Below are 55,214 nucleotides of genomic sequence, written 5' to 3'. Positions count from 1 at the left end.
GTCGTCGTCGCGGACGGGGCGCAGGCGCAGGTTGGTGGTCACGGGCCCGAGGATAGGCCCGATGGTGACATCGCGGACGACGCGTCACGCCCGATCCGCCGCGCCTGCCGGTCCGGCGCACCACCGGCCGCCCCGCGCGGTGATCGGGAGCATTCGGGCCCGCGGGGGCAGGCGTCGCCCGGACAATGAGCGGATGACACGAGCGGTACGGGGCGCGCGGGCGGTCGGGACACCCGTCGGCGTGGCGGCGGGCGCGCGGGCGGCGGGCGCGGCGTCGCTCGGAGCGCTGGCCGTGGGCGCGCTGGCCGTCGGGGCTTTCGCCGTCGGAGCGCTGGCGATCGGGCGGCTGGCGGTCCGCCGGGCGGCCGTGCGGGAGTTGCGCATCGGCCGGCTGGAGATCGACGAGCTGGTGGTGCGCGAGCGCCCTGCCGGCGACGGCTAGCGGGCCGCGTCCAGCGGGGCGCGGGCTCGGGCCGGCCCGCGACGACGCCTACGCCGCCGTCCCTGGCGAGCTCGCCGACGGCAGGCCGCGAGAGGGCGGCGCGGTGACGCTCACGTGGTCTCGTGGGCGAGGTGGCCGAAGCCGTACGCGACCGTGACGGTATCGCCGAGGGTGACGCCGAGCGCGGCCAGGTCCAGTTCCGCGGTGTACGTGGCGGCATACCTCCCCCGGTGCGCTCACTGCCTACCTCTCCGCCTCCTGGACGTCCACCAGCTCCGCGAGGTGGGCCCGGTAGTTCGGGCAGGTCGTGATGTCCTCGTGCGAGCAGTTTAGCCCGGCCTCGAGGAGGTCGAGCGCCGACTGCAGCGCCGCCATCCTGGTCTGCAGCACGCGGCGGTTGCGGCGCAGCACGTCCTTGTGTGCGGCGGTGTGGATCGAGGCGAGGAACTCCCCGATGTCCGGCAGCGGCAGGCCGGCCTGCTTCAGGCGCACGACAGATGCCACCCGGACCAGGTCGTCGCGGGTGTAGCGGCGGCGGCCGCCCTCGACGCGGGCGGGGAAGAGCAGGCCCATCGACTCCCAGTGCCGTAGCACGTGCGTCGGCAGCCCGAAGTGGTCGGCCACCTGCCCGATCGTCATCGGGCTTGACTTCATGTCGACATTAAGTCAGACCATGGCGGGCATGTACAACCTGCTTGCTGTCCTCGATGCCGTCGACTCGCAACCCCAGGCTCTCGAGCTGCGCGCACGTTCCTACGAGCTGCTCGGCGACCTCACCGGCCGAGCCGTGGTCGACGCCGGCTGCGGCTCTGGCCGCGCAGTCGCCGAGCTGGCCGAACGCGGGGCCCACGCGATCGGCGTCGACCTCGACCCCGACATGATCGCCGTGGCCCGGAAGCGCTGGCCGACCGGCGAGTTCCACGTCGGCGACGCCTACGAGCTGCCGCTGGAGACCGGATCGGTCTCCGGCTACCGCGCTGACAAGGTGTTGCACACGCTCGACGACCCGGCGCGAGCCGTGGCCGAGGCCCGCCGGGTGCTCGCGCCGGACGGCCGGGTCGTGCTGCTCGGCCAGGACTGGGACACGTTCGTCGTCGACTCGGACGAGCCGGAGACCACCCGCCGGCTGATCCACGCGAAGGCGGACCTGCTCCCGTCGCCGCGCGTCGCCCGCAGGTACCGCAACCTGCTGCTCGACGCCGGGTTCACCGACCCGGTCGTCGAGGTGCACACGAGCGTGTTCACCGACGACGCCGCCCTCGGCCTGCTGCACCGGATCACGGACGAGGAAGGCTGGCTCGCCGAGCAAGCCGAGCGCGCCCGCACGAACCGGATCTTCGTCGCGGTGCCGATGTTCCTCGTCGCCGCGCAGGGATAGGCGTCAAGCTCGGGTCGAAGGCGCTGTCGGTCGGGGCGGCTTCCCTTCCGCACCGTGGAGATGCCCCCCCCGACGGTGATCAGGCGGCGGGCGGGGCGAGCGTGGGGTAGCCGTACAGGTCGAGCAGCCGACCCCGGGCCGCGTGCAGCCGGTCCACCACCACGCTCATGAAGCGGGTGGTGAGCTGCCGGCCGAGCGCGTCGTCCGACTCCATCAGCCGGCGCACCCCCTGGGCGGTGAACTCCACCGCCGTGCTGCGCTGCGCCGCCACCGCCCCGAACTGCCAGCGGTACGGCGGGAACAGCCACGACCAGCCCAGCACCCCGCCCGGGCCGATCTCCTCGATCTCGACGTCGCCGCGGCCGGGCACCGGGAAGTCGAGCGCCACCCGGCCGGCGCGGACCAGCCAGAAGCGCTCCGCCGGCTGGTCGGCCCGGAACAGCCGGTGCCCGGGGTGCCAGACCACCGGGCGGGCGTAGCCGGCCAGCCTGGGCAGCCACGGCTCGGGCAGCCCGGCGAGGAACGGGTGCGCGCGGAGCACGTCGAGGGTGGTCATGCGGGGTGCCTCCTTCGTCCGGAGGGTCGGCGGTGGCCGGGCCTGCGACGCAGTCGTCCGTCCTGCCACCCAGTGCACCGCGCGCCGGCCCCGCGGAACAGGGCCGTTGGTCCCGGGCCGCGCGGGCGAACTCCCCTGGTCGCTCGGGCCGGGCGCGGCGAGGGTGGAAGCGGAAGGGGCGCCGCGACGGCGCCACGGCAGGGCGGAGGCGATGTGGGGATGTCCGGGATACGGCGTGGACGGGGGCGTAGCGGTGCCCGTTGACACCTCGATCAGGCCGGCGGCCGGACTCAGCTCCGCGGCGGCCGCCGCCCGGCTGCGCGCGGACGGCCCGAACGCGGCGGCCGCGCCGCCCCGCCGGCACCTGGCGACCCGGGTCCTGCGCCAGCTCACCGATCCGCTGGTGGCGCTGCTGCTGGCCGCCGCCGTGGTCACCACCGCGCTGCGGGACTACCCGGACACGGCGGTGATCGTGCTGGTCGTGCTGGTGAACACCGCCATCGGGGTGGTGCAGGAGGTCCGGGCCGACCGGGCGATCGCCGCGCTGGACCAGCTCGCCGCGCCCACCGCTCGGGTGGTGCGGGACGGTCGGGACGTCGTCCTGCCCGCCGCCGAGCTGGTCCGGGGCGACCTGGTGCGAATCGAGGCCGGCGACGTGGTCCCCGCCGTCCTGCTCCTCGCCGAGGCCGCCCGGTTGACCCTCGACGAGTCGGCGCTGACCGGCGAGTCGGTGCCGGTCGCCCGGGCCGCCGGCGAGGAGACCAGCGCGGGCACCGTGGTCACCACCGGGCGGGCCGGCGGCACGGTGGTGCGTACCGGCGCCGCGAGCGCGCTCGGCCGGATCACCGCGCTGGTGGCGTCCACCCGGCCCGCCGCCACCCCGTTGCAGCGCCGGCTGGCCGGGCTCGGCCGGCTCCTCGGCTTCGCCGCGGTGGCGCTCTCCGGGCTGGTCTTCGTCGTGGGCGTGGTCGGTGGGCGGCCGGTGGTCGACATGGCGGTCACCGCGGTGAGCCTGGTGGTGGCGGCGGTGCCCGAGTCGCTGCCGGCGGTGGTCACCCTCGCCCTCGCCCTCGGCGCCCGCCGGATGGCCGGGGCGCGGGCGATCCCCCGCCGGCTGCACGCGGTGGAGACGCTCGGCTCGGTCACCGTGATCGCCTCCGACAAGACCGGCACACTGACGCAGGGCCGGATGGCGGTGCAGCACGCGATCACCGCCGACGGCTCCCGCTACGGCGTGACCGGCACCGGCTACACGCCGCACGGCGTCGTGCGTCACGGGGGCGAGCCGGTGGCCGTACCGGACGAGCTGCGCCGCCTGGCGCGGGCCGGGCTGCTCTGCAACGACGCCACCCTGGCGCCGCCCACGGACGAGCGACCGGAGTGGGCCGCGGTCGGCGACCCGCTGGAGGCGGCGCTGGTCGCGTTCGCCGGCCGCTGCGGCCTCGATCCGGAGACCACCCGCGCCGCCTGGCCCCGGGTCGCCGAGCACCCCTTCGACCAGGAGCTGCGCCGGATGACCACGGTGCACCGCTCCTGCGACCGCCGGTTCCTGGTAGTGTGCAAGGGCGCGCCGGAGAACGTGCTGGCCGCGCCGCTGGTCGACGCCACCGCCGAGGAGATCGCCGAGCTGACGGCCACCGCGCACCGGCTGGCCGCCGAGGGGCTGCGGGTGCTCGCGGTCGCGTCCGCCGTGGCCGACGCGCCGCCGGCGGACCCCGCCCGGCCGACCGGACTGCGGCCGGCGGGGCTGGTCGCCGTCGGCGATCCGCTGCGCGCCGGCGCGGCCGACATCGCGGGCAGCTTCGACGAGGCCGGGGTCCGGCTGGTGCTGATCACCGGCGACCACCCCGCGACCGCCGCGGCGATCGGCGGCCAGCTCGGGCTGTGGCGCGAGGGCGACCCGCTGGTACGCGGCGACGACGGCGACCCGGCGCGGGCGCACCCGCGGGCCCGGGTGTTCGCGCGTACCCAGCCGGACCAGAAGCTCGACATCATCGCCGGGTTGCAGTCCCGGGGCCACGTGGTGGCGATGACCGGCGACGGGGTGAACGACGCCCCGGCCCTGCGCCGCGCCGACATCGGGGTGGCGATGGGCGGCGGCACGGAGGTCGCCCGGCAGGCCGCCGACCTGGTGCTGGTCGACGACGACCTGTCCACCGTCGCCGCCGCGATCGGCGAGGGCCGCCGCATCTACGACAACATCCGCCGGTTCCTGCGGTACGCCCTCTCCGGCGGGGTCGCCGAGATCGCGGTGATGCTGCTCGGGCCGCTGTTCGGGCTGGCCGTACCGCTGCTGCCGGCGCAGATCCTCTGGGTCAACCTGCTCACCCACGGCGTGCCCGGGGTGGCCCTGGGCGCGGAACCGGCGGAGCCCGGCACACTGCGGCGGGCCCCCCGCTCCCCGTCGGAGTCGGTGCTCGGGGCCGGCCTGGGCCGGGACGTGCTGGTCACCGGTGCCCTGATCGCCGCCGTGGTGCTCGGCGCCGGCGCGGCCGCGGCGCACTGGGAGCGGCCCTGGCAGTCGGTGGTCTTCGTGGTGCTCGGCCTGGCCCAGCTCGGGGTCGCGCTCGCGGTCCGGGCGCCGCGGGCGGGTGGCGCCCAACGTGGCAACCGTGCGCTGCCGGTCGCGGTGGCGGTCTCGGCGCTGCTCCAGGTGGCCGGTGTGCTGCTGCCCCCGCTGCGTGACCTGCTCGGCACGGAGCCCCTGGGCGCGGCCGAGCTGGCGGCCTGCGCCGCCGTCAGCGTGCTGCCCGGACTCGTGCTGCGGCTGGCCCGCCGCCCGGCCCGGACCGCCGTCCCGGCCGGTGCGACGGCGGACGACGCCGTGGCGCCGGCCGGTGGGCCCGCCCCGGGCGCGGCGGAGGCGGACGGCCGGGCACCGGCGCGGGCCGGCGGGCCGGCGGTTCGGGACCAAAGGCCCGACGACCGGGACGACCGCCTCTGACCGGTAGCGTTCGGGCGGGGCAGGATGAAGGCGGACGAAGGAGGAGTGATGACCATCAACACCGGTGCCCCGGTCGTCGTGGGTGTGGACGGTTCGGCGGCCGGACTGGACGCGGTCCGGGTGGCGGCGCGGGAGGCGGCGCGGCGGCAGCGTCCGCTGCGGGTGGTGCACGCCTTCATCTGGCCGCTGACCAACGCCCCGCTGGACCCGGTGCCGGGCGCGCCGGCCGACGCCGGCCTGCGTCACCAGGCCGAGCGGTACGTCGCCGAGGCGGTCGCCGAGGCCGGCAAGGCCGCCCCCGAGGTCGCGGTCACCGGCGCGGTGGTCGACGGCGCGGCGACGTCCGTCGTGCTCGACGAGTCCCGGGAGGCCGCGTTGGTGGTGCTCGGGCACCGGGGTCTGGGCGGCTTCGCCGGGCTGCTGATCGGCTCGGTCACGGTACAGGTCTCCGCCCACGCGCTGTGCCCGGTCATGGTGGTGCGCGGCGAGCCGCGCGCCGACGGGCCGGTCGTGGTGGGCGTGGACGGTTCCGAGTGCTCGACCGAGGCCGTCGGGTTCGCCTTCGAGGAGGCGTCCCGCCGCGGCGCCCCGCTGCTCGCGGTGCAGGCCTGGCTCCACCCCACGCCGGTGGGCCCGGGCGAGATCCTGCCCCTGGTGTACGACCTGGACGCCTACGCCGCCGAGCAGGAGCGGACGCTCGCCGAGTCCCTCGCCGGCTTCGCCGAGCGCTACCCGGACGTGCCGGTGCGGCACCGGCTGGTCCGCGGCACCCCGGCCCGGGTGCTGGTCGAGGAGTCGAAGGCGGCCCAGCTCGTGGTCGTGGGGGCGCGCGGCCGGGGCCCGCTGAGCGGCCTGCTGCTCGGCTCCGTCAGCCACGCCGTGCTGCACCACGCGCACTCCCCACTGGTGATCGTGCGGCACGCCGAGGTGTCCCGACCCTCCTGATCGTCGCTCCCGTCGCGCCGGCCGCTCCCCCGGACGGCGCGACGGGGCGTCGGCCGGCGGGCGGTGACGGATTCGGCGGGCGGCACGTCGGGAAATCCCCGGTGGGCGGGCCGGGCCGCGTCGACAATGACCTGATCGACCTCTGGGAGGGCTGATGAACCGACCCGTCGTGGTGGGTGTGGACGGATCGCCGCCGAGCCTGGTGGCGGCGGAGCACGCCGCCCGGGCCGCCGTGCAGCGGTCCCGCCCCCTGCACCTGGTGCACGGCTACCTGCACCCGCTCGGCTACGGCGTGCCGCCCAACCCGTACGACCTGGGGTTGCCGGCGCCGACCGAGGAGGCGCAGAAGATGCTGGAGCAGGCGGCCGCCGACCTGGTGGGGCGCTGGCCGGGGCTGGCCGTCCAGGTGCGCCAGGTGGCCGGCGGGCCGGGCGCGACGCTGGTCGAGGAGTCGCGGCGGGCCGAGCTGGTGGTGGTGGGCAGCCGCGGCCTGGGCGGTTTCGCGGGGCTGCTGCTCGGCTCGGTCGGCACGCAGGTGGCTTCGCACGCGCACTGCCCCGTGCTGGTGGTCCGCCCCGCCGAGGGGCCGGTCCCGGCCGCCGGGCCGGTGCTGGTCGGGGTGGACGGCTCGGAGCCCGCCGAGCTGGCCGTCGGGCACGCCGCCGACGAGGCGACCCGCCGCGGCACCGGGCTGGTGCTGGCGCACGTCCGCCCGCCGGACGAGGTGGCGCAGGCCGCCGCGGAGCCCGCCGGGCCGCTGGCCACGGCTGCGGCGGCGGTACGCGGCAGCCATCCGGGGCTGCCCGTCGAGGAGCGGGTGCTGCGGGCCGCCAAGCCGGAACAGGCGCTGATCGAGGCGAGCGGCGACGCGGCGCTGGTGGTGGTCGGCTCGCGGGGCCGGGGCGGGTTCGCCGGGATGCTGCTCGGCTCGGTCAGCCAGGCGCTGGTGCAGCACGCGCACTGCCCGGTGCTGGTCGCCCGCCCGTACGGCCACGCCCGCTGAGCCGGCCCGGACCCGCCGGCCCCGACGGGCCGGCGGGTCGGCGGCGGTCAGTGGTCCCGGCCCCCGAGCAGTTCCTCGAAGCTGGTGGTGAGGGCGAACGGGTCCGCCGGGCCGGCGGAGGGCGGGCGCCGGTGGACCTGGTCGGCCAACTCGCCGCCGGCGCGGGCGATCCGTGCGCGCAGCGCGCCGTCGGCGGTGCCGGCGGACCAGTCCTCGGGCGCCGCGAAGACCGCCGTGGGCACCACGACCGACCGCAGGTACGCGAACATCGGGCGGAGGGCGTGCTCCAGGGCGAGCGAGTGCCGGGCGGTGCCGCCGGTGGCGCCGACCAGCACCGGCCGGTCGGTCAGGGCGCCGGTGTCGACCAGGTCGAAGAAGGACTTGAACAGTCCGTTGTACGACGCGTTGAAGATCGGTGTGACGGCGATCAGGCCGTCCGCGCCGGTGACCGTGTCGAGCACCTCCCGCAGCGCGGGCGACGGGAAGCCGGTGAGCAGGTGGTTGACGATGTCGTGGGCGTGCTCGCGCAGCTCGACGGGGCGGACGTCGACGTCGTCGCCCCGCCGGGCCAGCTCGTCGCGGGTGGCGGCGGCGAGCTGGTCGGCGAGCAGCCGGGTCGACGAGGGCTGGCCGAGCCCGGCCGACACCACGGCGAGGGTGCGGCGGGTCATCGGTCCGCCTCCGCGCCGGCTTCGGTCCGCTCGGCGGCGGCCCGCAGCGACGCGTGCGTCGGCGCCTCGGGCACGTGGGCCGGGCGCAGCGACTCGAACTCCTTGCGCAGCACCGGGACGACCTCCTCACCGAGCAGGTCGAGCTGCTCCAGCACGGTCTTCAGCGGCAGGCCGGCGTGGTCGACGAGGAAGAGCTGGCGCTGGTAGTCGCCGACGTAGTCGCGGAAGCCCAGCGTCCGGTCGATGACCTGCTGCGGGCTGCCCACGGTCAGCGGGGTCTGCGCGGTGAACTCCTCCAGTGACGGGCCGTGGCCGTAGACGGGGGCGTTGTCGAAGTACGGGCGGAACTCCCGCACGGCGTCCTGCGAGTTGCGGCGCATGAACACCTGCCCGCCCAGCCCGACGATCGCCTGGTCGGCGGAGCCGTGGCCGTAGTGCGCGAACCGCTGCCGGTAGAGGCCGACCATCCGCTGGGTGTGCTCCTTCGGCCAGAAGATGTGGTTGGCGAAGAAACCGTCGCCGTAGTAGGCCGCCTGCTCAGCGATCTCGGGGCTGCGGATGGAGCCGTGCCAGACGAACGGCGGCACGCCGTCGAGCGGACGCGGCGTCGAGGTGAACGCCTGCAGCGGGGTGCGGAAGCGGCCCTTCCAGTCGACCACGTCCTCGCGCCAGAGCCGGCGCAGCAGGTCGTAGTTCTCGATGGCGAGCGGGATGCCGTTGCGGATGTCCTGGCCGAACCACGGGTAGACCGGGCCGGTGTTGCCGCGTCCCATCATCAGGTCGACCCGGCCGTCGGCGAGGTGCTGGAGCATCGCGTAGTCCTCGGCGATCTTCACCGGGTCGTTCGTGGTGATCAGCGTCGTCGAGGTGGACAGCAGCAGGCGCTCGGTGCGGGCGGCGATGAACCCCAGCATGGTGGTGGGCGACGACGGCACGAACGGCGGGTTGTGGTGCTCGCCGGTGGCGAAGACGTCCAGGCCGACCTCCTCGGCCTTCAGCGCGATGGTGACCATCGCCTTGATCCGCTCATGCTCGGTCGGCTCCCGACCGGTGGTCGGGTCGACCGTGACGTCGCCGACGGTGAAGACTCCGAACTGCATGACCAGCTCCTCGCGTTGTCCCGGCCCGGGGCCGGAGCGGCTCCCGGACGCACCGCACAACATATTTGACGAGTCAACTATTCCGCGTCGAGGGGTCGCGCCGGTGGGCGCCGTCACCCCGCCCGCCCGGCCATTCGGCCGGCCGGGCGGGACGCGCGGACGGGCACGGCAGGGCGGTCAGGAGCGGCTGCGCGGGACGTGCCGGCGGTAGGCGCTCACCGTCGGGTCGCCGGCGATCCAGAACCGCCACGGGACGTCGTGCGCCCCCGTCACGCCCACCCTCGGGCCGGCGGCCACCGCGTCCGCCGGCACCGGGCGGTCGGCCGGGCGCAGCCGGACCGGGCCGTCGCCGAGCAGGTAGCGGCCGTAGACGCCCTTGTCGATGCCCAGCGCCGCGCAGAGCCGGGCGGGCCCGCGCGCGAGATCGACGTCCCGGCGTACGGCGGTGCGCCGGGCCCGGGCCACGTCGAGGCCGTCGACCACCTCGCCGGCGCGCAGCAGCACCGCCGACGCCTCCCCGTCCGGCCCGGTGACCACGTTCATGCACCAGTGCATGCCGTAGGTGAAGTAGACGTAGGCGTGCCCGGCCGGCCCGAACATCACCGCGTTGCGCGGGGTGCGGCCCCGGTGCGCGTGCGACGCCGGGTCGCCGGCCGTCCCGGCGTACGCCTCGACCTCGGTGATCCGGACGGTGACGCCGCCGGCGGAGAGCCGGCAGCCGAGCAGGCCGCGCGCCGCCGGCACCACGGGCCCGGAGAGCAGGTCGGCCAGCGCCGCGAGGTCGACGGGACGGGGGTCGGAGTACGTCACCACGAGCCCGACCCTATCCGCGCGGCGCGCCGACCGCCGCCTATAAACAATTCGTTGACAACGCGACGTTGGCATGATGGGGTCGACGGCATGACCGACTCCTTCACCGCGCCCGACGCCGGACGGGCCCGGGCGCACCGCACCTACGACGCGCTGCACCGGATCACCGAACGGCACGCCGGCACCGAGACCCGCCGGCGCCGCCACACCAACCCCTACCTCCCCGACACCTACGAGGCCGTCGCGCTGGTCACCGCCCTCGCCGCCGGCGGGGCCGAGACGGAGCCCGGGGAGGAGCCGGTCGACGACGCGGACCTCGTCGCGGCGCTCACCCTCGTGCCGCACCTGCGCGCCGAGGTCGACGCGATGGAGGCGGGGCTGCTCACGCTGGCCCGCGGCCGCGGGCTGACCTGGCAGCAGATCGCGTACGGGCTCGGGCTGGGCAGCGCGCAGGCCGCCAAACAGCGCTTCGAACGCCTCTGCGCCCGCACCGCCACCGCCGACTGACGCCCCCGATGGGCGAGACTGGGCACGGGATCGGTGTCGAGGAGGACGCGATGACGCGCGAGGAGATGCTGGCGTACTGCCTGGGGAAGCCGGGAGCCTGGCTGGACCAGCCGTGGGAGGGCGACGAGGTGGTCAAGGTGGGCAGCCGGATCTTCGCCTTCCTCGGCTCGGCCGACGGCGACGACCCGACGGTGGGGGTGAAGTGCGGCCCGAGCCGGGAGATCGCCGACGAGTGGCTGCACCGGCACCCCGGCGACGCGCGGCCGTCGCCGTACATCGGGCGCTCCGGCTGGAACACGCTGCGCCTGGCCGGCGGGATCGACGACGAGGAACTGACCGAGGCGGTCGACGCGTCGTACGACGCGGTGGTGGCGAAGCTGCCGAAGCGGGAGCGGCCGACGGCCTGAGCCCCGCGCGGCACCGGCGGCGCCGCGCGGGGTCGCAGAGCTCAGCGGGGCACGACCCGCTCGGCGGCCCACTCCCGCCAGCCGGCCAGCTTGTCCGCGGCGGCGGCGAGCTGGTCGGCGACCGGACCGGGGCCGGTCGAGCCCGGCGTGATCCGGGCGGCGAGCGCCGAACGCACCGAGAGCACGTCCCGCACGGACGGGTCGAGGTGCTCGCTGACCGCCGCGAGGTCGTCGTCGCTTACCTCGTCGAGGGCGCAGTCGCGGGCCACGCAGAGCGCCACCAGCTTCCCGGTGATCTCGTGCGCGTCGCGGAACGGCACCCCCCGCCGGACGAGCCAGTCGGCCACCTCGGTCGCCAGCGAGAAGCCCACCGGCGCGGCCGCGACCAGCCGGTCCACCCGGACGGTCATCGTGGAGATCATCCCGGCGAGGGCCGGCAGCAGCAGCTCCAGGGTGTCGACCGCGTCGAAGGCCGGCTCCTTGTCCTCCTGCATGTCCCGGTCGTAGGTCATCGGCAGGCCCTTGAGCATGGTCAACACGGCCACCAGCCCGCCGACGAGCCGGCCCGACTTGCCCCGCGCCAGCTCGGCGATGTCAGCGTTCTTCTTCTGCGGCATGATCGACGAACCGGTGGCGAAGGCGTCGTCCAGCTCCACCCAGCCGAACTCCTGGGACGTCCAGAGCACCACCTCCTCGCCGAGGCGGGACAGGTGCACCCCGATCATCGCGGTGACGAAGAGGAACTCGGCGACGAAGTCCCGGTCGGCCACGGCGTCCATCGAGTTGGCGAAGGACGTGCGGAAGCCCAGTTCCTTCGAGACGGCCACCGGGTCCAGCGGCAGGCCGGAGCCGGCGAGCGCGCCCGCGCCGAGCGGGCTGACCGCCGTCCGGTGGTCCCAGTCGCGCAGCCGTTCCAGGTCCCGCAGCAGCGGCTGCACGTGGGCGAGCAGCCAGTGCCCGAAGGTGACCGGCTGGGCGTGCTGGAGGTGAGTCATCCCCGGCGCGGCGGTGTCCACGTGCCGCCCGGCCTGCTCGACCAGCGCCTCGGCCAACTCGACCAGCCGGGACGCCACGCCTCGGGCGTGGTCGCGCAGGTAGAGCCGCAGGTCGGTGGCGACCTGGTCGTTGCGGGACCGGCCCGCGCGCAGCTTGCCGCCGAGGCTGCCCAGGCGCTCCAGCAGCCCGCGCTCCAGCGCGGTGTGCACGTCCTCGTCGTCGACAGTGGGGCGGAACTGCCCGGAGGCGCAGGCGGCCTCCAGGTCGTCCAGGGCGGCGAGGATGCGACCCAGTTCCTCCGGGTCGAGCAGGCCCGCGCCGGCGAGGACCCGGGCGTGCGCCCGGGAACCCGCGATGTCGTACGGGGCGAGGCGCCAGTCGAACTGCACGCTCACCGACAGCCGTGCGAGGGCCTCGGCGGGGCCGCCGGCGAACCGGCCGCCCCAGAGGCTGGTGCGGTTGGTGGCGGCACTGTTCTCGGTCAGGCTCTTGTCGTCCACGCCGCCCATTGTCGTTGCCACGGTCAGGAGCCGCCCAGCCGGGCGTCCCGCGCGGCGGCCATCTTGCTGGGCAGGCCCCAGAGCTGGACGAAGCCCTTGGCGAGGGACTGGTCGAAGGTGTCGCCGGTGTCGTAGGTGGCCATGCCGAAGTCGTACAGGCTGGCCTCGGAGCGCCGGCCGGTGACCGTGGCCCGACCGCCGTGCAGGGTGAGCCGCACCTCGCCGGTGACGTGCCGCTGCGCGTCGTCGATGAACGCGTCCAGCGAGTTCTTCAGCGGGGAGAACCAGAGGCCGTCGTAGACCAGCTCGCCCCAGCGCTGGTCGACGCTCTTCTTGAACCGGGCCAGGTCCCGCTCCACGGTCACCGCCTCCAGCTCCTGGTGGGCGGTGATCAGCGCGATCGCGCCGGGCGCCTCGTACACCTCACGGCTCTTGATGCCCACGAGGCGGTCCTCGACCATGTCGAGCCGGCCGACGCCCTGGGCGCCCGCGCGCCGGTTCAGCTCCAGGATCGCCTGGTACGGGGTGACGGTCTCGCCGTCGATCGCCACCGGCACGCCGGCGTCGAAGGTGATCACGACCTCTTCGGCGTCGCGGGGCTCGGCCGGGTCGGCGGTGTAGGAGTAGAGGTCCTCGATCGGGCCGTTCCAGATGTCCTCCAGGAAGCCGGTCTCCACGGCGCGGCCCCACAGGTTCTGGTCGATCGAGTACGGCGACTTCGCCGACACGTCGATCGGCAGCCCCTTCTCCTCCGCGAAGGCGATCGCCTTGTCCCGCGTCCAGGCGAAGTCCCGGGCCGGCGCGACGATCTTCAGCTCGGGGGCGAGCGCGCCCAGCCCGACCTCGAAGCGGACCTGGTCGTTGCCCTTGCCGGTGCAGCCGTGCGACACGATGGTGCCGCCGTGCTTGCGGGCCGCGGCCACCAGGTGCTTGACGATCAGCGGCCGGGACAGCGCGGAGACCAGCGGGTAACGGTCCATGTAGAGCGCGTTCGCGCGGATGGCCGGCAGGCAGTACTCGGCGGCGAACTCGTCGCGCGCGTCGACCACCTCGGACTCGACCGCGCCGCAGTCCAGGGCGCGCTGCCGGATGGCGTCGAGGTCCTCGCCGCCCTGCCCGACGTCGACCGCGACCGCGATCACCTCGGCGCCGGTCTGCTCGGCGAGGTAGGGAATGGCGACGGAGGTGTCGAGACCTCCGGAGTAGGCAAGGACGACCCGCTCGGTCATGGTGTGGTGCTCCCTTCAACGTTCTCTTCCCGGCGGGCCCAGCCGGCGAGCTTGTCGCCGAGCGCGGCCCCGCCGACGGCCTCGCGGGCCACGACGAGGATGGTGTCGTCGCCGGCGATGGTGCCGACGACCTCGGGCAGGCCCGCTCGGTCCAACGCGCTGGCCAGGTAGTGGGCTGCGCCCGGCGGGGTGCGCAGCACGGCGATGTTGCCGCTGGAGTCGACCCCGTTGAGCAGCTCGCGCAGCAGCCGGACCAGCCGGGCCGGCGCCGCCTCGGCGTCGCGCAGCGGCCGGTGGCCGTCCTCGGGGATCAGGTAGACGCCGCGCCCGTCGCCGCCGCGTACGGTCACCGCGCCCAGTTCCTTGAGATCGCGGGACAGGGTGGCCTGGGTGACCTGGATGCCGTCGCCGGCGAGCAGGTCGGCCAGTTCGGTCTGCGAGTGGATCGCCTTGTCCCGGATCAGCTCGAGGATGCGGGCGTGTCGGGCGGCGCGGGTCAGCGGGGCGGTCACGGTGTCTCCCTGGTCGCGGCGGCGCCCGGCGCCGCCGCGTCCGGGACGGCGGGCGCGGCCCCGAGGAGGAACGTCAGCAGCGCCTTCTGGGCGTGCAGCCGATTCTCCGCCTGGTCGAACACGGCGCTGCGCGGACCGTCGAGCACCTCGTCGGTGATCTCCTCGCCGCGGTGCGCGGGCAGGCAGTGCAGCACGACGACATCGGGTGCGGCGTGGCCGAGCAGCGCGGCGTTGACCTGGTACGGCAGGAACGGGGTGATCCGGTCCAGCCCGTCGTCCTCCTGGCCCATCGACGTCCAGGTGTCGGTGGCGACCACGTCGGCCCCGGCCACCGCCGCGACCGGATCGGTCAGGGCCTGCACGGAACCGCCGGTGCCGGCGGCGATCTTCTCGGCCCGGGCGACCACCTCCGGGTCGGGGCCGAAACCGGCCGGCCCGGCGACCCGGACGTGCATCCCGGCGGTCGCCCCGGCGAGCAGGTACGAGTGGGACAGGTTGTTGGCGGCGTCACCGACGTAGGCGAGCGTCCGCCCGGCGGTGCCGCCGCAGTGCTCGCGGATCGTGAGCAGGTCGGCCAGGAGCTGGCAGGGGTGGAACCCGTCCGTGAGCGCGTTGACCACCGGCACGGTGGCCGCGTCGGCGACCTCGGCGATCCGGTCGTCGCCGTGCGTACGCAGCACGATCGCCGCGACGTAGCGGGAGAGCACCCGCCCGGCGTCGCCGAGGGTCTCGCCCCGGCCGAAGTGGGTGACCTGGGTGTCCACCACGAGGGGGTGCCCGCCGAGCTCGGCGATGCCGACGTCGAACGAGAACCGTGTGCGCAGGCTCTGCTTGTCGAACAGCACCGCCACCGACCGGGGCCCGGCCAGCGGCCGGTGGCCGAACCGGTCGGCCTTCATCCGCGTTGCGAGGTCGAGCACGGCCGACTGCTCGGCCGGGGTCAGGTCGTCGTCGCGCAGGAAGTGCCGGATCATGCGTTCGTCTCCGTCGTGCTCGGCCCGGACGCGGCCGTGCCGGTCGACGCCACCGTCGGCGTTGGCGTTGGCGTTGGCGTTGGCGTTGGCGTTGGCGTTGGCGTCGAGATCTTGGAAGCTGCCGGCCCCTCCAGGGGCCGTTCCCCACCAAGGTCCGCCACGGCGGCCGGGGTGGCGGCGGCCGGAGGCGGGGTGGTGCCCGCGGCGGCCGGGGACGCCGCGTCCAGGGCGGCCGGGAGGGCGGCCAGGAAGGCGTCGACCTGGGCGGCGGTGAGGATCAGCGGCGGAGCGAGCCGGACCACGCCCGGCTGCACCGGGTTGACCAGGAAGCCGGTCTCCCGCAGCGCCTCGGCGAGCACCTTCGCGACCGGGGCGGCGAGCACCACGCCGAGCAGCAGGCCCGCGCCACGGACGCCGTCGACCAGCGGATGGTGGAGGGCCTCGATCCCCCGGCGCAGCCGCTCGCCGATCCGCTTGACGTGGTCGAGCAGCCCCTCGTTGGCGATCGTCGCCACCACCGCGAGGGCGGCGGCGCAGCTCACCGGGTTGCCGCCGAAGGTGGTGCCGTGCGAGCCGGGGGCGAGCAGCTCGGCGGCCCGCCCGAAGGCCAGGCAGGCGCCGATGGGCAGGCCGCCCCCGAGCCCCTTGGCCAGGGTCACCACGTCGGGCTCGACGCCCTCGGCCTGGTGGGCGAACCAGTGGCCGGTGCGGCCGACGCCGGTCTGCACCTCGTCGAGCACCAGCAGGGCGCCGTGCCGGGCGGTGATCCGGCGGGCGGCGGCCAGGTAGCCGGGCGGCGGGACCACGACGCCGTTCTCGCCCTGGATCGGCTCCAGGATCACCATCGCGGTGGCGTCGGTGACGGCCGCCTCCAGGGCTGCGACGTCGCCGTAGTCGACGTGGGTCACGTCGCCGGGCAGCGGGCGGAACGGGTCGGCCTTGGCCGGCTGGCCGGTGAGCGCGAGCGCGCCCATGGTGCGACCGTGGAAGCCACCCGTGGTGGCGACCACGTGCGTGCGTCCGGTGAGCCGGGAGAGCTTGAACGCGGCCTCGTTGGCCTCCGCCCCGGAGTTGGCGAAGAAGACCCGACCCGGCCGGCCGGCCAGGGCCAGCAGCAGCTCGGCGAGGGCCACCGGCGGCTCGGCGACGTAGAGGTTGGAGACGTGCCCGAGGGTGGCGACCTGCTTCGAGACGGCGGCCACCACGGCCGGGTGGGCGTGGCCGAGGGCGTTGACCGCGATCCCGCCGACCAGGTCGACGTACTCCCGGCCGGCGTCGTCGACCACGACGGCGCCGGAGCCGGAGACGAGGGCGAGCGGCGGCGTGGCGTAGTTGTCCATCATGGACTGCGACCAGCGCTCGACGAGGGTGCTCATGCCGGGACCGTGCCTTCCTTGTCGGCGACTGCCGGGGTGGGGGGCTCGCTCCTGGCGCCGACGACCATCGTGCCGAACCCTTCGGAGGTGAAGACCTCCAGCAACGTGGAGTGGGCGACCCGGCCGTCGACGACGTGCGCGGCGGGGACGCCCTGCCGCACCGCCCGCAGGCAGGCCTCCATCTTGGGCACCATGCCGCTGGACAGCGACGGCAGCAGCTCCGCCAGCTCGTCGGCGGTGATCTCGCTGACCAGGCTGGTGGTGTCCGGCCAGTCGGCGTAGAGGCCGGGCACGTCGGTGAGGACGACCAGCTTGCGGGCGTCGAGGGCGACGGCGAGCGCCGCGGCGGCGGTGTCGGCGTTCAGGTTGTGCAGCACCCCGTCGGCGTCCGGCGCGACGGTGGAGATCACCGGGATGCGCCCGGCCGCGATCAGGTCGGTGACCGCCGAGACGTCGACCGACTCGACGTCGCCGACCTGCCCGACGTCGACCGGCTCCCCGTCCACGTACGCGGGCCGTCGCACCGCGGTGAACAGCCCGGCGTCCTCGCCGGAGAGGCCGACCGCGAACGGCCCGTGCGCGTTGATCAGCCCGACCAGCTCCCGGCCCACCTGGCCGACCAGCACCATCCGGACCACGTCCATCGCCTCCGGGGTGGTGACCCGCAGGCCGCCCCGGAACTCGCTGGCGATGCCGAGCCGGCCCAGCATGGCGGAGATCTGCGGGCCGCCGCCGTGCACCACGACCGGCTTCAGGCCGGCGTAGCGCAGGAAGACCATGTCGGCGGCGAAGGCACGCTGCAGCTCCGGGTCGACCATGGCGTTGCCGCCGTACTTGACCACGACGGTCGAGCCGGAGAAGCGGGCCAGCCAGGGCAGCGCCTCGATCAGCGTGGCGGCCTTGACCTGGGCGCGGGTGAGGTCGGTGGTGAGGCTCATGTCGAGTAGGCCGAGTTCTCGTGGACGTACGCGTGGGAGAGGTCGTTGGTCCAGATCGTGGCCTCGGCGTCGCCGGCGTGCAGGTCGATGCGGATGGTGACGTCCCGCCCGGTCAGGTCGACCTTCGACCGGTCCTCGGCGGCGGCGCCGGAGCGGCACACCCAGATCCCGTTGACCGCGACGTCCACCGCGTCCGGCTCGAAGGCGGCGGCGGTGGTGCCGACGGCCGCGAGGATCCGGCCCCAGTTCGGGTCGTTGCCGAACAGCGCGGTCTTGACCAGGTTGTTGCGGGCCACCGCCCGCCCCACCTCGACCGCGTCGTCCTCGCTCGCCGCACCGACCACGTCGACGGCGATCTGCTTCGTGGCGCCCTCGGCGTCGGCCACGAGCTGCTGGGCCAGGTCGTGGGCCGCCGCGGTGACCGCGGCGGTCAGCTCGGCCTCGGTGGGCTCGATGCCGGAGGCGCCACTGGAGAGCAGCAGCACCGTGTCGTTGGTGGACATGCAGCCGTCGGAGTCGATCCGGTCGAAGGTGACCCGGCACGCCTCGCGCAGCGCGGCGTCGAGGGCCTCCGGCCCGGCCACCGCGTCGGTGGTCAGCACGCAGAGCATGGTGGCCATCGCGGGGGCGAGCATGCCCGCGCCCTTCGCCATGCCGCCGACGGTCCAGCCGCTGCCCCGGGCCACCGTGGTCTTGGGCCGGGTGTCCGTGGTCATGATGGCCTCGGCGGCCGCCCCGCCGCCGTCGCGGGACAGCCCGCGGATCGCGGCGCGTACGCCGGGGAGCAGCTTCTGCATCGGCAGCCGCTCGCCGATCAGGCCGGTCGAGCAGACCGCCACGTCGCCCGCCCCGAGCATCAGCCGGGGGCTGGCCGAGGTGAGCGCGGCGGCGGCGTGCTCGGCGGTGGCGTGGGTGTCCTGGAAGCCGGCCGGGCCGGTGCACGCGTTGGCCCCGCCCGAGTTGAGCACCAAGGCGCGGACGACGCCGCCCCGCACCACCTGCTGGGTCCAGAGCACCGGCGCGGCCTTGACCCGGTTGGCGGTGAACACGCCGGCGACCCCGGCGTCCGGGCCGTCGTTGACGACCAGCGCGACGTCGCTCGCGCCGCTGGCCTTGAGCCCGGCGGCCACCCCGGCCGCCCGGAACCCCCGCGGCGTCGTGACGCTCACTGGTCCGCTCCTTCGTTCGCGACTGCGGGGCTCCGCTGCGCTGCACTCCTCGCGCTCACCGATGCCACTCCTTCGTTCGCGACTGCGGGGCTCCGCTGCGCTGCACTCCTCGCGCTCACGGTGCGACCCCCCAGATGGACAGGCCCGTCGTCTCCGGCAAGCCGCACATGAGGTTGGCGTTCTGCACGGCCTGGCCGGCGGCGCCCTTGCCGAGGTTGTCCAGCGCGCTCAGCACGATCATCCGGCGGGAGTCGACGTCGACCGTGGCCTGCAGGTGGCAGGAGTTGGAGCCGAGGGTGGCGGCGGTGTGCGGCCAGGCCCCTTCCGGCAGGACGCGCACGAACGGCGTGTCCGCGTACGCCTCGGCGAGCACCGCCCGCGGGTCCACGCCCCGGGCCGGCACGGCGGTCACGGTGGCGAGGATGCCCCGGGGCATCGGCGCGAGCACCGGGGTGAGCGACAGGCCGGTCGCGCCGGTGGCCTGCTTGATCTCGGGGACGTGCTGGTGGGTGCCGACGCGGTAGGGCGACAGGTCCCCCATCACCTCGCTGCCGAGCAGGTGCGGCTTGGCCGCCTTGCCGGCGCCGGAGGTGCCGGAGGCCGCGACGACCACCACGTCGGCCGGGGAGGCGGCGCCGACGGCGATCAGCGGGGCCAGCGCGAGGGTGATCGCGGCGGCGTAGCAGCCCGTGTTGGCCACCCGGGTGGAGCCGGCGATCAGATCCCGCTGGCCGGGCAGTTCGGGCAGGCCGTAGGTCCACTGACCGGCGTGCGATCCGCCGTAGTAGTTGGCCCAGGCGTACGGGTCGGCGAGGCGGTGGTCGGCGCCCAGGTCGACGATCCGGACCTCGGGCGGAAGCTGGGCGGCCAGGGCCGCCGACTGGCCGTGCGGCAGGGCCAGGAAGACCAGGTCCGCGTCGGCCAGCGCTGCCGCGTCCGTCTCGCCGAGGACCAGGTCCAGCCCGGCGAGCTGCGGGTGTACGACGTCGAGCCGGTGCCCGGCCTGGCTGTGCGCGGTGGCGGCGACCAGGTCGAACTCCGGGTGCCCGGCGACCAGGCGGATCAGCTCGCCCCCGGCGTAGCCGCTCGCCCCGGCGACCGCGACTCGGATACCCATACTCACCTCCGCATGACTATGCAGCGAAGGCTAGCAGGCGATGATCCGTTCCTGCAAGTTCATGCAGTAGGCCGCATGAGAATGAAGTGGTGAGCCCGATCACCACGAGGGCCCGTGCCGCCGGATCGCGACACGGGCCCTCGGCCGGGACGAAGCGGTCAGAGACGGCCCTCCTCGACCGCCCGGGTCACCCACGGGATGACCTCGTCGAGCATCTCGTCCAGCGACGTGGCGGCCGTGAAGCCCAGCACCTCCCGCGACTTGGTCACGTCCGGCACCCGCCTCTGCACGTCGTACCGGAAGGGCTCGTCGGAGACGTACCGGAACGGCACGTCCGCGCCCTTGATCTTGCGCCAGATCAGCTCGGCCAGTTCGAGCACCGTGGTCGACTCGGCCGTGGAGAGGTTGAAGTCCTCGTTGCGCGCCGCCGGGTGCTCGATCGCCGTGGCGATGCCCCGAGCCAGGTCGCCGCCGTAGGTGTAGTGGCGGACCTGGTTGCCCTCACCGAGGATGTGCAGCGGGTCCTGTCCCTTGACGATCTTCTGCACCAGGTCGGGCACGACGTGCGACATGGCGAGCTTGACGTTGCCGGAGAGCACCTCGGCCTGCCCCAGCGCGCGCCCCTCGCCCACGCCGACGCAGTTGAACGGCCGCACGATCGTGTACGGCACCTGGTACTGCTCCCAGGCCGCCCGGGCGTAGTACTCCACGGCCAGCTTCTGGAACCCGTACGACGACAGCGGCGGTGGGATGCGGCGCTCGTCGCCCTCCCGGCTGGGCCAGTGCTCGGTGGACTCGAAGACCATCGAGGAGGAGAGGTAGGTGACCTTCGCCAGCCGGCCGTCCCGATGGGCGCGGATCGCCGCGTCGCAGGTGGCCGCCATGATCCGCTCGTTGGTGGCGAGCAGGTCGTAGGCGTACGCGTGGAAGTAGGAGATGCCGCCGATCATCGCCGCCCCCGCGACCAGGTGGTCGCAGCCGTCCAGCAGCTCGGTGAGCAGGTCCGCGTCCCGGGCGTCGCCCTCGACGAACCGGAACCGGGGGTGCTCGTCGTAGCTGTGGGTCACCGGGCCGTACTTGGAGAAGTTGTCGATGCCGACCACCTCGTGCCCCCGGTCCAGCAGCTCGGAGACGAGGTAGCCGCCGATGAAGCCGGCCGAACCAGTTACCAGGACCTTCGCCACGTGCGCTCCTATGCGGTCTTCTCGAATTCGGTGCTGTCCCGCGGGTCGCGCGGGGCCGGCACGACCCCGGTCCGGGCGACGCGCCCGGCCAGCTTCTCCCGGGTCAGCCGTCGACCGTAGGCGAAGAAGTACCAGCGCAGGTAGCCGGGCAGGAAGCGACCCAGGTCGAAGTGGGACTCCCCCAACGGCCGGTCCAGCCAGATGGTGGGGATCTCGGCCACCGGTAGCCGCAGCCGAGTGGCCTTGGCGGTCAGTTCCAGCCCGATCTCGAAGCCGGTCCGCGACTCGATCCCGACCTCGCGGACGAACGCGGTGTCGTACGCCTTGAAGCTGTTGGTGGCGTCGCGGGTGCCGACGCGGGCGAAGGTGTAGAGGCTCCGCCCCGCCCAGCGCGACATCATCCGCTTCAGCCGGGGCCCGCCGACCTGCTGGCCGCCGGGCATGTAACGGGACGCGGCGGCGACCACCACCCCCCGGTCGACCAAGCGGGCCAGCTCGTCGATCTGGCGGGGGTCGTCGCAGCCGTCGGCCATGGTGACCACCACGACGGGGGCACGCGCCGCGTCGATGCCGTACCGGATCGCGTTGGCGGGGCCCCGGCCGTAGGTGTTGAGCACCGCCCGCACCCGCGGATCGGTGCGGGCGACCTCCTCGACGTACGGGACGGTGCTGTCCTCGGGCATGTCGTGCACGACGAGCACCTCGGCGGGGAGCAGCATCTCCCGCAGCATCCGCTCGAGGCAGCGCAGGATCGCCTCGCCCTCGTTGTAGACCGGCACGATCACCGACACCCGGGGCTTCACACCCGCACTCCCTGCCCGGTCAGGCCCCACATGTCGATGACCGGCCGGTCGGTCTCCAGGCGGGCGTACTGCTCGTGCGGAGCGGCGATGACCAGCAGGTCGGCCCGCCGCAGCACCTCGTCCAGGTCGACGAAGCGCTCGTCGACCACGTAGGGATCCGTGCAGAGCGTCTCGCGGGTCTTCAGCGCCAGGATCTTGCGCAGCTTGTACGCCAGACTCTCCCGGGGGTCGTCGCTGCCGCCCTTGAAGGCCATGCCGAGGATGCCCACGGTCAGCTCGGACAGGTCGAACCGGTCCTCCAGGCGGGACACCAGGTAGAGCGGGAGCCCTTCGTTGATCAGCATCGCGGAATGGCCGAGCACGAAGTTGTTCCGGTTGAACGCGGCCAGCTGCATGGTGTCCTTGAACAGGCACGGTCCGGCCGCGAACCCGGGCATCGGCAGGTCGGCCGCGCGCGGGTAGTCGTACGCCACGGCGTGCCGGATCCGGGCGAAGTCGAGCCCGAAGTCGTTGGCCATCATCCAGAACTGGTTGGCGGTGGCGAACTTGATGTAGCGCCAGGTGTTGGTGAACAGCTTCGCCAGCTCGGCCTCCTCCGGCTCGAGCGGCACGATCTGCTCGGTGAGGTGCCGGAAGAGCTTCTCGGCGCGCGCCAGCGCCCCCGGCGTCCGGGCGGCGACGATCTGCGGCAGGGCGAACAGCTCCGTCATCGCCCGCCCCTCGGCGATCCGCTCCGGGCAGAACGCCACGTCGGCGCGGATGCCCTTGCCGGCGAGCAGCTTCTCGGTCAGCGCGGTGACGCCGGGGTAGACGGTGCTGCGCAGCACGACCAACTGCCCGTCGCGCAGGTGCTCGGCGCAGCGCTCCAGGGCCCGGGGCACCGCGCCCAGGTCCGGGTTGAGGTGCTCGTCGACCGGGGTGCCGACCACCACGACCAGGTGTTCGGAGGCGCCAACGCTGGCCGGGTCGGTGGTGGCACGCAGCCGGCCGGCGGCGACGGCCTCCGCGAGCGCCCCGGCCGCACCGGGCTCGGCGAAGGGCAGGGTGGCCGCGTTGACCGTGCCGACCGCGTCGGCGTTGATGTCGTACAGCACCACGGACAGGCCGCGCGAGGCGAAGGCGATGCCCAGCGGCAGCCCCACCCGGCCGCAGCCGCCCACGATGCAGACATCGACGGTGGTAACCGGCGGATCCTCGGACATGACTGGACTCCCGTGGGGGTGGCGGGGTGTGACTCCGGCAACACTCGGAATCCAAGCAGGTTAACCGCTCGGATGTGACTCGCGGGTAGCCAAAAATCCCGAGGCCGCTGACCTTTCAGCCGACCCGTCACTGATCGACGCCTGTCGGTCACACACCGCACTTGCCGCTTCCGCGCACACCCGGCCCGCTCGACACCGCAACGTCACACCAGGCGCTCCGACGACCCCGTGCCGTCGAGCGCCTGCGGATCGACGAGCGGCCCGGCTGTCCGCAGAGCAGCCGAGGGCCCCTCCCGCACCGGCGGGAGGGGCCCTCGTGGTCGCTCAGGCGCCGCGCAGGGTGGCGCCGAAGCGCTCCGCGGCCCGGGCGACCGCCGCGTCCCGCGCGGCCACCGCCTCCTCCACGGTCAGCGTCCGGTCCGGGGCCCGGAAGGTGAGCTTGTACGCCAGCGACTTGCGGCCCGCCCCGAGCTGCTCGGAGGCGTACACGTCGAACAGGCGCACCCCCTCCAGCAGCTCGCCGGCGCCCTCGACCAGGGCGCGCTGCACCTGCGCCGCGGGTACCGACTCGTCCACCACCAGCGCCACATCGATCAGCGCCGGCGGGAAGCCGGAGACGACCGGCGCGGGCGCCACCGGGGCCGCCGGCAGCGCGTCCAGGTCCAGCTCCATGGCGCTGGTGCGCCGGGGCAGTTCCAGCGCCGCCAGGACCGCCGGGTGCAGTTCGCCGGCGTGCCCGACCACCGTGCCGTCGACCAGCAGCTCCGCGCAGCGGCCGGGGTGCCACGGCGCGTACTCGGCGGCCCGGACCTCGACCCGGTCCCCCGGGATGTCGGCCGCGGCGAGCACCGCCCGGGCGGCCTCCACGGCGTCCGCCCAGGCAGCCGCCCGGCCCGCGCCCCACCAGCCGGCGGGCTCCATGTCGCCGGTCAGCACGACGGCGACGTGCCGGGGCTGGTCGGGCACCACCGCGTCGGCGGCGGCGAGCTCCTCGTCGCTGGGCCGCCGGTCCACGCCCATCGCCGGCGGGCGGCCGGCGCCGGGACGCGGGTGGAAGACCGCGCCGATCTCGTAGACGGCGAGGTCGCGCTGCCCCCGGCCGAGGTTGCGCTTCACGATGCCGAGCAGCGGGCCGAGCAGCGTGGTGCGCAGCAGCGGCTCCTCCTCGGACAGCGGGTTGGCCAGCCGCACCGCCCGCCGACGCGGGTCGCCCTCGGGCAGCCCGAGCTGGTCGGGCAGCTCCGAGGCGACGAACGGGTGCGCGAGCACCTCCACGTACCCCCGCTCGGCGAGCGACCGGGAGATCGCCCGCCGGCGGCGCTGCTGCCAGGTCAGGCCGCGGCCCGGCGGCGCGGTCGGCAGCACCGACGGCAGCCGGTCGTACCCGTCGAGGCGGACCACCTCCTCGACGAGGTCCGCCGGGTCGGTCAGGTCGGGCCGCCAGGTCGGCGGGGTGACGGTGAGCGCCGCGCCGTCGCCGGCGGCGACGCCGACCTCGCCCGGATCCTCGGCCAGCCGGTCGGTGCCCCGCGCGACCGTGCAGCCGACCTGCTCCAGCAGCGCGACCACCCGCGCCGGCGGGTAGGTCACCCCGATCCGCCGGGTCGGCAGGTCCGCCGGCAGGACGACCGGCGTACGCGGCCGGACGTGGTCGATGTCGACGATCTCGTCGGAGGCCGTGCCGCCGGCGTGCTCGGTGAGCAGCCGGACGGCCCGCTCGATGGCGACCAGCGGCAGCGCCGGGTCGACGCCCCGCTCCCACCGCTTCGCCGCCTCGCTGAACAGCTTGTGCCGCCGGGCGGTGCGCCCCACCATCGCCGGGTCCCAGTGGGCCGCCTCGAAGAGCACGTTCGTGGTCCCCGCGACGACCTCGCTGGTCTCCCCGCCCATCACGGCGGCGAGCGAGACCGGCCCGGTGTCGTCGCAGATGACCATGTCCTCCGCGGCGAGCACGCGGGTGACCCCGTCCAGGGTGGTGAGCTTCTCCCCCGCCTCGGCGCGGCGCACCACCAGGGGCCCGGTGATCCGGTCGGCGTCGAAGGCGTGCATCGGCTGGCCCAGTTCCAGCATGACGTAGTTGGTGATGTCGACCGGCAGCGAGATGCTGCGGATGCCGGCGACGGTGAGCCGCCGCCGCATCCAGTCGGGGGTCGCCGCCGTCGGGTCGACGCCGCGCACGAGCCGGGCGGCGAACCGGTCGCAGCCGACCGTGTCGCGCACCTCGACCGGGTACGCCGGGGTGTCGGTGCCGCCGGGCGCGGGCGCCAGGCCCGGGTCGCGGAACGGCACGCCGAGGGCGTGCGACAGCTCGCGGGCGAGGCCGCGCAGGCTCAGCGCGTACCCCCGGTCGGGGGTGATCTCCAGCTCGACCACGACGTCGTCGAGCCCGACGACGGGCCGTGCGTCGTCGCCCGGCTTGGCCGGGGTGTCCCCGGGCAGCACGATGATGCCCGAGTGGTCGTCGCCGAGACCCAACTCCTTGGCGGAGCAGATCATGCCGTTGGAGTTGCGCCCGTACGTCTTGCGCGCGCCGATGGCGAACCCGCCGGGCAGCACGCCGCCGGGCAGGATCACCACGACCCGGTCGCCGGGTGCGAAGTTGCGCGCCCCGCAGACGATCTCCTGCGGCTCGCCGGTGCCGTTGGCGTCGCCGACGTCGACGCGGCAGAACCGGATGGGCTTCTTGAAGCCGGTCAGCTCCTCGATCTGGAGGACCTCACCGACCACCAGCTGACCGGTGACGGTCTCCCGCAGGTCCACCACGGACTCGACCTCGATGCCGAGGTCGACCAGGGCCTGCTCCAGGTCGCCGGCGGGCAGGTCGGCGGGGAGGTCGACGTACTCCCGCAACCAACTGACAGAAACTCGCATGACTCAGACCACCGTCTCCGTAACTCGTACCCGCATCGCCTACGCCCCGGCCCCGAACGCGCGGGTGAACCGCACGTCGCCCTCGACCATGTCCCGCATGTCGCTGACCCCGTGCCGGAACATCACGGTCCGGTCGATGCCCATGCCGAACGCGAATCCCGAGTAGACCTCGGGGTCGATGCCGCAGGCGACCAGCACCCGCGGGTTGACCATGCCGCAGCCGCCCCACTCGACCCAGCGCGGGCCGTCGCGGTGCTCCGGGAACCACACGTCGAACTCGGCCGACGGCTCGGTGAACGGGAAGTAGTGCGGCCGGAAGCGGGTCTTCGCGCCCTCGCCGAACATCGCCCGGGCGAAGTGGTCCAGGGTGCCGCGCAGGTGCGCCATGGTGATGCCCCTGTCCACCACGAGGCCCTCCACCTGGTGGAAGACCGGCGCGTGGGTGGCGTCCAGCTCGTCGGTGCGGTAGACCCGGCCGGGCACGATCACGTGGATCGGCGGCTTGCGGGTCAGCATGGTGCGCGCCTGCACCGGCGAGGTGTGGGTACGCAGGACGAGGCCCGACCCCGCCGGCTCGTCGGCCGCGGCCGGACCGTCGGCGGGTGCGACGTGGAAGGTGTCCATCAGCCCGCGCGCGGGGTGGTCGGCGGGGATGTTGAGCGCGTCGAAGTTGGTCCACTCCAGCTCGACCTCGGGCCCCTCGGCCACCTCGTAGCCCATCCCGACGAACAGGTCGCTGATCTGCTCCATCAGGGTGCTGATCGGGTGCCGGGCGCCCCGGGGCCGCCGGTCGTAGGGCAGCGTCACGTCGACGCGCTCCTCCACCAGCACCCGTTCCGCCTGCTCCCGCTCCAGGACCTCCTGGCGGGCGGCGTACGCGGCCTCGACGGCGCGGCGGGCCTCGTTGACCCGCTTGCCGGCGTCGGCCTTCGCGGCCGGCGGCAGCGCGCCGATCTCCCGGCGGGCCAGCGAGACCGGGGACCGGTCGCCGAGGTGCGCCGGGCGCAGCGCGGTCAGCGCGTCCGGGTCACCGGCTTCGGCGAACGCCTTCTCGGCGGCGGCGACAGCCTCGGCCAGGGCGGCCGGGTCGAGCAGGGCGACCTGCTTCGGGTCGTACGGATCGTTGCGGTAGCTCATGGCGTACGGGCACTCCCTCACGGCGGCGCCAGCCCTCACGGGCGGCGAAGCGAGTCTACGGACGCGCGGCTGTGCCGCAGCCCGCCGGTGGGAGTTGCGCGGAAAGCAGGTCAGGCCCGCCGCCCGCCGACACCGGCGGGCTGGCTAAACGAACGCCGTGGCGCGTTCATGGGCGGACGCTCTCCTCTGTTGGCTGCCTCGCGGGACCGGTGTGTGGTCACCGCTGCGCTCTCGCTGAAGCGTACAGGCAGACGGCGGCGGCCGCAGCCAGGTTCAGGCTCTCGGCGCGGCCGTGCAGCGGCACCCGCACGCGCGCGTCGGCGGCGGCGGTGAGCTGCTCGGGCAGGCCGTGCGCCTCCGAGCCGAACAGCCAGGCGGTGGGGGCGGCGAGCCGGCCCGCGTCGGCGAGGTCGTCGAGGTCGTCCTCGCCGTAGCCGGTGGTGGCGAGCACGGCGAGCCCCGCGGCGCGCAGCGCGGCGACCACGTCCAGCGGGTCGGGCGCGCGGACCACGTCGACGTGGAAGAGGCTGCCGGCCGACGCCCGCACGCACTTGCCGTTGTACGGGTCGACGGCGTCGCCGGCGAAGACGACCACGCCGGCCCCGGCGGCGTCGGCGGTGCGCAGCACGGTGCCGGCGTTGCCCGGGTCGCGGATCTCGGCGAGCACCGCGACCAGGCGGGGTCCACCGGCCAGGGCCTGCTCCAGGGACACGTCGAGGTGCCGGCAGACGGCGACCAGGCCCTGCGGGGCGACGGTCTCGGCGAGGGCCGCGAGGGCCTCGTCGGTCACCTCGGAGACCGGCACGTCGGCGCGGGCGGCCTCGGCGGCCAGCCCGGCGTGCCGGTCCAGGGCGGCCGGCGTACCGAAGAGCTCCGTGACCACCCCCGGGCGGGCCAGGGCCTCGCGGACCGCCTGCGGGCCCTCGGCCAGGAACCGGCCGGCGGCCTCGCGGTCCCGTCGGCGCTGCAGCCGGCGGGCGGCGACCACCCTGGGGGTACGCGGGGTGAAGGGGCCGGAGACAGCGTCGAGGCGTCTCCCGCGCGACGGTGAGTGCATGGGAGACGCCTCGATCTGCTGGTGCGGGTGGATCAGGCGGCCTGGGCCGCCGCGCCGCCGGTGCCCTCGGCCGCGACCGCGGCCCGGGCCAGCTCGACGATCGCCGCGAAGGCGGCGGCGTCGTTGACGGCCAGGTCGGCCAGGATCTTCCGGTCGACCTCGATGCCGGCCAGGCGCAGGCCCTGGATCAGGCGGTTGTAGGTCATCCCGTTGGCGCGGGCGCCCGCGTTGATCCGCTGGATCCACAGCTGCCGGAAGTCGCCCTTGCGGTCGCGACGGTCCCGGTAGGCGTACTGCATCGAGTGCAGCACCTGCTCCTTGGCCTTGCGGTAGAGGCGGGAGCGCTGACCGCGGTAGCCGCTCGCGGTCTCCAGCAGGGTACGGCGCTTCTTCTGGGCGTTCACAGCCCGCTTGACGCGTGCCATCTCAACTCCTTCTTACGTCGGGTGGCGCGCGTCAGCGGCCGAGCAGCTTCTTGATGCGCTTGACATCGGCCTTGGCCAGCACGACGGTGCCGGTCAGCCGACGGGTCTGGGTGGAGGGCTTCTTCTCCAGGTTGTGCCGGAGGCCGGCCTGCTGGGCAACGATCTTGCCCTTGCCGGTCACCTTGACCCGCTTGCCCATCCCCGTGTGGCTCTTCATCTTCGGCATGTGGAACGTCTCTCCCCTGTTACTCGCCGCTGTTGTCGGCGACGGTGCCGGTCTCACCGGCTGGTGCGGTCTCGCCGGCCGCCGCGGTCTCGCCGGCTGCCGGAGCCGCGGACTCGTCCGCGTTCCGGTCCCGGGGTCCACCGCGGGACGCCGTCGCGGCGACCGCAGAGGCCTTGACGGCCCGGTGCGGGGCGAGAACCATGATCATGTTTCGACCGTCCTGCTTCGGAGCGGCCTCGACGTACCCCAGCTCCGTGATCTCCGACTCGAGCCGGCGCAGGAGCCGGTAACCCAGCTCCGGGCGGCTCTGCTCGCGACCGCGGAACATGATCGTCACCTTGACCTTGTCGCCGGCCTTGAGGAACCGCACCACGTGACCCTTCTTGGTCTCGTAGTCGTGCGGGTCGATCTTCGGCCGGAGCTTCATCTCCTTGATGACGGTCTGCTGCTGGTTACGCCGCGCTTCGCGCGCCTTCAGTGCGCTCTCGTACTTGAACTTGCCGAAGTCCATGAGCTTGCACACCGGCGGGCGCGCCATCGGCGCAACCTCGACCAGGTCCAGATCGACGTCCGCGGCCAGCTGAAGGGCGCGCTCCAGCGGGACGATGCCCACCTGCTCACCCTCGGGGCCGACCAGTCGGACCTCACGTGCCCGGATCTGCTCGTTCACGCGTGGTTCGACGCTGATGGGGCCTCCTCGAGTCAAAGTCTCCTGCGTGGCCGACCCTGCGGCTCCCGGGTGGGAGCCGACCCGGAAAGCAGAAGGCCCCGGCGCATGCCAGGGCCCGCTCGACCGGTCGGCACGATCACATGATCGCGCATCCGGCGCCGGGACGTGCCCGGAACCGGTGACCGGACCCGGCCACCATGGCGGCGACTCGGGTGGGAGCAGGCGCTCCTCTTTCATGGCTGTCCGGTCACGGGCGAACGTGTCCGCACGCGGAGACAGCCTGGTCGACTACACAACACTACACCCTCACCCGAGCGCCCCCAAACCCGGGCACCCCGGCCCGGGCCACGCGCGGCGGCCGACCGCCGGGTCGGCTCAGCGGCCGGCGGCGCCCTCGGCGAGGCGGGCCTGGTGGGCCTGGTGCAGCCGGCGCAGCGCGCGGACCCCCTCGACGGCCCGCTCCTTGTCGGCGGCCTGCAGGGCGACCATCGGCAGCAGGTCGTCGTCGTGCAACTCCAGGCTCGCCCACGGCGCGCCCCGGTCGAAGCGGACCCCGCGGACGACCTCCCACGGCAGCTCGTACGAGCCGAGGACGTTGCGCACGCGCACCCCGCGCGCGTCGGCCTCCACCCGGGGGCGGGTGAAGAGCAGGAAGCCGAGGGCACCGAAGACGCCGAGGCCGACCATCGCGATCTGGTCGCCCCGCTGGAAGCTGCCGTAGCCGTTGCCCGTCGCGCCGGTCAGCGAGGTGGCCACCAGGCTGAACACCACGACCAGCACGGCCGCCGAGGTCCAGCAGACCACCCGGATGCGGCGCGGGCGGAGGCGGATCGTCTCGGTTTCGCTCACCCCACCAGTCTGCCATCCGCTCCGGGCCGGTCCTCGGCCGCCACACGGGTGGTCGGGACGGCGGCGCGCGTGGCCGGGCCCGCGGCGCCCCGGCCGGCCACCAGCGCGGCCAGCAGGGTGAGCAGCGCGCCGGCGAGCACCGGCAGCCGGACGCCGGGGCCGCCCGGCAGCAGCGCGTCCAGCAGCAGGGCGCCGCCGAGCTGCCCGGCGACCAGGGCCAGGCCGGTGCGCAGCACCCCGATCGCGGCGACCCCGACCACCAGGCTGGCCACGATGCCGACGCCGAGCAGGCCGCCGGTGTAGAGGTACCAGGCGTCCGGCCAGGTCGGCGCCGGTCCGGTGAGGGCGCCGGCCAGCGCCGCGACGAGCAGCACGGCGGGCGTACTCGTGACGAAGTTGACGGCGACCCCGGCGGCGGGCGAGCCGGCGGCGGAGACCCGCGCGTTCAGCGCGGACTGGAGCGCCACGCCCAGCCCGCCGGCGACGGCGAGCAGGACCAGGCCGAGGGCGAGGTCGCCGACCGGCTGCCCGAGCTGGGCCAGCGCCACGGCGGCCACGCCCAACAACGCCCCGGCGACCCGGGGCCGGGTCAGCGCCAGCCGCCCGACCGGCGCCAGCCCCGCCCGGTCGACGGCCAGCCCGCCGAGGCTGCCGCCGGCGACCTGGGCGATGGTGAAGACCGCCACCCCGAGCACCGGGACGATGTACGCGCCGAGCAGCACGATGGCCGCCCCGCCCAGCCCGCCCAGGTACGCCCACCAGGGCAGCCGGGCCCGGCGCAGCGCGGCCAGCCCGGCGCGCTCCGAGGGCAGCGCCAGCACCCCGAGGCCGACCAGCAGCGTCCCGCCGAGGTTGTTGACCACCGCGCCCAGGGTCGGGTCGCCGGCCCGCTCGCCCAACTCGGCGTTGGCCGCGCCCTGGGCCGCCGAGGCCACCCCGCCGAGGGCGACCACGGCCAGCGCCGCCCACGGCGGCAGGCCACGCGGCACCGGGAGCGACGCCGGGCCGCCCGCCGCAGGCGGGCGCCTCACAGCCGGCAGGCGTGGATGTTGGTGACCAGGATCGCGCGGGCGCCGAGTTCGTACAGCTCGTCCATGATCCGGTGTACGTCGTCGCGGAGCACCATCGCCTGCACCGCCACCCAGCCCTCGCGGTGCAGCGGGGACACGGTCGGCGACTCGATGCCCGGAGTCAGCGAGCTGGCCCGGTCCAGCAGGCCGGCCGGCACGTCGTAGGCGAGCATCACGTAGCGGCGGGCGACCAGCACGCCGTGCAGCCGGCGCAGCAGCTGCGCGGCCTGCGGGTGGTCCGGGGCGTCCCCGCGGCGGACCAGCACCGCCGAGGAGCGCAGCAGCGGCTCGCCGAAGACCACCAGCCCGGCCTGGCGCAGCGTGGCGCCGGTCTCCACCACGTCGGCGACGACGTCGGCGACGCCGAGCCGGACGGCGTTCTCGACCGCGCCGTCGAGGCGGATCACCTCGGCCTTCACGCCCAGCTCGGCGAGGTGCCGCTCGACCAGCCCGGGGTACGCGGTGGCGATCCGGTGCCCGCCCAGCTCCTGGACGGAGGCGATGTCGTCGGGGCGGGCGGCGAAGCGGAAGGTCGCCCGGCCGAAGGCCAGGTCGACGACCTCCTCGGCGGGGGCCCCGGAGTCGATCAGCAGGTCCCGGCCGGTGATGCCGAGGTCCAGGTCGCCGGAGCCGACGTAGGTGGCGATGTCCTTGGGGCGCAGGTAGAAGAATTCGACGTCGTTGGGCTCGTCCCGGCAGACCAGGTCCTTCGGGTCGGTGCGCTGGCGGTAGCCCGCCTCGCGCAGCATCTGGGCGGCCGGCTCGGCCAGGGTGCCCTTGTTGGGGATGGCGACACGCAGCATGACGGAGTGCTCCTTCGATCGGTACTGATCAACGACGGGGCGCACTCACAGATGTCGGTAGACGTCCTTGAGGTCGAGACCGCTGGCGAGCATCAGCACCTGGACCTGGTAGAGCAGCTGGGAGATCTCCTCCGCGGTGCGCTCCGGCCCCTCGTGCTCGGCGGCCATCCACGACTCGGCCGCCTCCTCGACGACCTTCTTGCCGATGAAGTGCACGCCCTTCTCGAGCGCGGCGACCGTGCCCGAGCCAGGGGTGCCGGCGGCGGCCTTGGCCTGCAGCTCCGCGAACAACTCCTCGAACGTCTTCACGGAAGGCGATTCTTCCAGCCACCCGCCGACGTGGCGTCCTCCGGGTCCGGCCGCGTCATCTTTCCCACGGTGCGACCGCGGTACGGTCAGCCGCCGAAGCCGACCCGGTGGGCGCTGGTGGCGAGGCCCCGGATGGTGAGGGCGGCGTCGAGCGCGGCCACGGTGGCCGCCCAGCCCTTGTCCTCCGCCGAGCCGGGCAGCCCGGCCCGGTCCCGGGCCTGCTCGATGGTGTCCACGGTCAGGACGCCGTGCGCGACGGGCTTGCCCTCGTCCAGCGCGACCCGGGTCAGCCCGTCCGTCACCGAGCGGCAGACGTAGTCGAAGTGCGCGGTGGCGCCCCGGACCACCACGCCGAGCGCGACCACCACGTCGCAGCGCCGCGCGAGGGCCTGGGCCACCACGGGCAGCTCCACCGAGCCGGCCACCCGGGCGGTGACCGCGCGGGCCCCGCACGCCCGGGCGGCGGCGACCGCCCGGTCGAGCATGTGGTCGGTCAGGTCGCCGTGCCACCGCGCGGCGACCACGCCGACGGTCATCCCGGCGGCGTCCACGGTCGTCACGCCCGGTTCGCCGAAACCCGCCATGTCTACGCTCCGATCTCGTCGCCGAGGACCGGCCGGCCCATCGGGGCCTCGGTGACCTCGTCCAGCTCGTCCAACAGGTGCCCCATCCGGTCCCGCTTGGTGCGCAGGTAGCGCACGTTCTCGGGGTGCGGCCGCACCGGCAGTCCCTCGCGGCCGGTGACGGTCAGCCCGTAGCCCTCCAGGCCGGCCCGCTTGGCGGGGTTGTTCGTCAGCAACCGCATCGAGCGCACCCCGATGTCGTAGAGGATCTGCGCGCCGGTGCCGTAGTCCCGGGCGTCGGCCGGCAGACCCAGGTCGAGGTTGGCGTCCACGGTGTCCCGCCCCTCGTCCTGGAGCTGGTACGCCTGGAGCTTGTGCAGCAGCCCGATGCCCCGCCCCTCGTGGCCGCGCACGTAGAGCACCACGCCCCGCCCCTCGTGGGCGACCCGTTCGAGGGCGGCGTTGAGCTGGGGGCCGCAGTCGCAGCGCACCGAGCCGAAGACGTCCCCGGTGAGGCACTCGGAGTGCACCCGGACCAGCACGTCCCGCCCGTCGCCGATCTCGCCCATGACGAGGGCGACGTGCTCGGCCGAGTCGTGCTCGCTGCGGTAGCCGAGCGCCCGGAACACCCCGTGCCGCGTGGGCATCCGGGTGTCGGCGACCAACTCGACCTGCTTCTCGGTCCGCCGCCGGTACGCCACCAGGTCGGCGATCGTGACCAGGGTCAGGGAGTGCTCGGCGCAGAACTTCTCCAGGTCCGGCAGCCGCATCATGGTGCCGTCGTCGTTGACCAGCTCGCAGAGCACGCCGGCGGGGCGCAGCCCGGCCAGCCGGGTCAGGTCGACCGCCGCCTCGGTGTGCCCCGGCCGGCGCAGCACGCCGCCCTCCCGGGCGCGCAGCGGCACCACGTGCCCCGGGCGGGCCAGGTCGGCCGGGCCGGTGCCCGGGTCGGCGAGCAGCCGGATGGTGTGTGACCGGTCGGCGGCGGAGATGCCGGTGCTGACCCCCTCCCGGGCGTCCACGGTCACCGTGTAGGCGGTGCCGCGCCGGTCCTGGTTGGTGTGGTACATCGGCGGCAGGTCCAGCCGGTCGCACTCGGTCTCGGTCAGCGGCACGCAGATGTAGCCGGACGTCCACCGCACCATGAACGCGACCAGCTCCGGCGTCGCCAGTTCGGCGGCGAAGATCAGGTCACCCTCGTTCTCCCGGTCGGCGTCGTCGACCACGACGACGGGCCGGCCGGCGGCGATGTCCGCCACCGCCTGCTCGATGCTGGCAAAGGTGGTCATGCCGGCACTCCGCTTCGCTCCGTGCCGCCATGCGGCACCACCGCACCGGACCTTCTGCTTCGCTCGCTCATGCGACGGCCTCCGAGTAGGTCGACGGGATCGGGGCGGGCGCCGGGCGGGCGACCCGCGAGGTGCGCCACCAGCTGACCAGGCCCCAGGCGCAGAAGGCGCCGTAGACGAGGTACATGGCCGCCGAGGGATAGAACCCGCCGCGCAGCAGCAGCGGCACACCGACCGCGTCGACGGCGATCCAGATCAGCCAGAAGTCCACCCAGCCGCGGGCCATGCCGTAGGTGGCGAGCAGGCTGCCGGTGAGGATCCAGGCGTCCGGCAGCGGCCCCCAGGAGCCCAGCGCGGCGAGCACCGGGTACGCGGCGGCCGTGCCGAGGACGGCGGCGGCCAGCAGGCCGAGCCGCTCGCGGCCGGTGGCCCAGCGGGGCGCCACGGCGGCGTGGTCGCCGTCGTCGCCCTGGCGGCGGTTGCGCGACCAGCGCCACCAGCCGTAGAGGCTGACGGCGAAGAAGAACACCTGCCGGCCGGCCTGCCCGTACAGGTCGTGTGCCTGCGGGGTGGCGAAGACCCCGCCCAGGAAGACGGTGAACAGCAGCGCGTTGCCGATCATGCCGACGGGCCAGGCCCAGACCAGCCGGCGCAGGCCGAGCAGGGCCGAGGCCAGGCCGAAGCCGTTGCCGACGATCTCCCGGACCAGCACCGGCGAGCCGGCGACGCTCACCTGCGCGTCGAGCAGCCACCCGAGCGGGCCCATCAGGCCACCCCGCCCGTCGTGGCGGCGCCCGGCAGGCCGGGGACCGCAAGCCCGCCGGCCGCCGCGCCCGGCGCGTCCGTGGCCGGGTGTCCGCCGGGCGGGCCGGGGTCGGCCGGTCGGGCGCCCAGCAGCCGCTCGACGTACTTGGCGAGGACGTCCACCTCGAGGTTGACCGCGTCGCCGACGCGCCGGGCGCCGAGGGTGGTCAGCTTCAGCGTGGTCGGGATCAGCCCGACGGCGAACCAGTCGGGGCCGACGTCGGCCACGGTCAGCGAGACGCCGTCGACGGTGATCGAGCCCTTCTCCACCACGTACCGGGCCAGGGCGGCCGGCAGCCGGAACCGGACCGTCTCCCACTGCGCGGCCGGCTCCCGGGCGAGCACCTCGCCGACGCCGTCGACGTGCCCCTGCACCAGGTGCCCGCCGAGGCGGCTGCCGAGCGCGGCGGCCCGCTCCAGGTTGACCGGGTCGCCGACCCGTAGCGCGCCCAGCGCGGAGCGGCGCAGCGTCTCCCCCATCACGTCCGCGGTGAAGGTCCCGTCGCAGACGTCGACCACGGTCAGGCAGACGCCGTTGACCGCGATCGAGTCGCCGTGCCGGGCGTCGGAGGTGACCAGCGGCCCGCGGACCGCGACCAGCGCCGAGTCACCCGCCGTTTCGGTGATCCGGACGACCTCACCCAACTCCTCGACGATGCCGGTGAACATGTCAGCCCTCCCTCTTCCGGGGCAGCGCGGTGATCCGCAGGTCGGGTCCGACCTGCGTAACGTCGACGTACTCCAGGTCGATGGCCTCGGCGATGGTGGTCACACCGGCGTCGACCAGGGCGGTCGGGCCGGCGCCGAGCAGCCGGGGCGCGACGTAGCCGACGATCTTGTCGACCAGGCCGGCGGCGAGGAAGGCGCCGGCCAGCGTGGGGCCGCCCTCCAGCAGCGCCGCGCGGACCCCGCGTTCGTGCAGGGTGGCGAGCAGCGCCGGCAGGTCGACCCGCCCGTCGGGCCCGACGCCGACCTCCGCGGCGGTGGCGATCCACGTCCGGGCGGCGCCGTCGCGCACCCGGGCGTCGGCCGGCGTACGCGCCGACGAGTCCACCACCACCCGCAGCGGTTGGCGGATGTTGAGCGTGCCGTCGCGCAGGTTGCGGGCGGTGAGCCGGGGGTCGTCGGTGAGCACCGTGCCCACCCCGGCGATCACCGCGTCGACGGTGCCGCGCAGCGCGTGCACGTCCATCCGGGCCGCCTCGGAGGTGATCCACATGCTCGTGCCGTCGGCGGCCGCCGACCGGCCGTCCAGCGTGGCGGCGAACTTCCAGATCACGTACGGCCGGCCGCGGCGCATCGAGGTGAGCCAGGCGATGTTGCCGGCCTCGGCCTCGGCCTCGCGTACCCCCACATCCACCTGGATCCCGGCGGCGCGCAGCGTGGCGGCGCCGCCGGAGGCGACCGGGTTGGGATCGGGGACGGCGATGACGACCCGGGCGACGCCGGCCTGGACCAGCGCGGTGCTGCAGGGGCCGGTGCGGCCGGTGTGGTCGCAGGGTTCCAGGGTCACCACGGCGGTGCCGCCGCGGGCCCGCTTCCCCGCCTGGGCGAGCGCGACGATCTCGGCGTGCGGCCCGCCGGCGTAGGCGTGGAACCCCTCGCCGACGACGTCGCCGGCGGCGTCGAGCAGCACGCAGCCGACCACCGGGTTGGGGCTGGTCGTGCCGAGACCGCGCGCGGCGAGTTCCACCGCGCGACGCATCGCCTCGTCGATGGAGACGCCGGCCATGCCCTGCCCTCTCACTCGCCGGTCGGCGCGCGGGCGGTCACGGGAGGCGACGGCATCGGGCCGCGGGCGTGCGGCGGCGGAGGTCCGGGTACGGCGGAGCCGACCCGGGGGCGCGCACGGCACGCTGAGGTCAGCGGCCGGGCAGGGCCCGTCCGTCCCGCGCGCTGTCTCCCATCCGGACTGTCTGGGTGCGGTTTCCCGCGCCCAACCGTCGGCCCCGGATTCTCACCAGGTCCACCGGGCGGCACGAGGCCGACCGGGTCGCGGGCTTACCACGGTCACGCCGTGGATCACCGCCGGTTCGGAATTACACCGAGTCCCGCCAGCGCGTGGTGGGTACACCGGCAGTCTTACACGCCGGGCGGGGGATGGTGCCACACAGGCGAGCTACTTCACAGCGGGAATAGGCGGTCAGGTCACCCCGCGTCGCCGGTCCACCGCCACGTACGAGCCGGGCTGGCTCTTGGCCACCGTCTTCATCTCGGAGGCGACCGCGATCGCCTCCAGGGGGTCGGTGAACCGCTTGTTGGTGTCGGAGATGGAGACACCGATGGAGAGCGTGACCAGGGCGGCGCGCCGGATGTTGCCCCGGCGGTCCTTCAGCTCCACGTAGCCGCGGGCGGCGTCGACGGGGTCGTAGAGCGAGTCGGCGGCCTTCTCGAAGTCGGCGGACACCCGGGAGGTGAGCGGCCGGACCTGTTCCGGAGTGCAGACGATGACGAAGTCGTCGCCGCCGACGTGGCCGAGGAAGGCCGGCGGCAGCCCCACCGAGACCACCGCCCGGTGCAGGCTGCGGGCCAGGGCGGAGATGAAGTCGTCGCCGCGCACGAAGCCGTAGCGGTCGTTGACGCTCTTGAACCGGTCGATGTCGATGTAGCCGACGGCGTAGTCGACGCCGCTGCGGACCCGGTCGGAGATCTCCCGGCGGATCCGGCTGTTGCCGGGCAGCCCCGTGAGCGGGGAGACCTCGCGGAACTCCTTGTTGCGCCGCAGGGTCGAGCTGACCCGGGCCACCAGCTCCGCGGTGTCGAAGGGCTTGACCAGGTAGTCGTCGGCGCCGGCGCTGAGCCCGTGCACCTTGTCCACCGTCATGCCCTTGGCCGTCAGCATGATCACCGGCAGGGCCGAGGTCATCGGGTCGGCCCGCAGCCGCCGGGTCAGCTCCAGCCCGTCGACGCGCGGCATCATCAGGTCGACCACCGCCAGGTCGGGGCGTTGGCGCTCGATCACCTCGAGCGCCTCCTGCCCGTCGCTCGCGTGGATCACCTCGAAGCCGTGCAGCCGCAGGTTGAACTCGACGAAGCGCGCGATGTCCTCGTCGTCGTCGACGACGAGGATGATGTCCTTGCGGTCGCCGGCGGGCTCCACGTCAGGCCCCGGCGGCGGCGCGTTCCGCGAGTGCCCGCAGCTTCCGGACGGCCTCGGCGGGGTCGTCGGCGCCGTAGACGGCGGTGCCGGCGACGAAGGCGTCCGCCCCGGCCTCGGCCGCCTGCGCGATGGTGTCGGCGGCGATCCCGCCGTCGACCTCGATGCGCAGTTCCAGGTGGCCGCTGTCGACGTGCCGGCGGGCGGCGCGCACCTTGTCCAGCAGTTGCGGGATGAAGCGCTGCCCGCCGAAGCCGGCCTTGATCGTCATGATCAGCAGCGTGTCGAAGCTCGGCAGCAGCTCCAGGTACGGCTCGATCGGGGTGTCCCGGTCGATCGCCAGCCCGGCCTTGGCGCCGGCCGAGCGGAGGTCCTTGGCCAGCGCCACCGGGTCGTCGCACGCCTCGGCGTGGAACGTGACGTTGTACGCCCCGGCGTCGGCGTAGCCCGGGGCCCAGCGGCGCGGGTCCTCGATCATCAGGTGCACGTCGAAGGGCAGCTCGGTGGCGGCCCGCAGGCTCTGCACCACGGGCAGCCCGATGGTCAGGTTGGGCACGAAGTGGTTGTCCATGACGTCCACGTGCAACCAGTCCGCGGCGTTCTCGACGGCACGGACCTCTTCGGCGAGGCGGGCGAAATCGGCGGCGAGGATGCTGGGCGCGACGATCGGCGGCGGTACGGTCACCGGGCCAGTGTACGAACGCGGCCATCAGCCGCCCGCAGCGCGCCACCAACCGGGACACCCGGTGACCCGACGGTGACCGCTGGTGCAGAATTGGCCGTCCCGGCCAGAACAAACCGGACGAAGGGCCAGTCGAGACTGGCCGAACGACGGCACGGCGGCGAGACTCCCTCGGGGACGGTGACGCGTGCCGTCGCCACCCGCCCGCGTGGCGGGACGGTGACGGCCGAGGCGTCGGGTCCCGGAAAGGGCGGATGATGCGACGGTGGCTCGCGGCGCTGGCGCTGGCCGGCACGGTGACGGTCCTGCTGGCCGGCTGCGTACGACCGGGCGGCTCCGACGGCGACCTCACCGACGACTGGCCGGCGCTGGCCGCGCCGCGGCTGTTCGTGCCGGCCACGGACACCTGCCTGCCCCGGGTCACCGCGATCGTGCAGGCCGGCACCTACGAGGTGGTGGACTGCTCCCGCAACCACCTGGCCGAGGCCATCCACGTCGGCACGTTCACCGGCGCCGCCGCGACCGGCGACCGGCCCGAGCCGGGGTCCCCCGGGCTGCGCCCGGCCCGCGCCGAGTGCGACCAGCGCGCCCGCGAGGTGCTCGGCGGCGACTGGCACTCGGCCCGGATCACCCTGAACATCGCCCTGCCGTCCGCGCCCGCGTGGCGCGGCGGCGCCCGCTGGTTCCGCTGCGACCTGAGCGAGACCGGCAGCATCGACAACACCCGGCCGGTGAACCGCACGGGCAGTCTGCGGGGCGCGATGATCGGCGACTCGCCGCTGATCCACCGCTGCTTCGACCCGAAGCTCATCGGCGAGAACCTGAACTACATGGCCCCGGTGCTCTGCACCGAGCCGCACCGCGCCGAGTTCGTCGGCGTCTACGTGGAGCGGGACATGACCTGGACGCAGTTCCGCCGGGCCCACCGGCAGGCACACACGCGCTGCATGACGCTCATCGCCGCCTTCGCCGACGTGCCCAACAACAGCGACCTGCCGTACCGCGCGGGCTCCATCTTCTATCCCCCGTCCCAGCGGGAGTGGGAGGAGGGCGACCGCGGGGTGCGCTGTTTCCTGTGGAGCGACGACCGGAAGCTGACCCGCTCCATGCGGGGCGCCGGCCCGAAGGGACTCCCCGCGATCTGAGCGCGGTGCCGTATGCTGCCGCACCGTGGCGTGTCCGCCGACCGTGCGCCGGCCGGACCACGATCGGCGGGAGGTCGGGCGATGCGACGCAGGTGGACGGCGGCCGCGGTCGGTGCGGTGGCGGCCCTGGCGCTCGCCGGCTGCGGCGCCCCGGCCGGCACCGACGGCGACCTGACCGACGACTGGCCGGCGCCCGCCGCGCCGCAGGCGTTCGTCCCCGCGGCCGGCGTCTGCCACGCCGGCGTGCAGGACGTCGGCTACCTCACCGCCTACAACCCGGTCGACTGCGCGCAGTCCCACCGCGCGGAGACCGTGCACGTCGGCACGCTCACCGGGGCGGCGGCCGAGCGGACCACGCCCCCGCCGGCCGGCTCGGCCGGCATGCGCGCCGCCCGGGCCGAGTGCGACGCGAAGGTCAACGAGGCGGTCGGCGGGGACTGGCGCTCCGGCCGGCTCGGGCTGAACGTGGTGCTGCCGTCGCCGCGGGCGTGGGGCGGGGGCGCCCGCTGGTTCCGCTGCGACCTCAGCGAGCAGACCAGCCTCGACGAGGCGAACGCGAAGGCCCGGACGGGAAGCCTGAAGGGCGCCCTGACCGGCGCCGCGCCGCTGGCCCACCGGTGCTTCGAACCGAAGGTGAGCGACGACGACGTGCGGGAGATGGTGCCGGTGGCCTGCACCAGCAAGCACCACGCCGAGTTCGTCGGCGTGTGGCGGGCCCCGGACATCAGCTACGACGCCTTCACCCGGGACACCCTCAGGGTGCACCGGGCGTGCCGCGCGCTGATCGCGAAGTACGTCAAGGTGCCCAACAACGGTGACCTGCAGTACCGGGCCGGTTCGATCTTCTACCACCCGTTCGAGCGGGAGTGGCGCAACGGCAACCGGGGCGTGCAGTGCTTCCTCTGGGTCAGCGACCGCAACCTGACCCGGTCGATGAAGGGCGCCGGCACGAAGGGCCTGCCGGTCACCTGAGCGCCGCCCGCCCGGGCCGGGCACGGCGCGGGGGTCGGCCCACCCGCGAGCCGAGCGGGCTCACGGGTCGGGCGTCCCGTCCGCGGATCAGGTCCGGCGCAGCATCGCGAGGAACATCGCGTCGGTGCCGTGCCGGTGCGGCCAGAGCTGCACCGTCGGCCCGTCACCGAGACCGGGCATCCCCGCCGGCAGCAGCGGCCGGGCGTCGACGAAGTCGACCGGCACGCCGGACCGGCGGGCCGCCTCGGTCACCGTCACGTGCGTCTCCACGGTGTGCGGGGAACACGTCACGTAGGCGACCAGGCCGCCCGGGCGGACCGCCCGCAGCGCCGCGGTGAGCAGCTCACGCTGCAACCGGGTCAGCGGCGGCAGGTCCGACGGCTCGCGCCGCCAGCGGGACTCCGGCCGGCGGCGCAGCGAGCCCAGGCCGGTGCACGGCGCGTCGACCAGTACCCGGTCGAAGTGCGCCTCCGGCAGCTTCGGGTCGGCGCCGACCGTGCGGCCGTCGGTGTTCAGCACGGTCACCGGCAGGCCGCGGGTGGCCTGGGCGACCAGCCGGGCCCGGTGCTCGGCGACCTCGACGGCGGTCAGCCGCGCGTCCCGCTGCGCGGCCAGCGCGCCGAGCAGCCCGGACTTGCCGCCCGGGCCGGCGCACAGGTCGAGCCAGCGCCCGTCCGGGCCGTCCAGCGGGGCCACCGCCAGGGCGTTCGCCACGAGTTGGGACCCCTCGTCCTGCACGTGGGCCCGGCCCTCGGCCAGCGCCGGCAGGTCACCGGGCGCCCCGCCGGAGAGATAGACGGCGTACGGGGAGAAGGCCCCCGGGGCACCGCCGACCTCGTCGGCCAGCGCGACCGGGTCGGCCAGCCCGGGCCGGGCGCACAGGTGCACCGGCGGGCGCTCGTTGTCCTCGATGAGCAGCCGGGCGGTCTCGCCGAGGTCGCCGCCGAGCGCCTCGGCGAAGGCCCGCACGATCCACTGCGGATGGCTGTACGCCAGCGCGAGATGCCCGACCGGGTCGCTCTCCATCGGCGGGGCGAGCTTGGCGACCCAGGCGTCGGCGTCCCGGCCGGCGACCTCGCGCAGCACCGCGTTGGCGAACCCCGTCGCGCCGGGGCCGACCGCGCGGACCAGGTCGACGGTCGAGGAGACCGCGGCGTGCGCCGGCACCCGCGTGTGCAGGAGCTGGTACGCCCCGATCCGCAGCGCGTCGCGCACCGGCGGATCGATGCGCTGCACGTCCCGCCCGGCCGCGTCGGTGAGGATCGCGTCGAGGGTGCCGAGGTGACGCAGGGTGCCGTAGGTCAGCTCGGTGGCGAAGGCCGCGTCCCGCCCGGTCAGCCCGGCGTCGCGCAGGAGCGACGGGAGCACGAGGTTGGCGTACGCGTCGTCCCGGTGCACCGCCGCGACGGCCTCGTACGCGATCTGCCGCGGCAGGTCCACGGCGGGCCGGGCCGGACGGCGGCCGCCCTCGCGCCGGTCGCCGCCCCACCGGCCCTGCGTCGGCCGCTCCCCGCGCCGGTCCCCCGCGGGGCGCTCGCCGCGCTCCCCGGTGGGCGGGCCACCGCCGGGACGCTCGCCGCGTCGCTCGGCGGGGAAACGGTCGCCGGCGGGCCGCTCGGGGCCCGTCACGCGAGTTCCTCCCCCGCGGCGACCCGGGCGCCGCGCGCCCAGTCCGTCGCCGGCATGGCCCGCTTGCCCGCGGCCCGCACCTCGCCGAGCCGCACCGGCACGGTGGCCGTGCCGGCCAGCACCCGCGACTTCTCCACCAGCAGCTCGCCCGGCTTCAGCTCGGGACCGTCCGGCACCGGGGCGACCGGGCCGAGCTTGACCCGCTCGCCCCGGAACGTCGTCCACGGCCCGGGGGCCGGCGTGCAGGCGCGGACGCGCCGGTCCACCGCGAACGCGGGGTCGGACCAGCGGACCCGGGCGTCCTCCACGGTCAGCTTCGGCGCCAACGACACCCCGTCGGCGGGCTGCGGCTCGGCCCGGGCCGTGCCGTCGGCGATCGCGTCGAGGACGGCCACCAGCAGGCCCGCCCCGGAGTGGGCGAGCCGCTCCAGCAGGTCGCCGGAGGTGTCGGCGGGACGGATCTCGTCCGTGAGCGTGCCGTAGACCGGACCCGTGTCCAGGCCCTCCTCGAGCTGGAAGACGCTGGCGCCGGTCAGCTCGTCGCCGTGCAGCACGGCGTGCTGCACGGGCGCGGCCCCGCGCCAGGCGGGCAGCAGCGAGAAGTGCAGGTTGATCCACCCGTGCCGGGGGATCTCCAGGGCGGCCGGCGGCACCAGCGCACCGTAGGCCACCACGGGGACGCAGTCCGGGGCCAGCTCGCGCAGCCGGTCCAGGAACTCCGGCTCGCGCGGACGGGCCGGGGTGAGCACCTCGACGCCGTGCTCGTCGGCCCAGGCGCCGACGGGGGAACGGGACAGGCCCCGGCCACGCCCGGCGGGCGCGTCCGGTCGGGTCACCACGGCGACCAGCTCGTGGCGGGAGGCCGCCACGGCGGCCAGGGCGGGCACGGCGACGGCCGGGGTGCCGGCGAAGATCACGCGCACGGGCGGCTCACCGACCCAGGCCGAAGGGGCTGCTGGAGGCGTGCGGGTTGAGCTTCACCGTCGGCGGGGCGGCCGGGTCGTACCACTCCGCCTGGCGGATCGCCTTCATCGCCTCCTTGCGCCCGGCCGGGTCCAGCCGGTCCACGAAGAGCACCCCGTCCAGGTGGTCCGTCTCGTGCTGCACGCAGCGCGCCATCAGGCCGGTGCCGACGATCTGCAGCGGGTCGCCGTAGCCGTTGAAGCCCTTGGCGATCACGTTCTGCCGTCGCTTGGTGTCGAAGTAGAGACCCGGGATGGACAGGCAGCCCTCCGGGCCGTCCTGTTCCTCCTCGTCGGGAAACTCCAGCACCGGGTTGACCAGGTGGCCGAGCACGTCGTCGACGTCGAAGGTGAACACCCGCAGGCCCACGCCGAGCTGCGGCGCGGCCAGGCCGGCGCCGTTCTGCTCGCGCATCGTGTCGGTCAGGTCCGCGATGAGCTTGCGCAGCTCGACGTCGAAGTCGACCACCGGATCGGCCGGCGTGCGCAGCACCGGATCCCCGAACAGACGGATGGGCTGGACGGTCACTCGGCGTGGCTCCTTCGGCTGGACGACGTGGTGCCGTACCAGTCTACGGAGTGCCGGGAGCCGCCCCGGCCGGCGTACCGGGATGCGGCGGGGCCGGTTCCGTGTCGATGATCACCGGGAGGGCCTCGTAGCCGCGCAGCGTCAGCCGGGCCCGGTGCCGGGGCCGGCCGGCCAGCGCCAGCCCGGGCAGCCGGCGCAGCAGCAGCGGGAAGGCCACCTGCGCCTCCAGCCGGGCCAGGCCGGCGCCGAGACAGTAGTGCGGCCCGGCGCCGAAGGAGAGCGGATGGCTCTGCGGGCGCCACGGGTCGAACCGCGCCGGCTCCGGGTAGCGCCGGGGATCCCGGTTGGCCGCGCCGAGCAGCAGCAGGACCCAGGCGCCGGCGGGCACCTCGACGCCGCCGACGGTGACCGGCGCGGCGCTCACCCGGGTGGTGAGCTGCACCGGGGAGTCGTAGCGGAGCAGCTCCTCGACGTGGCCGGCGGCGAACTCCGGGTGCCCCCGCAGCGCGTCGGCCTCGCGCGGGTGCCCCAGCAGCACGACCAGGCCGTTGCCCAGCAGGTTGGTGGTCGTCTCGAAACCGGCGACCAGCAGCACCACGAGGTTGGCGAGCAGTTCGTCGCCGGAGAGGCGTGCGCCGTCGGCGTCGTGCGCCTGCACCAGCGCGGTGGTCAGGTCGTCGGCGGGCGCGCGGCGGCGGGCCGCCACCAGCTCGGCGAAGTAGTCGCGCAGCTCGGTCGCGCCCCGGTCGGCCACGGCCAGCTCGTCCGGCGTGATCTCCGGCTCCAGGATGCCGGTCAGGTCCGCCGCCCAGCGCCGGAACAGCGGCCGGTCCGTCGCCGGCACGCCGAGCAGCGCGCAGATCACCCCGACCGGCAGCGGGTACGCGAACTCGGTCAGGAAGTCGAGCGGCCCGCCGTCGGCGGCCCGCGCCGCCATCGCGTCGACCAGCTCGTCGGCCTGGGCCGTCACCACGTCCCGCATGGCGGCGATCCGGCGCGGGGTGAAGGTGCCGGCCGCGAGCCGGCGCATCCGGCTGTGGTCGGGCGGGTTGGTGCGCAGCATCGACCGGGAGATCGAGGCGATGGCGGGGCTGTCCCGCCAGCCGGGCAGGAACTGGTCGCGCAGGGCGTCGTCCAGCACCCCGAACCGGGGGTCGCGGAGCATCTCGTCGGCCTCGGCGTAGCCGGTGACCACGAAGAGTGCCGGCCCGGCCCGGACCACCGGCCCGTGGGCGCGCAGCCGCTCGTACGTCGGGTAGGGGTCGACCCGCCCCCGCGGCGACATGAGCAGGCCGAGGGCCTCGGCAGCGTCCATCGTCCATCCTCCGCCCGGGGATCGAACGACTTCATCATGCTCCCGCCCACCGCCCGCCGGCTGCCCCGCCGGCGGGCGCGGGTCAGGCGCCGGCGCCCGGCTCCCCCGCCAGCACCGTGCCGCCGCCGAGCAGGGCGTGCTCGGGCAGCGGCAGCTCGATCTTGTGGGCGGCCTCCCAGTCGTGGAGCAGGCCGGGCCGGACCTGGGCGGCGAAGTAGTCCACCGCGCTCATCCCGCCGACCACCGGCTCGTCCACCTCCGCGACGAGCTGGGCCGGCACCAGACGGAAGCCGTTCTGCAGGGCGGCGCTGAGCCGGCGGTGCCCGTCGACGACGAAGAAGTACTCCCCGGTGTAGCCGATCCGCAGCGGCTCCAGCGCCGCGTCGCCGGCCGCGGCCACCTCGCCCACGAAGTCCGAGTCCCACAGGTCACGCAGGGCGGCGATGTCCTCGGTCGGGTAGACCCGGGCCGGGTCGAGCAGCAGCAGCGGTGGGGCGTCGCGCAGCACGTCCGCGCCCAGCCGGCCCTCGTACGCGTCGATGATGTGCTCGATGACCTCGGCGGCCGGGGCGCGGGTGGTGTCGCAGACCAGGTCGTAGTTGCGCAGCCGCGCCTTGTCCACGCCGTAGCGGACGATGAACCGGCCCCGCTCGCTCTCGCTGCGCTCGCGCAGCTTGGCCTTGGCCTCGTCGAGCGAGGCGTAGCTCTCCGCCGGGCCGGAGGGCCGGGCGAGCACCCGCCGGGCCGCCTCGCCCGGCTCGGTGATCATGTGCACCTTGAGCGCGTCGGTGAAGAAGTGCCAGGCCAGCCGGGAGTCCATGACCAGCCGCTCGCCGGAGGCGGCGATGTCCCGCTGGAGCTGGTCGACGTAGCCGTCGACGGCCTGGTCCAGCTCGGCGTGCAGGTTGAGCTGCAGCGCGGTCATCTGCCGCTCCTGCGCCATCTGCCGGTAGAGGTCACCGACGCTGACCCGGCGCAGGCCGAGCCGCTTGGCGATCTCCACCGAGACGGTGCTCTTGCCGCTGCCGAGGTCACCATTGAAGACGATCGACTGACGAACGGTCACGACTGGTCCACCCCTGATCACCGGCTGATTGACATCATCGACATCGCGCCGAACCGACGCGCTCCCGCCACCGTCGCGCGATCCTGCGACCACCCCAGCTCGGCGCGTCTGGCGCCGCGCCGCGACCTGGAGTCGTCGTACGCCCGGGCATGACGGGCGATGCTATCACCCGCTCACCGGCCTCCCCTCGGACACGGCGTGCGACGACGGGCCGCTCGGGCGGTGGGACCGACGGCGCCGTGCGGCGGATCACGGGCGGCGCCGGCCGGCCCGGGGCGCGCGCCGCCGGGCAGGGGCACCGCCGCCGCACCGGCGCCGCCGGCACGTCCGCCCGCCGGCGGGCCCGCGCACCGCCGGACCGGGTCGTCGCCGCCCTGGTCGTCGCGGGTCAGAAGAGGGTGAGGGGGTCCACCTGGAGGCGGACCGGGTCGGCGGCCTTGCGCGCCGCGCGCACCCCGGCCGCCGAGTGCAGCGCGCCGGCCAGGGCGGCCGCCCGGGCCCGCGGCACCCGGATGAGCATCCGCTCCCGCTCCCCGTCCGCCGGCACCGGCCCGAGCAGCTCGGCGTCGGCCGGGAGCCGGGCCTCGGCCAGCAGGTCGGCCACCGCCGCCGGCGGGCCGGTCACGCTGGCCATCCGCACCGCCGGCGGGAAGCCCAGCTCACGCCGTTCGGCCAGCTCCCGCGCGGCGAACCAGGCGGCGTCCCAGCGCAGCAGCGCCTGCACCGGGGCGAGGGCGCCGTCGGCGACCACGACCACCCGGCCGCCGGCGGCGGCGGGGCGGGCCAGCGCCGCGGCGGCCAGCCAGCGGCGCAGCGCCTCCTCCCCCGCCCGCAGGTCGGCCCGGGTGAGCAGTGCCCACGAGTCCAGCAGCAGCACCGCGCCGAAACCGCCCTCGGCGACCGGCTCGGCGCCCGGGGTGGCGATGACCAGGCCGGCGCCGCCGGGCACGGCGGCGAGCACCTCCTCCCGGCCGGAGGTGCGCACCGGCACGCCGGGAAAGGCGCGCCCCAACTCCTCGGCGGTGCGCCGGGCGCCGGTGACGGAGGCGCGCAGCCGCCGCCCACCGCACTCCGGGCAGGCGTACGCGGCGGCGACCCGTCCGCACCAGCGGCAGGCCGGGGTGCCCTCGGCCGAGGGCAACGCGAGCGGCCCGGCGCAGTGCGGGCACCGGGCCGGGGTCCGGCACTCGGCGCACGCCACCGACGGCAGGTAGCCGCGGCGGGGCACCTGGACCAGCACCGGCAGGTCGGCCCGGAGCGCCTCCCGGGCGGTGGTCCAGGCCAGGCTGGGCAGCCGGGCGGTGGCCGCCCCGGGGTCCCGGGCCAGTTGCGGGTCGTCGCCGGTGGGCGCGACCGCCGGCATCCGGGCCCGCAGCGTGGCGCGGTCGGCCGCCACCTCGCGGGCCCACCCGGTCTCCACCAGCAGCTGCGCCTCGGCGGTGCGAGCGAACCCACCGACCAGGGCGGCCGCGTCGCCGAGCTGGGCGCGGGTGAGCAGCACCTCCCGCGCGTGCGGGTAGGGAGCGCGGGGCTCGGCGTGCAGGTCGTCGCCGTCGTCCCAGATCGCCACCAGGCCGAGCCGGGCGACCGGGGCGAACATCGCGGCCCGGGTGCCGACCACCACGGGCACGTCGCCGCGCCGGGCGGCGAGGAACGCCCGGTAGCGCCGGGCGGGCCCGAGGGCGGCGGAGAGGCAGACGTGCCGCCCCGGCCCCAGGGCGGCCTCCAGTGCGGCGTCGAGGCGGTCCAGGTCGCGGTTGTCGGCGACGACCACCACCGCGCCCCGGCCGCCGGCGACGGTCGCGGCGACCGCCTCGGCGTACCGGGCGGGCCAGTCCTCCCCGGGCAACGCCGACCAGACCGCCCGGGGGGCCCGCCCGTCGGCCAGCGCCCGGAGCAGCGCCGGCCCGGCCGGGTACTCCCGCCAGCCGCCCGGATCGGGCACGGTGACCGGTTCCCGGGGCGCCGCCGGCACCCCACCGGCCGGGCCGGCGACCCGGCCGTCCGGCACGGACGGACCGTCGGGCGGGCCGTCGGGCGGGACCGCGCGGTCCGGGGCGGGCACGCCATCGGCCGCGGCCCGGCCGTCCGACGCGGCCGCACCGTCGGGCGCGGCCACACCGTCGGGCGCGGCCCGGCCGGCGGGCGCGGCCTCGCAGCGGGCGCGGACGTCCTTCTCCACCCGGGCGTGCCGGGGCGGTACGGCGAGGCGGAGCACGTCGGCGAGGCTGCCGGCGTAGCGGTCGGCCACGGCCCGGGCCAACCGGGCGACCTCCGGGGCGAGCACGGGCTCCGGCGAGACGACCTTCTCCAGGTACGCCAGCCGGCCGGTGTGCCCGGAGTCGTCGGCCCGCTCCAGCAGCCAGCCGTCGACGAGCTGCCCCGCGAAGCGGACCTTCACCCGCGTGCCGGGGACGGCGTCGGCGTCCAGCGCGGCCGGGACGAGGTAGTCGAACGGGCGATCCAGGTGCGCCAGGGGCACGTCGACGCAGACGCGAGCGACCGGCGACCCGTCCGCGGGTCGCCGGTCGCTGCGCCTGGTGCCGGTCAGGCTCCCGCGGCCGACTTGAGGTCGGCGGCCCGGTCGGTGCTCTCCCAGGTCAGATCCGGCAGCTCCCGGCCGAAGTGGCCGTACGCGGCGGTCTGCTGGTAGATCGGGCGGAGCAGGTTGAGGTCCCGGATGATGGCGGCCGGCCGCAGGTCGAAAACCTCGGTGACGGCCTTCTCGATCGAGGCGACCGGCACGGTCTCGGTGCCGAACGTCTCGACGAAGAGGCTGACCGGGTGGGCCTTGCCGATCGCGTAGGCGACCTGCACCTCGCAGCGCTCGGCCAGGCCGGCGGCGACTACGTTCTTGGCCACCCAGCGCGTCGCGTAGGCCGCCGAGCGGTCCACCTTCGACGGGTCCTTGCCGGAGAACGCGCCGCCGCCGTGCCGGGCGTACCCGCCGTAGGTGTCGACGATGATCTTGCGACCGGTCAGGCCGGCGTCGCCCATCGGCCCGCCGATCTCGAACCGGCCGGTCGGGTTGACCAGCAGCCGGTAGCCCTCGGTGTCCAGCTCCAGGCTCTCCAGCTCCGGGCCGATGACGTGCTCGCGCACGTCGGGGGTCAGCAGCGAGTCCAGCGAGATGTCCGCGGCGTGCTGGCTGGACACGACCACCGTGTTGAGCCGGACCGGGCGCAGCCCCTCGTACTCGATGGTGACCTGGGTCTTGCCGTCGGGACGCAGGTAGGGGATGGTGCCGTCCTTGCGCACCTGCGCCAGCCGGCGGGCCAGCCGGTGCGCCAGCGCGATCGGCAGCGGCATCAGCTCGGGCGTCTCCGAGCAGGCGAAGCCGAACATCATGCCCTGGTCGCCGGCGCCCTGGGCGTCGAGCGCGCTCTCCGACGCCCCGGTACGCAGCTCGAAGGCGTTGTCGACGCCCTGGGCGATGTCCTCCGACTGGGCGCCGATGGAGACGCTGACGCCGCAGGAGGCGCCGTCGAAGCCCTTCTTCGACGAGTCGTAGCCGATGTCGAGGATGGTCCGGCGGACGATGGTCGGGATGTCGGCGTACGCCTTGGTGGTCACCTCGCCGGCGATGTGCACCTGGCCGGTGGTGATCAGGGTCTCGACCGCGACCCGGCTGCGCGGGTCCTCGGCGAGCAGGGCGTCGAGAATGCCGTCGCTGATCTGGTCGGCGATCTTGTCCGGGTGGCCTTCCGTGACCGATTCGGAAGTGAAGAGGCGGCGTGTCACGGCACTCCTAGTTTGTGGATAAGTCGTTCCGCGGAAGTCTAGTCATCCGGGTCCGCGCCGGGACCCTTCGGTCATGCTCGGTTCCAGCCGTCAGGAAAGGCCGGGCAACCGCGCCGCCACGAGGTCCCAGACGCCGTCGGCGAGATCCTCCTTGGACTGCTCGGGCAATCGGCTGACCGACCCGTCCGCGCCGATGACGGTCGCCGCGTTGGTGTCGGCGCCGAAGACCTTGTCGGGCCCGACCTCGTTGATGACGATGAGGTCCGCCCGCTTGCGGGCGAGCTTGGCCCGACCGTTGGCCTCGGCGTCGCCGGTCTCCGCGGCGAACACCACCAGCACCTGCTCCGGGCGACGGCGCCGGCCGAGCTCGGCGGCGATGTCCGGGTTGGTGACGAGCGCGATGGTGGGCGCCTCGCCGTCGTCCGACTTCTTGATTTTGCCAGCCGCGTAGGTCGCCGGGCGGAAATCGGCCGGAGCCGCCGCCATGACCACCGCGTCGGCCTCGGCGGCCGCCGCCAGGGTGGCCTCGCGCAACTCGGCGGTGGTGCCGACGCGGACGAGGTCGACGCCCGCGGGGTCGGGCAGCGACACGTTGGCCGAGACCAGGGTGACCCGGGCGCCACGGGCGACGGCGCAGCGGGCGAAGGCGTAGCCCTGCTTGCCGGAGGAGCGGTTGCCGAGGAAGCGGACCGGGTCGAGGGGCTCGCGGGTGCCGCCGGCGGTCACCACCACGTGCCGCCCGGCCAGGTCGGCGGGGGCGGCGACGCCCCGCGCCAGGGCCCGGCGGGCGACCGCGAAGATCTCCGCCGGGTCGGGCAGCCGGCCCTTGCCGGTGTCCGCCCCGGTGAGCCGGCCGACGGCGGGCTCGATCACCCGGACGCCCCGGGAGCGCAGCGTCGCGACGTTGGCGACGGTGGCGGGGTGCTCCCACATCTCGGTGTGCATGGCCGGGGCCAGCACGACCGGGCAGCGGGCGGTGAGGAGCGTGTTGGTGAGCAGGTCGTCGGCGAGGCCGTGGGCGGCCTTGGCGAGCAGGTCGGCGGTGGCCGGCGCGACCACGACGAGGTCGGCCTGCTGGCCGAGCCGGACGTGCGGCACCTCGTGCACGTCGGACCAGACGTCGTCGGCGACCGGCTGCCCGGAGAGCGCCGCCCAGGTCGGCGCCCCGACGAAACGGAGCGCCGACGCGGTCGGCACGACCCGGACCCGGTGACCCGACTCGGTGAGGAGCCGCAGCAGCTCGCACGCCTTGTAGGCGGCGATGCCGCCGCCGACCCCGAGGACGATCCGGGGGGACATCGGGGCGGGGCGGATTACGGCTGGTCGGTCGGCTCGGCGGTGAGCAGGCCCGCGTTGATCTCGCGCATGGCGATGGAGAGCGGCTTCTCCTGCGGGGTGGTCTCGACCAGGGGGCCGACGTACTCCAGCAGGCCCTCACCGAGCTGGCTGTAGTAGGCGTTGACCTGACGCGCGCGCTTGGCGGCGAAGATGACCAGGGCGTACTTCGACGTCGTCTTCTCGAGGAGCTCGTCGATCGGCGGGTTGGTGATGCCTTCGGGGTTTGCGATGGATCCCACGAATTAACCTCTGCGTCTATCGCACCGCACAGAGCGGTGCTGGCGGTCAACCGCGTGGACGCGGTCGCGCCGGAGCCAGGAAAGAAGAACCGGACAAGCCTACCAGCTCGTCTGCGACCCGATCGGTGAGGTCGTGGGCGACGGTGTGGTCGAACGCCGCCAGGGTGCTCGTCGGGAGGATGGCGCCGGGCGGGTGCAGCAGCACCAGCCGGGCGTCGGGCAGCGCCACCCGGACCAGCAGCGCGCCGGGAAGGTCGAGGCCGAGCAGCACCGGCTGTCCGGCGGCCAGCCGGGACCGCACCGGTTCGCCCGGCGTGCCGCGCCGGTGGGGCCCGGCCCGGCTCCACTCCAGCAGCTCCCCCGCCGCGACCATGCGGTCGAACTCCGCCGGGGTCAGGAAGAGGCGGTCCACCCCGTCCAGCTCCCCCTCACGGCGGGGACGGGTGGTGGCCGGCACCGGGACCCACACGGACGGAGAACGCGCCCGGACGCACTCGACGACACTCTCCGTGCCCGAACCCGAAGGTCCGGTCAGGACAGTGAGCCGAGCCGCCGGGCGCGCCTCGTCATCCGTGCTCACTGCTTGTTTCTACACGCTGCCAGCCTCAGTTGGCGGCGAACTCCCCAAGCAGTGCCTTGCGCTGCTGCTCGCCGAGGCCACGCAGGCGACGGCTGTCGGCGATCTTGAGCTTCTCCATGATCTGGGTGGCCCGGATCTTGCCGATACCCGGCATCGCCTGCAGCACGGCGGAGACCTTGAGCTTGCCGACGACGTCGTCGGACTCGGCGCGCTCGAGGACGGCTCCGAGGGTGGTCTTGCCCTGCTTGAGCTGCTCCTTCAGCTCAGCACGGGCCTTGCGGATCTCCGCGGCCTTCTCCAGCGCGGCAGCGCGCTGTTCGGGGGTCAGTGACGGGAGCGGCACCAGTTCCCCTCAGGTCCCTATCGCGACGGGCGGGACGCCACGCCGCATCTGTGAAACGTGGTGTCGCTGTGAACCAAGGGGTCCATGGTTCCCAGCGCGGGGAAAACTAGCGGTCAACGACGGTTTCGGCAACGTGGACGCGCGATGATCATCGCAAAGTGACCGAGCCGTCAGTCAGTCAACGGGCAGCCAGGACGGCCCGGCAGTCGGCCAGGGCCCGGTCCGCGGCGGCCCGCAGCGCGGCCGCGTCCGGGCCGGCGTTCAGCACCTCGCGGGAGTACGAGGGGAGCACGGCGGGCAGGCTGGAGCCGAAGACGACGCGCAGATCCGCCGCGGTGGCGCCCTGCGCCCCGAGGCCCGGGGCGAGCAGCGGGCCGTTCACCCCGGACAGGTCGTGGCCGGTGTCGCCGATGGTCGCGCCGACCACGAGGCCGAAGCTGCCCAGTGGCTCCGCACCCGCGTTGAGCTGGGAAATCTCGTCGATGACGGTCTGCGCCACGGTCCGCCCGTCGGCGGTACGGGCGCGCTGGACGGCGGCGCCCTCGGGGTTGCTGGTGAGCGCCAGCACGAAGACCCCGCCGCCGTGCTCCGCGGCCAGTTCGAACATCGGGGCGAGCGAGCCGACGCCGAGGTACGGACTGGCGGTCACCGCGTCGACATGGACGGGACTGGATGGGTCGAGGTACGCCGAGGCGTACGCGGCGACCGTCGAGCCGATGTCGCCGCGCTTGACGTCAAGCAGAACGAGCGAACCGGCTTCGCGTAACTGTCGGATAGTTGACTCTAGGATCGCCACCCCGCGGGAGCCGAACCGTTCGAAAAAGGCCGACTGGGGCTTGACCACCGCGACCCGGTCACCGAGGGCTTCCGCGACCGTCCGGGCGAACCGGTCAAGCCCCCGGACGTCGTCGTCGAGCCCCCACCGGGCCAGCAGGCCGGGATGCGGGTCGATGCCGACGCAGAGCGGCCCGCGCTCGGTGACGGCCCGGTGCAGGCGGGCGCCGAAGCTCTCCATCCGGTTGTCTCCCTCTCCTCGCCCGGGCGACCGCCCGGGGCACGCTCGTCGGCGGGCGGCGCGCGCCGCCCGCGTACTCCCGCCGGACCGTTGCCGGCGGCTCAGCCCGCCCGCACCGCGGCGGCGACCCCGGCGGCGATGCGGGCCAGGTCGGCGTCGTCGGTGACGTACGGCGGCATGGTGTAGACCAGGTCGCGGAACGGGCGCAGCCAGACGCCCTCGGCGAGGGCGGCGGCGGTGGCGGCGGGCAGGTCCACCTCGCGGTCGAGCTGCACCACGCCGATCGCGCCGAGCACCCGCACGTCGACCACCCCCGGCGCGCCCCGCAGCGGCTCCAGGCCGGCCCGCAGGCCCGCCTGCACCCTCGACACCTGCCCCGCCCAGTCCCCGGCCCGCAGCAGGCCCAGGGACGCGTTGGCGACCGCGCAGGCCAGCGGGTTGCCCATGAAGGTCGGGCCGTGCGCCAGCACCCCGTCGGCCGAGATGCCCCGGGCGATCTCCGCCGTGCAGAGCGCGGCGGCCAGCGTCAGGTACCCGCCGGTGAGCGCCTTGCCCACGCACATCACGTCGGGCACCACCCCGGCGTGCTCGGCGGCGAACATCGCGCCGGTCCGGCCGAAGCCGGTGGCGATCTCGTCGAAGATCAGCAGCACCCCGTGCGCCCGGGTGACCTCGCGCAGCACCCGCAGGTACTCCGGGTGGTGGAAGCGCATCCCCCCGGCGCCCTGGACGACCGGCTCCACGATCACGGCGGCCAGCTCGTGGGCGTGCCGCTCGACCGCCTCCACGAGGGCCGCGCAGTAGGCCGGGTCGGGCGGGGTGTCGAAGCCGCCCGGCGGGACGGGGGCGAAGACCTGCCGGGGCAGCACGTCGCCCCACAGGTGGTGCATGCCGCCCTCGGGGTCGCAGACGCTCATCGGGTGGAACGTGTCGCCGTGGTAGCCGCCCCGCCAGGTGCCCAGCCGGCGGCGTTCCGGCCGGCCGGTGGCGCGTTGGTACTGCAGGCACATCTTGACGGCCACCTCGACGCTGACCGAGCCGGAGTCGGCCAGGAAGACCCGCTCCAGCCCGTCCGGGGCCAGCTCGACCAGGGTGGCCGCCAGGCGGACCGCCGGCTCGTGAGTGAGCCCGCCGAACATCACGTGGCTCATCCGGCCGAGCTGGTCGGTCACCGCCGCGTCGAGCACCGGGTGCCGGTAGCCGTGGATCGCCGCCCACCACGACGACATCCCGTCGACGACCTCCCGGCCGTCGGCCAGCCGCAGCCGTACGCCCTCGGCGCCCTCCACCACGTAGGGCGGGCTGGCCGGCGGCAGGGCCGCGTACGGGTGCCAGACGTGCCGGCGGTCGGCGGCGAGGATCTCCTCGGGTGTCACACGTGCTCCTTCGTCATCGCTCCCGGCGGCCCTGCGCCTGGCCCCGTCCGGCCCGGTGTGCGGCACGAGCCGGGGCGGAAGGCGCAGGGTCGCCGGGACGAGGGGTTACCGGGCCTGGGGCAGCAGCGGGGCGGCGGCCGCGGCGCGGGCCACGGCCCGGGGCAGGGCCGGGCCGCGGTAGATGAAGCCGGTGTAGAGCTGGACCAGGGCGGCGCCCGCGTCGAACATCCGGGCGGCGTCGTCGGGGTCGAGGATGCCGCCGACGCCGATGACGGGCAGCCGGCCGCCGGTCTCCCGGTGCACGAAGGCGACCACCTCGCGGGCCCGGCCGGCCAGCGGCCGGCCGGAC

Annotated in this window: 57 protein-coding genes (2 of these 57 only partly in view); 9 read left to right on the top strand and 48 right to left on the bottom strand. The window is 74.9% G+C overall.

The window, feature by feature from the left end; translation table 11 throughout:
• Positions 1-42 carry the beginning of a GNAT family N-acetyltransferase gene (locus tag ACGF7U_RS23575; protein ID WP_393109965.1) on the bottom strand. 441 nt of this gene lie to the left of the window's left edge, so only the first 42 of its 483 coding nucleotides appear in the window; it begins with the start codon at positions 40-42; its stop codon lies off the left edge, out of view.
• A gap of 151 nt (positions 43-193) precedes the next feature.
• On the opposite strand from ACGF7U_RS23575, the gene ACGF7U_RS23570 reads away from it, so the two are divergent.
• Positions 194-442 carry a hypothetical protein gene (locus ACGF7U_RS23570; protein WP_393109963.1) on the top strand — a complete coding sequence of 83 codons (249 nt, stop codon included), beginning with the start codon at positions 194-196 and terminating at the stop codon, positions 440-442.
• Positions 443-685: 243 nt separating this feature from the next.
• Here ACGF7U_RS23570 and ACGF7U_RS23565 read toward each other — a convergent pair whose 3' ends face one another.
• Entirely contained in the window at positions 686-1,096 is a 411-nt protein-coding gene (locus tag ACGF7U_RS23565; protein WP_393109961.1) for a MerR family transcriptional regulator, read from the bottom strand.
• 28 nt (positions 1,097-1,124) lie between these two features.
• Here ACGF7U_RS23565 and ACGF7U_RS23560 point away from each other — a divergent pair, with 28 nt between their 5' ends.
• A complete protein-coding gene (locus ACGF7U_RS23560; protein WP_393109959.1) occupies positions 1,125-1,820 on the top strand; it encodes a methyltransferase domain-containing protein in 696 nt (231 codons plus the stop codon).
• Positions 1,821-1,899: 79 nt separating this feature from the next.
• On the opposite strand, the gene ACGF7U_RS23555 is transcribed toward ACGF7U_RS23560, so the two are convergent.
• The gene (locus ACGF7U_RS23555) at positions 1,900-2,376 is read right to left on the bottom strand and encodes a cyclic nucleotide-binding domain-containing protein (RefSeq protein ID WP_393109957.1); all 477 of its coding nucleotides are present in this window, start codon (positions 2,374-2,376) and stop codon (positions 1,900-1,902) included.
• Positions 2,377-2,587: 211 nt separating this feature from the next.
• Between ACGF7U_RS23555 and ACGF7U_RS23550 the strand changes: the two genes are divergently transcribed.
• The 3 genes from ACGF7U_RS23550 (at position 2,588) to ACGF7U_RS23540 (ending at position 7,268) form a co-directional block, all read left to right on the top strand.
• Entirely contained in the window at positions 2,588-5,320 is a 2,733-nt protein-coding gene (locus ACGF7U_RS23550; RefSeq protein ID WP_393109955.1) for a cation-translocating P-type ATPase, read from the top strand.
• Between the two features lie 48 nt (positions 5,321-5,368).
• Positions 5,369-6,265 carry a universal stress protein gene (locus tag ACGF7U_RS23545; protein ID WP_393109953.1) on the top strand — a complete coding sequence of 299 codons (897 nt, stop codon included), beginning with the start codon at positions 5,369-5,371 and terminating at the stop codon, positions 6,263-6,265.
• 154 nt (positions 6,266-6,419) lie between these two features.
• A complete protein-coding gene (locus ACGF7U_RS23540; RefSeq protein WP_393109951.1) occupies positions 6,420-7,268 on the top strand; it encodes a universal stress protein in 849 nt (282 codons plus the stop codon).
• Between the two features lie 47 nt (positions 7,269-7,315).
• On the opposite strand, the gene ACGF7U_RS23535 is transcribed toward ACGF7U_RS23540, so the two are convergent.
• From ACGF7U_RS23535 to ACGF7U_RS23525, 3 genes are all read right to left on the bottom strand, one after another.
• Complete coding sequence (locus ACGF7U_RS23535; protein ID WP_393109949.1) at positions 7,316-7,939, bottom strand: FMN reductase; 624 nt, start codon at positions 7,937-7,939, stop codon at positions 7,316-7,318.
• On the bottom strand, positions 7,936-9,039 hold the full coding sequence (locus tag ACGF7U_RS23530) for an LLM class flavin-dependent oxidoreductase (RefSeq protein WP_393109947.1): 1,104 nt from the start codon (positions 9,037-9,039) through the stop codon (positions 7,936-7,938). The genes ACGF7U_RS23535 and ACGF7U_RS23530 overlap by 4 nt, the downstream gene beginning before the upstream one ends.
• Positions 9,040-9,216: 177 nt before the next feature.
• A complete protein-coding gene (locus ACGF7U_RS23525; RefSeq protein WP_393109988.1) occupies positions 9,217-9,849 on the bottom strand; it encodes a DNA-3-methyladenine glycosylase in 633 nt (210 codons plus the stop codon).
• Positions 9,850-9,939: 90 nt separating this feature from the next.
• Between ACGF7U_RS23525 and ACGF7U_RS23520 the strand changes: the two genes are divergently transcribed.
• Together ACGF7U_RS23520 and ACGF7U_RS23515 are read left to right on the top strand one after the other, a co-directional pair.
• Positions 9,940-10,356, top strand: coding sequence for a DNA-binding protein (locus tag ACGF7U_RS23520; protein ID WP_393109945.1), 417 nt, complete (start codon positions 9,940-9,942; stop codon positions 10,354-10,356).
• Between the two features lie 50 nt (positions 10,357-10,406).
• A complete protein-coding gene (locus ACGF7U_RS23515; protein WP_393109943.1) occupies positions 10,407-10,763 on the top strand; it encodes an MmcQ/YjbR family DNA-binding protein in 357 nt (118 codons plus the stop codon).
• A gap of 41 nt (positions 10,764-10,804) precedes the next feature.
• Here the strand turns inward: ACGF7U_RS23515 and argH are convergent, their stop codons facing one another.
• The 28 genes from argH to rpe all read right to left on the bottom strand — a co-directional run bounded on the left by argH (position 10,805) and on the right by rpe (position 38,618).
• Positions 10,805-12,268, bottom strand: coding sequence for an argininosuccinate lyase (gene argH / locus ACGF7U_RS23510; protein WP_393109986.1), 1,464 nt, complete (start codon positions 12,266-12,268; stop codon positions 10,805-10,807).
• Positions 12,269-12,282: 14 nt separating this feature from the next.
• Positions 12,283-13,488, bottom strand: coding sequence for an argininosuccinate synthase (locus tag ACGF7U_RS23505; RefSeq protein ID WP_393109941.1), 1,206 nt, complete (start codon positions 13,486-13,488; stop codon positions 12,283-12,285).
• Entirely contained in the window at positions 13,485-14,000 is a 516-nt protein-coding gene (locus ACGF7U_RS23500) for an arginine repressor (RefSeq protein ID WP_393109939.1), read from the bottom strand. Before ACGF7U_RS23500 ends, ACGF7U_RS23505 begins: the two co-directional genes overlap by 4 nt.
• Positions 13,997-14,974, bottom strand: coding sequence for an ornithine carbamoyltransferase (argF, locus tag ACGF7U_RS23495; RefSeq protein WP_393109937.1), 978 nt, complete (start codon positions 14,972-14,974; stop codon positions 13,997-13,999). The genes ACGF7U_RS23500 and argF overlap by 4 nt, the downstream gene beginning before the upstream one ends.
• Positions 14,971-16,350, bottom strand: a complete 1,380-nt coding sequence (locus ACGF7U_RS23490) for an acetylornithine transaminase (RefSeq protein ID WP_393109935.1) — start codon at positions 16,348-16,350, stop codon at positions 14,971-14,973. Before ACGF7U_RS23490 ends, argF begins: the two co-directional genes overlap by 4 nt.
• Positions 16,347-17,288 carry an acetylglutamate kinase gene (gene argB / locus ACGF7U_RS23485; RefSeq protein WP_393109934.1) on the bottom strand — a complete coding sequence of 314 codons (942 nt, stop codon included), beginning with the start codon at positions 17,286-17,288 and terminating at the stop codon, positions 16,347-16,349. The genes ACGF7U_RS23490 and argB overlap by 4 nt, the downstream gene beginning before the upstream one ends.
• Positions 17,285-18,457, bottom strand: a complete 1,173-nt coding sequence (gene argJ, locus ACGF7U_RS23480; protein ID WP_393109932.1) for a bifunctional glutamate N-acetyltransferase/amino-acid acetyltransferase ArgJ — start codon at positions 18,455-18,457, stop codon at positions 17,285-17,287. Before argJ ends, argB begins: the two co-directional genes overlap by 4 nt.
• 115 nt (positions 18,458-18,572) lie before the next feature.
• Positions 18,573-19,574 carry an N-acetyl-gamma-glutamyl-phosphate reductase gene (gene argC, locus ACGF7U_RS23475; protein ID WP_393109930.1) on the bottom strand — a complete coding sequence of 334 codons (1,002 nt, stop codon included), beginning with the start codon at positions 19,572-19,574 and terminating at the stop codon, positions 18,573-18,575.
• Positions 19,575-19,732: 158 nt separating this feature from the next.
• Positions 19,733-20,758 carry an NAD-dependent epimerase/dehydratase family protein gene (locus tag ACGF7U_RS23470; protein ID WP_393109928.1) on the bottom strand — a complete coding sequence of 342 codons (1,026 nt, stop codon included), beginning with the start codon at positions 20,756-20,758 and terminating at the stop codon, positions 19,733-19,735.
• Positions 20,759-20,766: 8 nt separating this feature from the next.
• Positions 20,767-21,561 (bottom strand): glycosyltransferase family 2 protein, encoded by a 795-nt coding sequence (locus ACGF7U_RS23465; RefSeq protein ID WP_393109926.1) that lies wholly within the window; start codon positions 21,559-21,561, stop codon positions 20,767-20,769.
• The gene (locus tag ACGF7U_RS23460; RefSeq protein WP_393109924.1) at positions 21,558-22,763 is read right to left on the bottom strand and encodes a nucleotide sugar dehydrogenase; all 1,206 of its coding nucleotides are present in this window, start codon (positions 22,761-22,763) and stop codon (positions 21,558-21,560) included. Before ACGF7U_RS23460 ends, ACGF7U_RS23465 begins: the two co-directional genes overlap by 4 nt.
• A gap of 324 nt (positions 22,764-23,087) precedes the next feature.
• Positions 23,088-25,634, bottom strand: coding sequence for a phenylalanine--tRNA ligase subunit beta (gene pheT, locus ACGF7U_RS23455; protein ID WP_393109922.1), 2,547 nt, complete (start codon positions 25,632-25,634; stop codon positions 23,088-23,090).
• 39 nt (positions 25,635-25,673) lie between these two features.
• Positions 25,674-26,771 carry a phenylalanine--tRNA ligase subunit alpha gene (gene pheS, locus ACGF7U_RS23450; protein WP_393109920.1) on the bottom strand — a complete coding sequence of 366 codons (1,098 nt, stop codon included), beginning with the start codon at positions 26,769-26,771 and terminating at the stop codon, positions 25,674-25,676.
• Between the two features lie 217 nt (positions 26,772-26,988).
• The gene (locus ACGF7U_RS23445) at positions 26,989-27,828 is read right to left on the bottom strand and encodes a TrmH family RNA methyltransferase (RefSeq protein WP_393109918.1); all 840 of its coding nucleotides are present in this window, start codon (positions 27,826-27,828) and stop codon (positions 26,989-26,991) included.
• Positions 27,829-27,860: 32 nt separating this feature from the next.
• The gene (gene rplT, locus ACGF7U_RS23440; protein WP_030335718.1) at positions 27,861-28,253 is read right to left on the bottom strand and encodes a 50S ribosomal protein L20; all 393 of its coding nucleotides are present in this window, start codon (positions 28,251-28,253) and stop codon (positions 27,861-27,863) included.
• Between the two features lie 31 nt (positions 28,254-28,284).
• Positions 28,285-28,479 carry a 50S ribosomal protein L35 gene (gene rpmI, locus ACGF7U_RS23435; RefSeq protein WP_007458415.1) on the bottom strand — a complete coding sequence of 65 codons (195 nt, stop codon included), beginning with the start codon at positions 28,477-28,479 and terminating at the stop codon, positions 28,285-28,287.
• A 19-nt stretch (positions 28,480-28,498) separates the two neighbouring features.
• Positions 28,499-29,149, bottom strand: coding sequence for a translation initiation factor IF-3 (gene infC / locus ACGF7U_RS23430; protein ID WP_393109916.1), 651 nt, complete (start codon positions 29,147-29,149; stop codon positions 28,499-28,501).
• A gap of 375 nt (positions 29,150-29,524) precedes the next feature.
• Positions 29,525-29,998: a PH domain-containing protein gene (locus ACGF7U_RS23425; protein WP_393109914.1), complete on the bottom strand. Its 474-nt coding sequence runs from the start codon at positions 29,996-29,998 to the stop codon at positions 29,525-29,527.
• On the bottom strand, positions 29,995-30,987 hold the full coding sequence (locus ACGF7U_RS23420) for a DMT family transporter (protein WP_393109912.1): 993 nt from the start codon (positions 30,985-30,987) through the stop codon (positions 29,995-29,997). The genes ACGF7U_RS23425 and ACGF7U_RS23420 overlap by 4 nt, the downstream gene beginning before the upstream one ends.
• Before the next feature lie 38 nt (positions 30,988-31,025).
• On the bottom strand, positions 31,026-31,871 hold the full coding sequence (gene hisG, locus ACGF7U_RS23415) for an ATP phosphoribosyltransferase (RefSeq protein ID WP_393109911.1): 846 nt from the start codon (positions 31,869-31,871) through the stop codon (positions 31,026-31,028).
• A gap of 45 nt (positions 31,872-31,916) precedes the next feature.
• On the bottom strand, positions 31,917-32,198 hold the full coding sequence (locus tag ACGF7U_RS23410) for a phosphoribosyl-ATP diphosphatase (protein ID WP_350924782.1): 282 nt from the start codon (positions 32,196-32,198) through the stop codon (positions 31,917-31,919).
• A gap of 68 nt (positions 32,199-32,266) precedes the next feature.
• A complete protein-coding gene (gene ribH / locus ACGF7U_RS23405; protein ID WP_393109909.1) occupies positions 32,267-32,764 on the bottom strand; it encodes a 6,7-dimethyl-8-ribityllumazine synthase in 498 nt (165 codons plus the stop codon).
• 2 nt (positions 32,765-32,766) lie between these two features.
• The gene (locus tag ACGF7U_RS23400) at positions 32,767-34,032 is read right to left on the bottom strand and encodes a bifunctional 3,4-dihydroxy-2-butanone-4-phosphate synthase/GTP cyclohydrolase II (RefSeq protein ID WP_393109907.1); all 1,266 of its coding nucleotides are present in this window, start codon (positions 34,030-34,032) and stop codon (positions 32,767-32,769) included.
• A gap of 67 nt (positions 34,033-34,099) precedes the next feature.
• Complete coding sequence (pnuC, locus tag ACGF7U_RS23395) at positions 34,100-34,798, bottom strand: nicotinamide riboside transporter PnuC (RefSeq protein WP_393109905.1); 699 nt, start codon at positions 34,796-34,798, stop codon at positions 34,100-34,102.
• Positions 34,798-35,505, bottom strand: a complete 708-nt coding sequence (locus ACGF7U_RS23390) for a riboflavin synthase (protein ID WP_393109903.1) — start codon at positions 35,503-35,505, stop codon at positions 34,798-34,800. The genes pnuC and ACGF7U_RS23390 overlap by 1 nt, the downstream gene beginning before the upstream one ends.
• A gap of 1 nt (position 35,506) precedes the next feature.
• A complete protein-coding gene (ribD, locus tag ACGF7U_RS23385; protein WP_393109901.1) occupies positions 35,507-36,568 on the bottom strand; it encodes a bifunctional diaminohydroxyphosphoribosylaminopyrimidine deaminase/5-amino-6-(5-phosphoribosylamino)uracil reductase RibD in 1,062 nt (353 codons plus the stop codon).
• Between the two features lie 411 nt (positions 36,569-36,979).
• Complete coding sequence (locus ACGF7U_RS23380) at positions 36,980-37,936, bottom strand: response regulator (RefSeq protein ID WP_393109899.1); 957 nt, start codon at positions 37,934-37,936, stop codon at positions 36,980-36,982.
• Position 37,937: 1 nt separating this feature from the next.
• Entirely contained in the window at positions 37,938-38,618 is a 681-nt protein-coding gene (rpe, locus tag ACGF7U_RS23375; RefSeq protein WP_350681787.1) for a ribulose-phosphate 3-epimerase, read from the bottom strand.
• 254 nt (positions 38,619-38,872) lie between these two features.
• Between rpe and ACGF7U_RS23370 the strand changes: the two genes are divergently transcribed.
• Together ACGF7U_RS23370 and ACGF7U_RS23365 are read left to right on the top strand one after the other, a co-directional pair.
• Positions 38,873-39,760: a septum formation family protein gene (locus tag ACGF7U_RS23370; protein ID WP_393109897.1), complete on the top strand. Its 888-nt coding sequence runs from the start codon at positions 38,873-38,875 to the stop codon at positions 39,758-39,760.
• A gap of 81 nt (positions 39,761-39,841) precedes the next feature.
• Positions 39,842-40,732, top strand: a complete 891-nt coding sequence (locus ACGF7U_RS23365; RefSeq protein ID WP_393109895.1) for a septum formation family protein — start codon at positions 39,842-39,844, stop codon at positions 40,730-40,732.
• Positions 40,733-40,819: 87 nt separating this feature from the next.
• Here ACGF7U_RS23365 and ACGF7U_RS23360 read toward each other — a convergent pair whose 3' ends face one another.
• From ACGF7U_RS23360 to ACGF7U_RS23295, 14 genes are all read right to left on the bottom strand, one after another.
• Positions 40,820-42,361, bottom strand: a complete 1,542-nt coding sequence (locus ACGF7U_RS23360) for an RsmB/NOP family class I SAM-dependent RNA methyltransferase (protein WP_393109893.1) — start codon at positions 42,359-42,361, stop codon at positions 40,820-40,822.
• Positions 42,358-43,284, bottom strand: a complete 927-nt coding sequence (gene fmt / locus ACGF7U_RS23355) for a methionyl-tRNA formyltransferase (protein ID WP_393109891.1) — start codon at positions 43,282-43,284, stop codon at positions 42,358-42,360. Before fmt ends, ACGF7U_RS23360 begins: the two co-directional genes overlap by 4 nt.
• A gap of 7 nt (positions 43,285-43,291) precedes the next feature.
• Entirely contained in the window at positions 43,292-43,852 is a 561-nt protein-coding gene (gene def / locus ACGF7U_RS23350) for a peptide deformylase (RefSeq protein WP_350681795.1), read from the bottom strand.
• Positions 43,853-43,895: 43 nt separating this feature from the next.
• Entirely contained in the window at positions 43,896-45,167 is a 1,272-nt protein-coding gene (locus ACGF7U_RS23345; protein ID WP_393109889.1) for a cytochrome P450, read from the bottom strand.
• A gap of 82 nt (positions 45,168-45,249) precedes the next feature.
• The gene (locus ACGF7U_RS23340) at positions 45,250-46,233 is read right to left on the bottom strand and encodes an AAA family ATPase (RefSeq protein ID WP_393109887.1); all 984 of its coding nucleotides are present in this window, start codon (positions 46,231-46,233) and stop codon (positions 45,250-45,252) included.
• A 388-nt stretch (positions 46,234-46,621) separates the two neighbouring features.
• Positions 46,622-48,715 carry a primosomal protein N' gene (locus ACGF7U_RS23335; RefSeq protein WP_393109885.1) on the bottom strand — a complete coding sequence of 698 codons (2,094 nt, stop codon included), beginning with the start codon at positions 48,713-48,715 and terminating at the stop codon, positions 46,622-46,624.
• A gap of 65 nt (positions 48,716-48,780) precedes the next feature.
• Positions 48,781-49,974 carry a methionine adenosyltransferase gene (gene metK / locus ACGF7U_RS23330; protein WP_393109883.1) on the bottom strand — a complete coding sequence of 398 codons (1,194 nt, stop codon included), beginning with the start codon at positions 49,972-49,974 and terminating at the stop codon, positions 48,781-48,783.
• A gap of 90 nt (positions 49,975-50,064) precedes the next feature.
• The gene (coaBC, locus tag ACGF7U_RS23325; protein ID WP_393109881.1) at positions 50,065-51,273 is read right to left on the bottom strand and encodes a bifunctional phosphopantothenoylcysteine decarboxylase/phosphopantothenate--cysteine ligase CoaBC; all 1,209 of its coding nucleotides are present in this window, start codon (positions 51,271-51,273) and stop codon (positions 50,065-50,067) included.
• Positions 51,274-51,287: 14 nt separating this feature from the next.
• Positions 51,288-51,551, bottom strand: a complete 264-nt coding sequence (gene rpoZ, locus ACGF7U_RS23320) for a DNA-directed RNA polymerase subunit omega (RefSeq protein ID WP_007075826.1) — start codon at positions 51,549-51,551, stop codon at positions 51,288-51,290.
• Positions 51,552-51,597: 46 nt separating this feature from the next.
• Positions 51,598-52,131: a guanylate kinase gene (locus ACGF7U_RS23315; RefSeq protein WP_393109879.1), complete on the bottom strand. Its 534-nt coding sequence runs from the start codon at positions 52,129-52,131 to the stop codon at positions 51,598-51,600.
• Positions 52,132-52,156: 25 nt separating this feature from the next.
• Complete coding sequence (gene mihF / locus ACGF7U_RS23310) at positions 52,157-52,474, bottom strand: integration host factor, actinobacterial type (RefSeq protein ID WP_007458370.1); 318 nt, start codon at positions 52,472-52,474, stop codon at positions 52,157-52,159.
• A gap of 178 nt (positions 52,475-52,652) precedes the next feature.
• Positions 52,653-53,489 (bottom strand): orotidine-5'-phosphate decarboxylase, encoded by an 837-nt coding sequence (gene pyrF / locus ACGF7U_RS23305; RefSeq protein WP_393109877.1) that lies wholly within the window; start codon positions 53,487-53,489, stop codon positions 52,653-52,655.
• A 101-nt stretch (positions 53,490-53,590) separates the two neighbouring features.
• Positions 53,591-54,865, bottom strand: coding sequence for an adenosylmethionine--8-amino-7-oxononanoate transaminase (locus ACGF7U_RS23300; RefSeq protein WP_393109875.1), 1,275 nt, complete (start codon positions 54,863-54,865; stop codon positions 53,591-53,593).
• Positions 54,866-54,970: 105 nt separating this feature from the next.
• Positions 54,971-55,214, bottom strand: partial view of a quinone-dependent dihydroorotate dehydrogenase gene (locus tag ACGF7U_RS23295; RefSeq protein ID WP_393109873.1) — the 3' portion only. 794 nt of this gene lie beyond the right edge of the window; only the last 244 of its 1,038 coding nucleotides appear in the window; its start codon lies off the right edge, out of view; its stop codon occupies positions 54,971-54,973.

The organism is Micromonospora sp. NPDC047670 (genome assembly GCF_043204915.1).
Taxonomy (GTDB): Bacteria; Actinomycetota; Actinomycetes; order Mycobacteriales; family Micromonosporaceae; genus Micromonospora.
Note: the sequence above shows the minus strand (reverse complement) of the source record. Positions and strands in the feature narration are given on the sequence as shown.

What these genes read in the sequence shown, in the direction of transcription:
- argH (WP_393109986.1), bottom strand. Translation starts at nt 12,268, where the DNA reads ATGGGCGGCGTGGACGACAAGAGCCTGACCGAGAACAGTGCCGCCACC.
- ACGF7U_RS23545 (WP_393109953.1), top strand. Translation starts at nt 5,369, where the DNA reads ATGACCATCAACACCGGTGCCCCGGTCGTCGTGGGTGTGGACGGTTCG.
- ACGF7U_RS23490 (WP_393109935.1), bottom strand. Translation starts at nt 16,350, where the DNA reads ATGAGCACCCTCGTCGAGCGCTGGTCGCAGTCCATGATGGACAACTAC.
- rpmI (WP_007458415.1), bottom strand. Translation starts at nt 28,479, where the DNA reads ATGCCGAAGATGAAGAGCCACACGGGGATGGGCAAGCGGGTCAAGGTG.
- ACGF7U_RS23445 (WP_393109918.1), bottom strand. Translation starts at nt 27,828, where the DNA reads ATGCACTCACCGTCGCGCGGGAGACGCCTCGACGCTGTCTCCGGCCCC.
- ribD (WP_393109901.1), bottom strand. Translation starts at nt 36,568, where the DNA reads ATGGCCGGCGTCTCCATCGACGAGGCGATGCGTCGCGCGGTGGAACTC.
- ACGF7U_RS23390 (WP_393109903.1), bottom strand. Translation starts at nt 35,505, where the DNA reads ATGTTCACCGGCATCGTCGAGGAGTTGGGTGAGGTCGTCCGGATCACC.
- hisG (WP_393109911.1), bottom strand. Translation starts at nt 31,871, where the DNA reads ATGCTGCGTGTCGCCATCCCCAACAAGGGCACCCTGGCCGAGCCGGCC.
- coaBC (WP_393109881.1), bottom strand. Translation starts at nt 51,273, where the DNA reads ATGTCCCCCCGGATCGTCCTCGGGGTCGGCGGCGGCATCGCCGCCTAC.
- argB (WP_393109934.1), bottom strand. Translation starts at nt 17,288, where the DNA reads ATGAGCCTCACCACCGACCTCACCCGCGCCCAGGTCAAGGCCGCCACG.
- pyrF (WP_393109877.1), bottom strand. Translation starts at nt 53,489, where the DNA reads ATGGAGAGCTTCGGCGCCCGCCTGCACCGGGCCGTCACCGAGCGCGGG.
- pheT (WP_393109922.1), bottom strand. Translation starts at nt 25,634, where the DNA reads ATGCGAGTTTCTGTCAGTTGGTTGCGGGAGTACGTCGACCTCCCCGCC.
- ACGF7U_RS23570 (WP_393109963.1), top strand. Translation starts at nt 194, where the DNA reads ATGACACGAGCGGTACGGGGCGCGCGGGCGGTCGGGACACCCGTCGGC.
- ACGF7U_RS23550 (WP_393109955.1), top strand. Translation starts at nt 2,588, where the DNA reads ATGTGGGGATGTCCGGGATACGGCGTGGACGGGGGCGTAGCGGTGCCC.
- ACGF7U_RS23565 (WP_393109961.1), bottom strand. Translation starts at nt 1,096, where the DNA reads ATGAAGTCAAGCCCGATGACGATCGGGCAGGTGGCCGACCACTTCGGG.
- ACGF7U_RS23365 (WP_393109895.1), top strand. Translation starts at nt 39,842, where the DNA reads ATGCGACGCAGGTGGACGGCGGCCGCGGTCGGTGCGGTGGCGGCCCTG.
- pnuC (WP_393109905.1), bottom strand. Translation starts at nt 34,798, where the DNA reads ATGGGCCCGCTCGGGTGGCTGCTCGACGCGCAGGTGAGCGTCGCCGGC.
- argF (WP_393109937.1), bottom strand. Translation starts at nt 14,974, where the DNA reads ATGATCCGGCACTTCCTGCGCGACGACGACCTGACCCCGGCCGAGCAG.
- ACGF7U_RS23535 (WP_393109949.1), bottom strand. Translation starts at nt 7,939, where the DNA reads ATGACCCGCCGCACCCTCGCCGTGGTGTCGGCCGGGCTCGGCCAGCCC.
- ribH (WP_393109909.1), bottom strand. Translation starts at nt 32,764, where the DNA reads ATGGCGGGTTTCGGCGAACCGGGCGTGACGACCGTGGACGCCGCCGGG.
- ACGF7U_RS23520 (WP_393109945.1), top strand. Translation starts at nt 9,940, where the DNA reads ATGACCGACTCCTTCACCGCGCCCGACGCCGGACGGGCCCGGGCGCAC.
- ACGF7U_RS23345 (WP_393109889.1), bottom strand. Translation starts at nt 45,167, where the DNA reads ATGGACGCTGCCGAGGCCCTCGGCCTGCTCATGTCGCCGCGGGGGCGG.
- pheS (WP_393109920.1), bottom strand. Translation starts at nt 26,771, where the DNA reads ATGAGCTACCGCAACGATCCGTACGACCCGAAGCAGGTCGCCCTGCTC.
- ACGF7U_RS23370 (WP_393109897.1), top strand. Translation starts at nt 38,873, where the DNA reads ATGCGACGGTGGCTCGCGGCGCTGGCGCTGGCCGGCACGGTGACGGTC.
- ACGF7U_RS23540 (WP_393109951.1), top strand. Translation starts at nt 6,420, where the DNA reads ATGAACCGACCCGTCGTGGTGGGTGTGGACGGATCGCCGCCGAGCCTG.
- ACGF7U_RS23560 (WP_393109959.1), top strand. Translation starts at nt 1,125, where the DNA reads ATGTACAACCTGCTTGCTGTCCTCGATGCCGTCGACTCGCAACCCCAG.
- ACGF7U_RS23460 (WP_393109924.1), bottom strand. Translation starts at nt 22,763, where the DNA reads ATGTCCGAGGATCCGCCGGTTACCACCGTCGATGTCTGCATCGTGGGC.
- ACGF7U_RS23515 (WP_393109943.1), top strand. Translation starts at nt 10,407, where the DNA reads ATGACGCGCGAGGAGATGCTGGCGTACTGCCTGGGGAAGCCGGGAGCC.
- rplT (WP_030335718.1), bottom strand. Translation starts at nt 28,253, where the DNA reads ATGGCACGCGTCAAGCGGGCTGTGAACGCCCAGAAGAAGCGCCGTACC.
- ACGF7U_RS23400 (WP_393109907.1), bottom strand. Translation starts at nt 34,032, where the DNA reads ATGACCACCTTTGCCAGCATCGAGCAGGCGGTGGCGGACATCGCCGCC.
- argC (WP_393109930.1), bottom strand. Translation starts at nt 19,574, where the DNA reads ATGGGTATCCGAGTCGCGGTCGCCGGGGCGAGCGGCTACGCCGGGGGC.
- ACGF7U_RS23505 (WP_393109941.1), bottom strand. Translation starts at nt 13,488, where the DNA reads ATGACCGAGCGGGTCGTCCTTGCCTACTCCGGAGGTCTCGACACCTCC.
- ACGF7U_RS23530 (WP_393109947.1), bottom strand. Translation starts at nt 9,039, where the DNA reads ATGCAGTTCGGAGTCTTCACCGTCGGCGACGTCACGGTCGACCCGACC.
- ACGF7U_RS23555 (WP_393109957.1), bottom strand. Translation starts at nt 2,376, where the DNA reads ATGACCACCCTCGACGTGCTCCGCGCGCACCCGTTCCTCGCCGGGCTG.